At 61.5% G+C, this 50,133-nt stretch carries 51 protein-coding genes and 3 tRNA genes; 40 read left to right on the top strand and 14 right to left on the bottom strand.

The window, feature by feature from the left end; translation table 11 throughout:
* The 3 genes from B3H86_RS12650 to B3H86_RS12640 form a co-directional block, all read right to left on the bottom strand.
* Positions 1–1,004 (bottom strand): hypothetical protein (locus tag B3H86_RS12650; protein WP_292054455.1); only part of this gene is annotated, 1,004 nt, incomplete at its 3' end.
* A gap of 82 nt (positions 1,005–1,086) precedes the next feature.
* The gene (locus B3H86_RS12645; RefSeq protein WP_292054452.1) at positions 1,087–1,647 is read right to left on the bottom strand and encodes a DUF924 family protein; all 561 of its coding nucleotides are present in this window, start codon (positions 1,645–1,647) and stop codon (positions 1,087–1,089) included.
* Positions 1,648–1,731: 84 nt separating this feature from the next.
* Positions 1,732–1,808: transfer RNA gene (locus B3H86_RS12640), tRNA-Pro, on the bottom strand.
* 222 nt (positions 1,809–2,030) lie between these two features.
* Between B3H86_RS12640 and B3H86_RS12635 the strand changes: the two genes are divergently transcribed.
* The 3 genes from B3H86_RS12635 to B3H86_RS12625 all read left to right on the top strand — a co-directional run bounded on the left by B3H86_RS12635 (position 2,031) and on the right by B3H86_RS12625 (position 3,674).
* Positions 2,031–2,104, top strand: a tRNA-Gln gene (locus B3H86_RS12635).
* A gap of 131 nt (positions 2,105–2,235) precedes the next feature.
* Complete coding sequence (locus B3H86_RS12630; protein WP_292054450.1) at positions 2,236–2,835, top strand: hypothetical protein; 600 nt, start codon at positions 2,236–2,238, stop codon at positions 2,833–2,835.
* A 74-nt stretch (positions 2,836–2,909) separates the two neighbouring features.
* Positions 2,910–3,674: an SHOCT domain-containing protein gene (locus tag B3H86_RS12625; RefSeq protein WP_292054448.1), complete on the top strand. Its 765-nt coding sequence runs from the start codon at positions 2,910–2,912 to the stop codon at positions 3,672–3,674.
* Positions 3,675–3,746: 72 nt separating this feature from the next.
* Here the strand turns inward: B3H86_RS12625 and B3H86_RS12620 are convergent, their stop codons facing one another.
* On the bottom strand, positions 3,747–7,031 hold the full coding sequence (locus B3H86_RS12620) for an autotransporter outer membrane beta-barrel domain-containing protein (protein ID WP_292054447.1): 3,285 nt from the start codon (positions 7,029–7,031) through the stop codon (positions 3,747–3,749).
* Positions 7,032–7,306: 275 nt separating this feature from the next.
* On the opposite strand from B3H86_RS12620, the gene B3H86_RS12615 reads away from it, so the two are divergent.
* On the top strand, positions 7,307–8,554 hold the full coding sequence (locus B3H86_RS12615; RefSeq protein ID WP_292054445.1) for a glycosyltransferase: 1,248 nt from the start codon (positions 7,307–7,309) through the stop codon (positions 8,552–8,554).
* Between the two features lie 86 nt (positions 8,555–8,640).
* Here B3H86_RS12615 and B3H86_RS12610 read toward each other — a convergent pair.
* Positions 8,641–8,717: transfer RNA gene (locus tag B3H86_RS12610), tRNA-Asp, on the bottom strand.
* A 403-nt stretch (positions 8,718–9,120) separates the two neighbouring features.
* Between B3H86_RS12610 and B3H86_RS12605 the strand changes: the two genes are divergently transcribed.
* From B3H86_RS12605 to B3H86_RS12510, 20 genes are all read left to right on the top strand, one after another.
* Complete coding sequence (locus B3H86_RS12605; protein WP_242913284.1) at positions 9,121–9,498, top strand: NADH-quinone oxidoreductase subunit A; 378 nt, start codon at positions 9,121–9,123, stop codon at positions 9,496–9,498.
* Positions 9,468–10,088 (top strand): NuoB/complex I 20 kDa subunit family protein, encoded by a 621-nt coding sequence (locus B3H86_RS12600; RefSeq protein WP_292054442.1) that lies wholly within the window; start codon positions 9,468–9,470, stop codon positions 10,086–10,088. Before B3H86_RS12605 ends, B3H86_RS12600 begins: the two co-directional genes overlap by 31 nt.
* Positions 10,085–10,708, top strand: coding sequence for an NADH-quinone oxidoreductase subunit C (locus B3H86_RS12595; protein WP_292054440.1), 624 nt, complete (start codon positions 10,085–10,087; stop codon positions 10,706–10,708). The genes B3H86_RS12600 and B3H86_RS12595 overlap by 4 nt, the downstream gene beginning before the upstream one ends.
* A gap of 99 nt (positions 10,709–10,807) precedes the next feature.
* Positions 10,808–11,986, top strand: a complete 1,179-nt coding sequence (locus B3H86_RS12590) for an NADH-quinone oxidoreductase subunit D (protein WP_292054465.1) — start codon at positions 10,808–10,810, stop codon at positions 11,984–11,986.
* Positions 11,983–12,651: an NADH-quinone oxidoreductase subunit NuoE gene (gene nuoE / locus B3H86_RS12585; RefSeq protein WP_292054439.1), complete on the top strand. Its 669-nt coding sequence runs from the start codon at positions 11,983–11,985 to the stop codon at positions 12,649–12,651. Before B3H86_RS12590 ends, nuoE begins: the two co-directional genes overlap by 4 nt.
* The gene (locus B3H86_RS12580) at positions 12,651–12,920 is read left to right on the top strand and encodes a hypothetical protein (protein ID WP_292054437.1); all 270 of its coding nucleotides are present in this window, start codon (positions 12,651–12,653) and stop codon (positions 12,918–12,920) included. The genes nuoE and B3H86_RS12580 overlap by 1 nt, the downstream gene beginning before the upstream one ends.
* A 6-nt stretch (positions 12,921–12,926) precedes the next feature.
* Entirely contained in the window at positions 12,927–14,240 is a 1,314-nt protein-coding gene (gene nuoF, locus B3H86_RS12575; RefSeq protein ID WP_292054435.1) for an NADH-quinone oxidoreductase subunit NuoF, read from the top strand.
* Positions 14,241–14,245: 5 nt separating this feature from the next.
* Positions 14,246–16,291 carry an NADH-quinone oxidoreductase subunit NuoG gene (gene nuoG, locus B3H86_RS12570; RefSeq protein WP_292054433.1) on the top strand — a complete coding sequence of 682 codons (2,046 nt, stop codon included), beginning with the start codon at positions 14,246–14,248 and terminating at the stop codon, positions 16,289–16,291.
* Between the two features lie 3 nt (positions 16,292–16,294).
* Positions 16,295–17,374, top strand: coding sequence for an NADH-quinone oxidoreductase subunit NuoH (gene nuoH / locus B3H86_RS12565; protein ID WP_292054431.1), 1,080 nt, complete (start codon positions 16,295–16,297; stop codon positions 17,372–17,374).
* 5 nt (positions 17,375–17,379) lie between these two features.
* On the top strand, positions 17,380–17,604 hold the full coding sequence (locus tag B3H86_RS12560) for a hypothetical protein (RefSeq protein ID WP_292054429.1): 225 nt from the start codon (positions 17,380–17,382) through the stop codon (positions 17,602–17,604).
* 205 nt (positions 17,605–17,809) lie between these two features.
* On the top strand, positions 17,810–18,301 hold the full coding sequence (gene nuoI, locus B3H86_RS12555) for an NADH-quinone oxidoreductase subunit NuoI (protein WP_167177321.1): 492 nt from the start codon (positions 17,810–17,812) through the stop codon (positions 18,299–18,301).
* Between the two features lie 113 nt (positions 18,302–18,414).
* Positions 18,415–19,041 (top strand): NADH-quinone oxidoreductase subunit J, encoded by a 627-nt coding sequence (locus B3H86_RS12550; RefSeq protein ID WP_292054424.1) that lies wholly within the window; start codon positions 18,415–18,417, stop codon positions 19,039–19,041.
* A complete protein-coding gene (gene nuoK / locus B3H86_RS12545; protein ID WP_242913295.1) occupies positions 19,041–19,349 on the top strand; it encodes an NADH-quinone oxidoreductase subunit NuoK in 309 nt (102 codons plus the stop codon). Before B3H86_RS12550 ends, nuoK begins: the two co-directional genes overlap by 1 nt.
* 14 nt (positions 19,350–19,363) lie before the next feature.
* A complete protein-coding gene (nuoL, locus tag B3H86_RS12540) occupies positions 19,364–21,424 on the top strand; it encodes an NADH-quinone oxidoreductase subunit L (RefSeq protein ID WP_292054463.1) in 2,061 nt (686 codons plus the stop codon).
* Positions 21,425–21,428: 4 nt separating this feature from the next.
* A complete protein-coding gene (locus B3H86_RS12535; RefSeq protein ID WP_292054421.1) occupies positions 21,429–22,916 on the top strand; it encodes an NADH-quinone oxidoreductase subunit M in 1,488 nt (495 codons plus the stop codon).
* A 7-nt stretch (positions 22,917–22,923) separates the two neighbouring features.
* Complete coding sequence (gene nuoN / locus B3H86_RS12530) at positions 22,924–24,366, top strand: NADH-quinone oxidoreductase subunit NuoN (protein ID WP_292054419.1); 1,443 nt, start codon at positions 22,924–22,926, stop codon at positions 24,364–24,366.
* Positions 24,367–24,372: 6 nt separating this feature from the next.
* A complete protein-coding gene (locus tag B3H86_RS12525; RefSeq protein ID WP_292054416.1) occupies positions 24,373–25,119 on the top strand; it encodes a biotin--[acetyl-CoA-carboxylase] ligase in 747 nt (248 codons plus the stop codon).
* A complete protein-coding gene (locus B3H86_RS12520) occupies positions 25,116–25,922 on the top strand; it encodes a type III pantothenate kinase (RefSeq protein ID WP_292054461.1) in 807 nt (268 codons plus the stop codon). Before B3H86_RS12525 ends, B3H86_RS12520 begins: the two co-directional genes overlap by 4 nt.
* 7 nt (positions 25,923–25,929) lie before the next feature.
* Positions 25,930–27,603, top strand: a complete 1,674-nt coding sequence (locus B3H86_RS12515) for a ribonuclease J (RefSeq protein WP_292054413.1) — start codon at positions 25,930–25,932, stop codon at positions 27,601–27,603.
* Positions 27,603–27,941 (top strand): DUF3088 family protein, encoded by a 339-nt coding sequence (locus B3H86_RS12510; protein WP_292054410.1) that lies wholly within the window; start codon positions 27,603–27,605, stop codon positions 27,939–27,941. Before B3H86_RS12515 ends, B3H86_RS12510 begins: the two co-directional genes overlap by 1 nt.
* A gap of 12 nt (positions 27,942–27,953) precedes the next feature.
* On the opposite strand, the gene B3H86_RS12505 is transcribed toward B3H86_RS12510, so the two are convergent.
* A complete protein-coding gene (locus B3H86_RS12505; protein WP_292054408.1) occupies positions 27,954–28,310 on the bottom strand; it encodes a 5-carboxymethyl-2-hydroxymuconate Delta-isomerase in 357 nt (118 codons plus the stop codon).
* 85 nt (positions 28,311–28,395) lie between these two features.
* Here B3H86_RS12505 and B3H86_RS12500 point away from each other — a divergent pair, with 85 nt between their 5' ends.
* The 7 genes from B3H86_RS12500 (at position 28,396) to argC (ending at position 34,370) form a co-directional block, all read left to right on the top strand.
* Positions 28,396–28,668 carry a DUF1467 family protein gene (locus B3H86_RS12500; RefSeq protein ID WP_292054407.1) on the top strand — a complete coding sequence of 91 codons (273 nt, stop codon included), beginning with the start codon at positions 28,396–28,398 and terminating at the stop codon, positions 28,666–28,668.
* A 96-nt stretch (positions 28,669–28,764) separates the two neighbouring features.
* Positions 28,765–30,081, top strand: a complete 1,317-nt coding sequence (proS, locus tag B3H86_RS12495; protein WP_292054405.1) for a proline--tRNA ligase — start codon at positions 28,765–28,767, stop codon at positions 30,079–30,081.
* A complete protein-coding gene (locus tag B3H86_RS12490) occupies positions 30,078–31,394 on the top strand; it encodes a lipoprotein-releasing ABC transporter permease subunit (RefSeq protein ID WP_292054402.1) in 1,317 nt (438 codons plus the stop codon). The genes proS and B3H86_RS12490 overlap by 4 nt, the downstream gene beginning before the upstream one ends.
* Entirely contained in the window at positions 31,387–32,130 is a 744-nt protein-coding gene (locus tag B3H86_RS12485; RefSeq protein ID WP_409450235.1) for an ABC transporter ATP-binding protein, read from the top strand. The genes B3H86_RS12490 and B3H86_RS12485 overlap by 8 nt, the downstream gene beginning before the upstream one ends.
* A gap of 189 nt (positions 32,131–32,319) precedes the next feature.
* Positions 32,320–32,796 (top strand): 50S ribosomal protein L13, encoded by a 477-nt coding sequence (gene rplM / locus B3H86_RS12480; RefSeq protein WP_292054400.1) that lies wholly within the window; start codon positions 32,320–32,322, stop codon positions 32,794–32,796.
* 2 nt (positions 32,797–32,798) lie between these two features.
* Positions 32,799–33,287, top strand: coding sequence for a 30S ribosomal protein S9 (gene rpsI, locus B3H86_RS12475; RefSeq protein ID WP_292054399.1), 489 nt, complete (start codon positions 32,799–32,801; stop codon positions 33,285–33,287).
* A gap of 147 nt (positions 33,288–33,434) precedes the next feature.
* The gene (gene argC, locus B3H86_RS12470; RefSeq protein WP_292054397.1) at positions 33,435–34,370 is read left to right on the top strand and encodes an N-acetyl-gamma-glutamyl-phosphate reductase; all 936 of its coding nucleotides are present in this window, start codon (positions 33,435–33,437) and stop codon (positions 34,368–34,370) included.
* Between the two features lie 84 nt (positions 34,371–34,454).
* Here argC and cobS read toward each other — a convergent pair whose 3' ends face one another.
* Positions 34,455–35,456: a cobaltochelatase subunit CobS gene (cobS, locus tag B3H86_RS12465; protein ID WP_292054395.1), complete on the bottom strand. Its 1,002-nt coding sequence runs from the start codon at positions 35,454–35,456 to the stop codon at positions 34,455–34,457.
* Positions 35,457–35,518: 62 nt separating this feature from the next.
* Positions 35,519–36,190: a J domain-containing protein gene (locus tag B3H86_RS12460; RefSeq protein ID WP_292054393.1), complete on the bottom strand. Its 672-nt coding sequence runs from the start codon at positions 36,188–36,190 to the stop codon at positions 35,519–35,521.
* 46 nt (positions 36,191–36,236) lie between these two features.
* Here B3H86_RS12460 and B3H86_RS12455 point away from each other — a divergent pair, with 46 nt between their 5' ends.
* From B3H86_RS12455 to B3H86_RS12435, 5 genes are all read left to right on the top strand, one after another.
* Positions 36,237–36,542, top strand: a complete 306-nt coding sequence (locus B3H86_RS12455) for a BolA family protein (protein ID WP_292054392.1) — start codon at positions 36,237–36,239, stop codon at positions 36,540–36,542.
* Between the two features lie 89 nt (positions 36,543–36,631).
* A complete protein-coding gene (locus tag B3H86_RS12450; protein WP_292054390.1) occupies positions 36,632–38,449 on the top strand; it encodes an ATP-binding protein in 1,818 nt (605 codons plus the stop codon).
* A 67-nt stretch (positions 38,450–38,516) separates the two neighbouring features.
* Positions 38,517–39,452 carry a mechanosensitive ion channel family protein gene (locus B3H86_RS12445; protein WP_292054388.1) on the top strand — a complete coding sequence of 312 codons (936 nt, stop codon included), beginning with the start codon at positions 38,517–38,519 and terminating at the stop codon, positions 39,450–39,452.
* A 5-nt stretch (positions 39,453–39,457) separates the two neighbouring features.
* Entirely contained in the window at positions 39,458–40,474 is a 1,017-nt protein-coding gene (locus B3H86_RS12440; protein WP_312821075.1) for a threonine aldolase family protein, read from the top strand.
* A 48-nt stretch (positions 40,475–40,522) separates the two neighbouring features.
* The gene (locus tag B3H86_RS12435) at positions 40,523–42,409 is read left to right on the top strand and encodes an ABCB family ABC transporter ATP-binding protein/permease (RefSeq protein WP_292054383.1); all 1,887 of its coding nucleotides are present in this window, start codon (positions 40,523–40,525) and stop codon (positions 42,407–42,409) included.
* 11 nt (positions 42,410–42,420) lie between these two features.
* Here B3H86_RS12435 and B3H86_RS12430 read toward each other — a convergent pair whose 3' ends face one another.
* From B3H86_RS12430 to B3H86_RS12415, 4 genes are all read right to left on the bottom strand, one after another.
* The gene (locus B3H86_RS12430) at positions 42,421–42,891 is read right to left on the bottom strand and encodes a chemotaxis protein CheE (protein WP_292054381.1); all 471 of its coding nucleotides are present in this window, start codon (positions 42,889–42,891) and stop codon (positions 42,421–42,423) included.
* On the bottom strand, positions 42,888–43,451 hold the full coding sequence (locus B3H86_RS12425; protein WP_292054379.1) for a response regulator: 564 nt from the start codon (positions 43,449–43,451) through the stop codon (positions 42,888–42,890). Before B3H86_RS12425 ends, B3H86_RS12430 begins: the two co-directional genes overlap by 4 nt.
* A gap of 30 nt (positions 43,452–43,481) precedes the next feature.
* Positions 43,482–44,432, bottom strand: a complete 951-nt coding sequence (locus B3H86_RS12420; protein WP_292054377.1) for an acetyl-CoA carboxylase carboxyltransferase subunit alpha — start codon at positions 44,430–44,432, stop codon at positions 43,482–43,484.
* A 94-nt stretch (positions 44,433–44,526) separates the two neighbouring features.
* Positions 44,527–45,453, bottom strand: coding sequence for a site-specific tyrosine recombinase XerD (locus tag B3H86_RS12415; RefSeq protein WP_292054376.1), 927 nt, complete (start codon positions 45,451–45,453; stop codon positions 44,527–44,529).
* 59 nt (positions 45,454–45,512) lie between these two features.
* Here B3H86_RS12415 and B3H86_RS12410 point away from each other — a divergent pair, with 59 nt between their 5' ends.
* Genes B3H86_RS12410 through B3H86_RS12400 form a run of 3 tightly spaced genes read left to right on the top strand, consistent with a single transcriptional unit; the run spans position 45,513 to position 47,787 of the window.
* Positions 45,513–46,082, top strand: coding sequence for a shikimate kinase (locus B3H86_RS12410; protein ID WP_292054374.1), 570 nt, complete (start codon positions 45,513–45,515; stop codon positions 46,080–46,082).
* On the top strand, positions 46,079–47,185 hold the full coding sequence (aroB, locus tag B3H86_RS12405) for a 3-dehydroquinate synthase (RefSeq protein ID WP_292054372.1): 1,107 nt from the start codon (positions 46,079–46,081) through the stop codon (positions 47,183–47,185). Before B3H86_RS12410 ends, aroB begins: the two co-directional genes overlap by 4 nt.
* On the top strand, positions 47,185–47,787 hold the full coding sequence (locus B3H86_RS12400; RefSeq protein WP_292054371.1) for a GNAT family N-acetyltransferase: 603 nt from the start codon (positions 47,185–47,187) through the stop codon (positions 47,785–47,787). The genes aroB and B3H86_RS12400 overlap by 1 nt, the downstream gene beginning before the upstream one ends.
* Here B3H86_RS12400 and B3H86_RS12395 read toward each other — a convergent pair.
* Positions 47,765–48,148, bottom strand: coding sequence for an MliC family protein (locus B3H86_RS12395; protein ID WP_292054370.1), 384 nt, complete (start codon positions 48,146–48,148; stop codon positions 47,765–47,767). The two genes, B3H86_RS12400 and B3H86_RS12395, sit on opposite strands and share 23 nt — an antisense overlap.
* 109 nt (positions 48,149–48,257) lie before the next feature.
* Positions 48,258–48,704: a tRNA adenosine(34) deaminase TadA gene (tadA, locus tag B3H86_RS12390; RefSeq protein WP_292054457.1), complete on the bottom strand. Its 447-nt coding sequence runs from the start codon at positions 48,702–48,704 to the stop codon at positions 48,258–48,260.
* Between the two features lie 12 nt (positions 48,705–48,716).
* Here tadA and B3H86_RS12385 point away from each other — a divergent pair.
* Positions 48,717–50,133, top strand: a 1,417-nt coding sequence (locus B3H86_RS12385) for a pseudouridine synthase (protein WP_292054369.1), incomplete at its 3' end; no start/stop codon positions are given.

The raw sequence follows: 50,133 nt of genomic DNA, 5'->3' as shown, positions 1-50,133 counted from the left end.
CGGGCCTCGGCACGCAGGCGGGCCGTCTCCTCGGCACGAAGGCGTTCGCGACGCTCTTCCTCGCGGCGTTCAGCCTGTTCCGCACGGCGCTCCTCGGCTTCGCGCTCGCGTTCAGCGGCCAGAACGGCTTCACGGTTGGCCAGTACGATCTCGGGGGTTTCGGAACCTGTTCCACCAAGGCTGGTCACCAGATCGGCATAGGCCCGAACGAGGGCCAGGGCGACGACCTTGCCTTCATCGGTGCTCTCGTATCCGGCACCCACGCTGCCGCCGAAATGGTTGTCGCGGATACGCAGGCGGCGCAGTTCGTCCTTGTTTGCGCGGCGACGGGTGTAACCCACCTGTTCAGCCAATGGCACGCTGGCGATCGACATGATGACCTGTGCGTCTTCCTTGCCCTTGGACAGGTCTTTCTGCAGGTCCTTGATCGCGTCTACAGAGCGGCTGCTGAGCGCGTTACCGACCTGATTCCCGGCAATATTCGCGCCCATGCCAAGCAGTTGGCTCATGCCCTCGGCACCCGCGCCATCCTGTGTGACGGCTGCCATACCGGCTTGGAGCAGCATGCGCCCGCCGCTGGAGGCCAGCGTGCCCAGAAGGCCCCGGCTACGGTCGCCGGAATCAGCATCGATGGTGTTGGCCAGCTCGGCGGCGATAACGAAATCAGCCGTGCGGATGCGCCCCGCAGCACCAAGGCTGCGTTCGCGCTGAATTGTATTGAGAGCCGAGCCGCGCTCGATCAGCTGGAAACAACCCGATTGGCGGATGGCGTGGCGAAGCACTTCGATAGGCGCGCCAAGGCCCATCTGCGCGAACAAGGCATCCTGTTCGCCCGCCACACTGACGGTGCCAAAGCTTTGGGTGCAACGCGGGACTTCATTGATGACGTTGGCCTGCGCCGCGTCATTATTGCGGCCCAGCCCAAAGAACTGGGCGTGGGCCGTTTGCGGGATGGCCAAAGCGAGGGCGGCGGTCGACAGCAGGGCGACGCGTGACAGGTGCATAGGCTAACTTCATAACGCGGTTGTAAATTAGCCACGGCATAGCTTAGCCATACATTCGCCACAAGCCTTACGGCCTGGCCGGCTAGCCTGAAAAACCGCCAGACCTAAGGAATTCAGTCTCTTGCGCGGTCGTGTCGCGGCCTAGTGCGGCATTTCGGTGGGGAAAACGCCCGAACTGCGCGATCACGTCCCGATGGACAACGGCATATTTATAGGTGTCGGGGTGGGTGTCGGCGTCCAGCATGTCCACGAGGCCCTGCTGGTCCTGCAGCGATTCCGAATGCATGAGAGGCATCAGGATAAAGGGCTGCAGATCGCTGGCGACTGCCTTGTGGTGGCCCGCTTCGATGGCTTGGCGCGAGAGGGACAGCGCCAATGAATCGGTTGCGAACATGTGGCCCGTATCGCGGAATGCGTTGCGTGGATACTGATCCAGCAGGATCATGAGCGCCAGTGCGCCCTCGGGCGTCTGCATCCATCCATCCAGTTCACGGCGGGCGGCGGCGAAATGGGCATCATGGAATCGCGACTTGAAGTCCCGGTCAAAGGCTTCGTCCTTGGCGAACCACTTTTGAGGACCGGCTTGGATCCAGAAATCGACGACGTCTTTTGCGGAGGGCAGGGGGGATTTTGTATTGGCCATAAGGCACCTTAGCCCAAAGACCGAACACGACAATCCGCACTGGCGGACCAGAGCGGTTATAACATCAAGATTTTGAAGAGAAGATGGTCGGAGTGGCAGGATTCGAACCTGCGACCCCCGCGTCCCGAACGCGGTGCTCTACCAGACTGAGCCACACTCCGACTTGTTCTCGAAGCGGTGGGGCGCTGCCCGCCGCCGAGGAGTGGGTGTATAGCCACCCTGTTTCGGTGCTGCAAGAGCCAAAATAGCAGTTTTGAAAAAAGACATTGCTCTATGAAAATTTCTGCAATTTCAGCGAGAAAGGTGTTGCGAAACGAAAAGCGTGGGGGTATCTACCACACATCGCCCGGGCGCACTGCTCCCCAGCGGTTCACCGGAAGCGGTGGGGAATGGTGTAATGGTAACACTACGGTTTTTGGTACCGTCATTCTAGGTTCGAGTCCTAGTTCCCCAGCCATCCGGCTTCAAAAGGCCGCCCGTCAGGGCGGCCTTTTTGCTTATCGGCCCCCTCAATCCCATAGGCGCGGGAGGGGCATCGCGATCCTTCACCATTATTCTCCCCGCGGAATATTCGCAGGGGATGCAGACATGGCCGATCGCCAGAAAATTTTCGTCATCGGAGCCACCGTCGCTGCGCTGATAGGCGCGGGGGCCAGCGCTATGGCATTGCTGCCAGAGGGGACGGACGCTCCTGTCACACCCGCCACGGCCCCAGTCGCATCTGCTTCCTCTGAAGGTGCGCCGACTGAATCGCCAGAATCGACCGCAGACGGTGTGATGCCTGCCGTGTCATCGGCGCAGAGCTATGTGGCCCCTGTCATTCCCGCTGATTTGCGCGCTCATACCGCGCGAATCCGGAGTCGGTGGGCGCAAGGTCCGAATCTGGCCGATCATTATGTGCAGATGACGTTGTCCTGCGATGACAATGACTGTCGGGAGCTGATTGTCGGTAATCTGCTGACCGGCGAGATCGTGCAAACGGGCATGGGATTCGAGGACATGCCCGATCTGGTCGCAACGTCGTCGCGTGAAAGTGCCTATCTGGTACTGTCGTGGATCAATGTCCGAGGCGCGAACTGTGCGCGGGCCAGCTATCGCTGGACCGGGGGGCAACTGGCGGCCGATAGTGACATAGTCGAGTTTCCGTATGAGGACGCCGGTTGCGACCGCGCATTGGATGGCGATTGAACCTGGCTCTGCATTAGGAACGAAGCACTGCTCCCAACGATTGAAGCTCTGATGAGTTTTGGATCGGAGTAGACATGACGGATAGCCGTCTTGATCGTTTGGAACGCCTGAACCGCCTGCGCGAAAGCGGTGCCCTGACACAGCAGGAGTTCGAACGCGAAAAGCGTCTTATGGACGAGCCCGCGCAGGCACCCGCTGCCGCGCCGCGTTCAGGTGGTGGGTCAAAGGTCCTGTTGCTGGGGTCCATAGCGGCTTTGGCTGTTGTGACGGCCGGGGCCACGATTTTCGTACTGAACAACCGTACGCCGCAGGTTGTGCGTGAGGCACCGCCACAGGCTGCTGTCATCCAGACGCCCGCCGTTCCAGAGCCGGACGAGACGCCGCCCGCGCCAATCGAGAACGATAGGACCTCTGGCGTCGGGTATGATGATGCCAATGACCCAGTCCCGCCGCCATCCGCTCGCGAGCGTTCCATGTCCAGCGGGCCGAATCTCACCGGCGGCTTCTATAACTATCGTACGCGTATCCGCGATGGTTGGCAGGGCGCACCGAACCTGGCCGGTAATTATGTGGTCATCCGTTGGGGGTGCGGTACGGGTTGTACGACAGGTGTCGTCGGCAACAAGCGCACGGGCGAGCTGCACTGGTTGGAGCTGGGGGGCGAAGACTACCCGTATCTTCAGCTTCGGTTCGGCGTTGGCGGAAACAATGTCCTGGCCTCATGGGAGGAGGGGCCGCACCTGTGCGCCCGGCAAATGTTCAGTTGGGACGGGCGAAGAATGGTGCCGCAGGAAGAGCCGGAGCTGCGCAAGACGCGTGGAGACAACTGCTCTGAGTGAGCTGCATCCAGACAGCAAAACAGCCGCCGGATATCTCCGGCGGCTGTTCGCATATTTGGGCTGTGGCCTTCCTTAGAAGCGGAAGCTGGCCCGCAGAAGCAGCGTATAGCGGACATAATCCTCGAGCAGCTCTGCATCGCCCGTGATCGACAGCATGCCCAGTTCGTTGCCGACATTCAGGCGGAAACCGAGGATCGGGCCGCCACCTTCGACGCCCACACCCTTCAGCTTGAAGGAGTCGCCGCCCGAAGCGAAGCGGGCGATGGTATCGCCGGCATCAACCGAGAAGTTGTGGCGATAACCGACGCGGACTTCCGGACGGATCCAGCCGTCACGACCGAAGCCGTAACCGATGTTCACGGCGGCCACGCCCGAGAAGATGTGACCGTCACGGTCCTGAATGTTCAGGTCGAAACCGTCACCGCCGCCACGCTCGGAGCGGGCTTCTTCGCTGAGCGAGAAATATTCGGCGTAAACTTCCGGACGGACGTTCAGGCGGCCGAAGTGCTGCTCATACGAAGCACCACCGGCAGCCGACAGGGTGAAGCCGTTCCATTTCGACTCGTTCTTCAGGTTGATGCCGTCAGCGACCAGTCGGCGGGTGGCATCAAACCATGCATAACCTGCTGCGGCACGGGCCCAGGTGGTCCAGGCCTGGCCTTGGGCGCGCCAGTACAAGCCCATTTCGACCAGGTTCGCCGACAGGACTTCTTCAGCAGCCGCTTCCGGATCTTCCAGATCGGACGAGGTGAAGGCCATCGACAGGCCGATAGCGCCGACCTTGGTGCCGCGTTCCACACCACCGGCCACACCGAAGCCTTCCGAACGGAAGCCATAGGTATCGGTCTTGTCCTTGTCGGCGTAGAAGTTGATTTCCTGCACCCAGGCGCTGGTCTCGCCTTGGGCAGCCGAGGCATTGCGTCCCGTAAGGGCGCGGGTCACAGCATCGACACCGGTGGACAGCGACATCAGCGGGCCGCCCGAGTGATCCGGCAGCAGTTGTTCGTAGACGTTGAAGAAGCCGTCGCGGGTCGTCTGCGAAAGCAGGGAGTTGCGGATCGCCTCGTTACGGGACAGGCCGTTGTAGAGCACTTCGTATGCATCGGCCTCGACCGCGATCATACCGGCTTCCGAGGCGGTGCGACGGCGGGCATCCACGAACAGCTGACCGGCTGCCACATCGGAATCAACGCCGACGACATAAGCGTAGGGCGAGTTGGCTTCGAGCGAGGGCAGATCGATATTGCCGAGGTTCAGGGTATCGGCGTCAATGATGGTGAAGCGGGTCGGGTCGGTGATCAGGCTGTTGAAACGAACGCCAAGACCGGCACCGTCGGCCAGGGTGGCAGCGCCATTGACCTTGAAGCCGCCGCCCGTACCCGAGGCCGGGTCCAGGGTTACGATCAGGGTGCCGTCAGCGCCGACATTCAGGCCGGTCAGGTTGGTCACGCCGTTTTGGCGGGCGTCCAGCGTGCCCTTGCTGATGTTGATGTCGAGGTTGCCGTCGCCCGAGTTGATGGCGCCGGTGACGACCGCACCGCCCGAAACCAGCAGGCGGTCCGCGCCATTGCCGAAGCTGATGTCGCTATTGACGGTACCATTACGGATATCGACGACATCGGCACCCGAGCCAAGGATGATCGCCCCCGTGGTCGAAGGCTCCTTGCCGTCAGGAACGCCGTCCTTGTCGGTGTCCGGGGTCGTTTCCGTAACGCCACCGACGATGCCATCCTGGATAAAGGTCAGGCCGGTCGTATTGTTGGCGGCGTTAATGGCCACGCCCTTGCCGGTGACCGTATCGGCGTCGTCAAGTTTCGACACTACGGCAAGGATATTGCCCCAGTTGGTGATGTTGGTCACCGAGCCGGACAGGTCGTTGATGGCCGTCGCGTTCGACTTGCCACCCGCCACATCGGCGATGATCGAGCCGGTGTTGGTGATGCTGCCCAGATTTGCGCCGGCATTGACTTCGATGCCGGTGAACTGGCGCGCGACGTTCGAGTTACCCGTGGCGCGGATAGTGCCCGAGTTGTTGATCGTCGGCGTTGTCGCGCCTTGGTTCAGTCGAATCGCGGTCGAGTTGCCGTGAAGCGAGCTGGAGACGATTTCGCCCTGGTTGCGCATGCCGCCCGCAATCGTAACGGACTGACCGCCAGCTGCGCCGACGGTTACGGCGTTGGCATCGATATTGTCATAGACACCCGCGCCCGTGATCGCGCCACGGTTCACAAAACCATAGGCATCGTCACCCGTGCCGACCTGATTCAGGGTAATCGAGCGGGACGTGGAACCGATAAGAACGGCAGGCGCCTGACCGAAAGAGGTTATCGAGGCGCGCGTTTCGCTGGTGTCGAGGATGCCGTCGCCATCGCGGTCGGTGTCCTCGCGGTTCTTCTTGCCGTCGCCGTCATCATCCTCGTCGCCGTTCTTGATGCCGTCGCCGTCGTCATCACCCTCGATTCCGCCGGGGCCATAGGAAGGAGGCGCATCAAACAGCAGGCCGTTGTTCAGATTGCTGCCGATAGTGACGGCCGGGCCGCCTTGCAGCAGATCGTCAGGGTCGAGATTCTGGTAATAGATCTGGCCATTGACCGCGCCGGTCGCGGGGCGGTCGAGGGGGCGCTGGGTATAGCGGTAACCCGTCGAGATAACCGTGCCCTGAATGTTCAGGCGACCATCAACGTCGCCCTGGATATCAATGGCCTTGGCACCTTCGCCGGTGGCCCTGATATTGCCCAGCAGGTCTACGGCACCGGTCTGGCGGCCACCCATATGGATTGCGGTCGAACGGTCACCGAAAACGGTTACGCTGCCAAGGGTGGTGATGGCGCCGTTATGGTCGCTTTCGATCGAGATGCCGCGGGAATCGTTCCCCTCGACCAGAATGAGGCCACTTTCCTGAAGCGAAATCGTGCCGGTCGTCGTGCCGGGACCTGCCAGGCGTAAGCCATATCGGTTCGATCCGGTCGCCCAGGGGCCGTCCAGATCGCCGTCCTTGTCGTCATCCGGATAGGTCTCGATAGAATCGGTGACGCGGATGCTGCCGGCAATCGCGATGTTGGTCGTCAGACCCGGTTGGACAAGGATGGCGGTCGAGCCATCGGCAGACTTGTCCATATTGATACCGCCGCCCGAATCCACTTTGAAATCGTGCGAGGTATCGATGGTTACAGCTGTACCGGAGCCGACGACAATAGAACCATTACCAGCAATACGGATGCTGTCCGGCGAGGAGCCAGTGGCAGTAGCGGTGCGGATCGGCGAGGTCCGGGAGGTCGTGATGACCGTCTCGGCCCAAGCGCCGGATGCGACAACTAGAGGAGCTATCGCTGCCGCTGTGGCCAGAAGTGCACGCATTCGAAACTAACCCCTCGATGCAATCAGACGTCATGAAGCAAAGCCTGCGTTTAGCAGGTCCTTCACTCGTTGACCCCAAGTTTCTCAGATTTGAGGCGAATGCAAGACCAAGAGTACGTTTTAGGCGGTAAAGCGCGAGGTCACATTACAGTGCAATATGCCCACGCTATTAAGTCAGGATCCGTTCATCCTGACTGTGCGATTCGTTTAGATTGGTCGGCATCCAGCAGGCAGGTTGCGCGTTACAGTGAGCCGTACCCTGAAGGTTAAAATACATGAGCCAAGTCGACATTCAGGAAGCTGAGTTCAGTTTGCTTCCTGGGCTGGATGAGCAGATCGGCTCCACCTTGCAAAGATTGAAGCGCATGGCCCAGACAGACAGGCCGCGTCTGGTGGATACCACGATGCTGTTTGCGCCCCGTTCAGGGGGCGTGAAACGCTACCTGCTGGCCAAGCAGTCCTGGCTTCATGCCAACCGTCCTGGCGTCGATCACACTCTGGTCGTGCCCGGTGCCAAACATTTCGTCGGGCGCGACGGCATCGTACATATCCGCTCGCCCAAGCTGCCTTTCGGTGACGGCTACCGTTGGCCCAGTTCCGTGCGCAAATGGGGCGCATGGGTATCGGCGCTGGATCCCGATGTGATCGAGGCGGGTGATCCCTATACGGCAGGGCAGGGTGCCCTGGAGGCCGGGCAGCGAGTCGGTGCGCCGGTCGTGGGCTTTTGCCACTCAGACCCTGCGGCTCTGGCCGCGCTGCATTTCGGGGAATGGGCGAAGAAGCCGGTCGAGAAACGCTGGGCCAAGCTGTTCTCCCAGTTCGACCGGGTCGTCTCGCCGAGTCGCTTTATCGCGCGTCGTCTGGAAGAGGCGGGCGTTGGCAATATCTTCATCCGGCCGCTGGGTGTGGAGATCGATACCTTCACACCGGAGCGCCGTGACCGCGACTGGCTGCTGAAAAAGGTCGGCCTGCCTGCGGATGCGCGCCTGCTGTGCTTTGCGGGACGGCCTGCAAAAGAGAAGAATGTCGATGTCCTGATCGAGGCGGTCCAGAAGCTGGGTGATCCGTACCACCTGATTCTGGTCGGAGCCGGACAGGGCATGCCAGCCGAAGATCGGGTGATCTCGCTGGAATACGAGAAAGACCCCAAGGCGGTGGCAAAGATCGTCGCCAGTGTGGATGCCTTCGTCCATGCAAACGACAAGGAGCCTTTCGGTCTTATCGTTCTGGAAGCGATGGCCTGCGGACGCCCTGTGGTTGGCGTCAACTCCGGCGGTGTGGCCGAGACAGTCGATTCGAGTGTCGGCCAGCTGGCCCCGCGGGCCGAAGCCGGTGTCTATGCGGAGGCTATAGAAGCCTTGTTTGAGCGCGACATAGAAGCGCTGGGGCGTGCGGCGCGACTGAAGATGGTCGAGCAGTTCGCCTGGAATCGCGTCTTCGAGGAACTCAGCATGCTGTACGGCGAGCTGAGCGGTTGTCCGGAGTTCGCTATGCCGCAGACGTCACTGTCGCTGGACAGCTAGGTCCGGAGAAATAAACGGATAGATTGTCGGATAAATAGGGAAGGGCGGATGCGCCACTCTTGCTTCATGAGATTTTAGAAGAAGAGTGGCGCGAGTGACGGGGCTCGAACCCGCGACCTCCGGCGTGACAGGCCGGCACTCTAACCAACTGAGCTACACCCGCGTTTCCCGGCCGAAGCGTCTAGTGCGCCGCGGCGAGGTGGGTCGTTTACTGATGCCCCACGTTCCGGTCAAGCGGCCCGACCGCAGAAAATGCATTATTTCCGAAATTTCGTGAAAAAATCCGCGACTTGGCTCCAGTCGCCGAGCGAGATTTCTGTCCGCATATAGAAGAGTGGCTCGACGAAAGGCCAAATATACCCATATCCAAAGTTCGGAACATAACGCCGGTTCAAACGTCACCTTCAATGCGGTTTTCGTTGCGTAACGCAGGCCTGTGAAAACGCCAGCTTTTTGCGAAACATTCTCAATGTGGCCTTATTGGCTTCTCGGGTTTGAACACTGGCGAAGTTGGGTCTAAGAAGCGCCGAATCCGCCCCCTCCCACCGGCGGGCGAGGCAGCTCGAATGAATGAATTTCTTCTAGATTACCTACCGATCGTCGTTTTCCTGGGGATCGCCATCGTTCTCGGCTCGGCTTTCATGCTTGCAGCATGGGTGCTGGCTCCCAAGAACCCGGACACGGAAAAAGTGTCGGCCTATGAGTGCGGCTTCAATGCCTTTGATGACGCACGCATGAAGTTCGACGTCCGTTTCTATCTGGTGTCGATCCTCTTCATCATCTTCGACCTCGAAGTGGCCTTCCTGTTCCCGTGGGCGGTCTCGCTGTTTGATCTCTCGCACGCACAGATGGTCTTTGCCTTCTGGTCGATGATGGTCTTCCTCGGCGTACTGACCGTGGGCTTCATCTACGAATGGAAGAAGGGAGCACTGGAATGGCAGTGATCACGCCTTCGTCGTCGGTTATTGCACCGGCTTCTCCGCTGGTGCCGGCCGGTTCGGCTGCGCGCTCGACCGTCGAGGGGTATGACCCCAAGATCCACGACAAATTCTTTGAGGCCGTGAACACCGAACTCGGTGACAAGGGCTTCCTGACGACTTCGCTGGACGACGTCATCACCTGGGCCCGTACCGGCTCGCTGATGTGGATGTCGTTCGGTCTGGCCTGCTGCGCCGTGGAAATGATCCAGCTGTCGATGCCGCGCTTCGACCTGGAGCGCTTCGGTACGGCTCCGCGTGGTTCGCCGCGCCAGTCGGACCTGATGATCGTGGCCGGTACCCTGACCAACAAGATGGCTCCGGCTCTGCGCAAGGTCTATGACCAGATGCCGGACCCGCGCTACGTCATCTCGATGGGCTCGTGCGCCAACGGCGGCGGCTACTATCACTATTCCTACAGCGTTGTTCGCGGTTGCGACCGCGTGGTTCCGGTTGACGTTTACGTCCCGGGCTGCCCGCCGACCTCGGAAGCCCTGCTGTACGGGATCCTGCAGCTGCAGAAGAAGATCCGTCGTACCGGGAGCATCGAACGATGAACGAACTGGTACGCATCGCAGAGCGCGAAAACGCTCTGACCCCGCTGGGTACGGAAATGGTGGCGGCTCTCGGTGTCGAGGCCGTCGTTGCCTATGGCGAGCTGACCCTGATCGCGCCGCGCGAAAAGATCGTGGAGGTCATGAAGGGCCTGCGCGACCAATTCGGCTTCCAGCAACTGATGGACGTGTGCGGTGCCGACTATCCGGACCGCGAAGAGCGTTTCGAGGTGGTCTACCACCTGCTGTCGCTGACCCGCGCCGCGCGTCTGCGCGTCAAGGTGCAGACCGACGAGGTCAAGCCGGTTCCGTCGGTCGTTTCGGTCTATCCGTCGGCTGGCTGGTTCGAGCGTGAAGCCTTTGACATGTACGGCATGATCTTCTCGGATCACCCGGACATGCGCCGCATCTTGACCGACTACGGTTTCCAAGGTCACCCGCTGCGTAAAGACTTCCCGATGACGGGCTATGTCGAAGTCCGTTACGACGAAGAGCAGAAGCGCGTGGTCTATGAGCCGGTCAAGCTAGCTCAAGAATATCGTACCTTTGATTTCCTCTCGCCGTGGGAAGGTGCCGAATATCCGGACCAAGTCCTGCCGGGCGACGAGAAAGCGGGAGCCTGATCCATGGCTGATGGACACAACACCCCCGCGCGTCCGCTTGGTGTCACCGTCGATCCGTTCGAGGATTATGAAGACGGCCTGACCCCGCACGCCCGTGCGATGGACGACCGCAAGTTCACGATCAACTTCGGCCCTCAGCACCCGGCGGCCCACGGCGTTCTGCGTCTGGTGCTGGAGCTGGACGGCGAGTTGGTCACGCGCGTTGATCCGCACATCGGCCTGCTGCACCGCGGCACCGAAAAGCTGATGGAATCGCGTACCTACCTGCAGAACATTCCGTATCTGGACCGTCTCGACTACGTGTCGCCGATGAACCAGGAGCACGCTTTCTGTCTGGCTATCGAGCGCCTGCTGGGCGTCGAGGTTCCGTACCGCGGCCAGCTGATCCGCGTCCTGTACTCGGAAATCGGCCGTATCCTGAACCACCTGCTGAACACGACCATGCAAGCCATGGACGTGGGCGCTCTGACCCCGCCGCTGTGGGGCCACGAAGAACGTGAAAAGCTGATGGTGTTCTACGAGCGTGCCTGCGGTGCGCGTCTGCACGCCAACTACTTCCGTCCGGGCGGCGTCCATCAGGACCTGCCGCAGGACCTGATCGATGACATCGACCTGTGGTGCAAGGAATTCCCTGCGGCCCTGAACGACATCGAAAAGCTGGTCACCGAAAACCGCATCTTCAAGCAGCGCAACGTCGACATCGGCGTCGTGTCCAAGGAAGAGGCGATGGCCTGGGGTTTCTCGGGTGTCATGCTGCGCGGCTCGGACATCCCGTGGGATATCCGCAAGGCCATGCCGTACGACTGCTACGCCGAAATGGAGTTCGACATCGTTGTCGGCAAGAACGGCGACTGCTGGGACCGTTACCTGTGCCGCGTCGAAGAGATGCGTCAGTCGGTGCGCATCATGGAGCAGTGCATCCACAAGCTGCGCAACTGCCCGGGTGAGCCGGTTCTGGCTGAAGACCACAAAGTCACCCCGCCGCGTCGTGGCGAGATGAAGCGCTCGATGGAAGCGCTGATCCACCACTTCAAACTCTACACCGAAGGCTTCAAGACGCCGGAAGGTGAAGTGTACGCGGCCGTCGAAGCACCGAAGGGTGAGTTCGGCGTCTATGTGGTGTCGGATGGCACCAACAAACCTTATCGTGTCAAGCTGTCTGCACCGGGCTTCCGCCACCTGCAGGCTATGGACTGGATGAACCGCGGCCACATGCTGGCTGACGTTTCGGCCATCCTCGGTTCGCTTGACATGGTGTTCGGAGAAGTGGACCGATGAGCGTTCGTCGTCTGGCCAAAGAACAACCCGTTTTCTTCGAGTTCTCGAAGGAAACGATGGAAAAAGCCCAGTGGTGGATCAAGAAGTATCCCGAGGGCCGTCGCCAGTCTGCGGTGATCCCCGTGCTGTGGCTGGTCCAGAAGCAGGAAGGCTGGGTTTCCGAGCCGGCTATCCGCGCCATCGCGGATCTGCTGGGCATGGCCTACATCCGTGTTCTCGAAGTCGCCACCTTCTACACCATGTTCCAGCTGGAGCCGGTGGGTAAGGTCGCTCTGATCCAGGTCTGCGGCACTACCCAGTGCATGCTGCGCGGTTCGCAGGACCTGATGCGCGTCTGCAAGGAAAAGATCGGCCCGAAGGACACCCTGTCCGCCGACGGTCGCTTCACCTGGCAGGAAGTTGAGTGCCTGGGCGCATGCTCCAATGCACCGATGGCCCAGATCAACGACTACTATTACGAAGACCTGACGCCGGAAAACATGGCCCAGATCATCGACGATTTTGCCGCCGGCAAGACGCCGAAGCCTGGTCCGTACAACGGCCGTCACAACTCGGCTCCGCAGTGCGGCGCGCGTGTCCTGCTTGACCCGGCGCTTTATGACGGTTCGGCTGCCAAGCCGATCAAGAAACTGCCGAACTCCGAGCCGGCAAAGGCTGACGCCTGATGGCACGGCCGGACCTCGAAACCCCGGAGGGCAGGGCAGCCTATCGCGCCGAACTGAAGCGCGTGGGCTGGAAACTGCGTCTGGGCGGCTTTGTGCTGATCGTGGTCGCGGCCTTGCTCGTCGTGCTGTCCCGTGACGGCAAGCTGGGCCTGACAGAAGATGCGGTGCCGGTTGCGTACGCTATGCTGTTCGCAGGATGGGTGATGGTCATTACCGCCATCTTCCAACGCACCCGCCACCACAAACGCCGCATGGCGGAAGGACTTTAAGGAACCATGGTCGGAATCCTCGAAGACAAGGATCGGATCTTCACCAACCTCTACGGCTTCCATGACTGGGGTCTTGAGGGTGCGAAGAAGCGCGGCGCGTGGAACGCCACCAAGGACATGCTGGACCTTGGCCGCGACTGGATCATCAACAACGTCAAGGCCTCGGGTCTTCGCGGTCGCGGCGGCGCAGGCTTCTCGACCGGCCTGAAGTGGTCGTTCATGCCGAAGGAAGTGAAGGACCGTCCTCACTACCTCGTCATCAACGCCGACGAATCCGAGCCCGCGACCTGTAAAGACCGCGAGATCATGCGTCATGACCCGCATCTGCTGATCGAGGGCGCGCTGATCGCCTCGTTCGCGATGCAGGCCCATGCCTGCTACATCTATCTGCGCGGCGAATATGTGTTCGAACGCGAGCGCATGGAAGCCGCCGTCAAGCAGGCCTATGAGGCCAAGCTGATCGGCGACAACAACGTCCACGGCTGGGACTTCCACGTCTATATCCACCACGGCGCTGGCGCTTACATCTGTGGTGAAGAAACCGCCCTGCTGGAATCGCTCGAAGGCAAGAAGGGCCAACCGCGCCTGAAGCCGCCGTTCCCGGCTGGCGCTGGCCTGTACGGCTGCCCGACGACCGTGAACAACGTGGAATCGATTGCCGTGGTCGGCACCATTCTGCGTCGCGGTGCTGACTGGTTCGCCAGCTTCGGTCGCCCGAACAACACCGGCACCAAGCTGATGTCGCTGGCGGGCCACGTGAACACCCCCTGCGTGGTCGAAGAGGCCATGTCGATCCCGCTGCGCCAGCTGATCGAAGATCACGGCGGCGGCGTTCGCGGTGGCTGGGAAAACCTGAAAGCCATCATTCCGGGCGGCGCTTCGTGCCCGGTGATCACCCGCGAACAGGCCGAAGTGGCCCTGATGGACTTCGACTCCATGCGCGAGCACCGCTCGTCGCTGGGTACCGCCGGTGTCACCGTCATGGACAACTCGACCGACATCGTGAAGGCCATCGCCCGCATCAGCTACTTCTTCAAGCACGAGAGCTGCGGCCAGTGCACGCCGTGCCGTGAAGGCACCGGCTGGATGTGGCGCGTGCTGGAACGTATGGCTGTGGGCGATGCCGATCCGTCGGAAATCGACCTGCTGCTGGACGTTGCCGGTCAGGTCGAAGGCCACACCATCTGCGCTCTCGGTGACGCTGCCGCATGGCCTGTGCAGGGCCTGATCCGTCACTTCCGTCACGAGATCGAAGACCGCATCAACACCTACCGCAACAGCCGTGCGAACTTCGCCGGCCACACGATCGCGGCGGAGTAATCGTAATGCCTATCGCCAAGGTAAATGGTGTCGAGGTCGAGTTCGAACCGGGTATGACCGTGCTTCAGGTCGCTGAGCGCGCCGGTCAGGAAATCCCGCGCTTCTGCTACCACGAACGCCTTTCCATCGCCGGCAACTGCCGTATGTGCCTCGTCGAGGTGAAGCCCGGACCGCCGAAGCCTCAGGCTTCGTGCGCGCTGCCGGCTGCCGACGGTCAGGAAATCTTCACCGACACCCCGATGGTCAAGAAGGCCCGCGAAGGTGTGATGGAGTTCCTGCTCATCAACCACCCGCTGGATTGCCCGATCTGCGACCAGGGTGGCGAGTGCGACCTGCAGGACCAGGCTGTCGGTTATGGCCGCGACGGCTCGCGTTACAGCGAGAACAAGCGCGCGGTCGAAGAAAAGAACATGGGCCCGACTGTCAAGACGTTCATGACGCGCTGCATCCAGTGCACGCGTTGCGTTCGCTTCATCACCGAAGTGGCAGGCGTTCCGGACATCGGCATGATCTCGCGCGGCGAAAGCGCCGAGATCACCACCTATCTGGAAAAGAACATCGACAGCGAGCTGTCGGGTAACGTCAACGACCTGTGTCCGGTTGGTGCTCTGACGCACCGTCCGTGGCAGTACCACTATCGTCCGTGGGAACTGCGTAAGTGCGAAACCATCGACGTCATGGACGCGATGGGCTCGAACATCCGCGCCGATTACCGTGGATCGGAAGTGATGCGCGTTCTGCCGCGTGTGAACGAAGGCATCAACGAAGAATGGCTGGCTGACCGTTCGCGCTATGCCGTTGACGGCTTGCAGGCCCGTCGCCTCGACCGTCCGTGGATCCGTGAGAACGGCAAGCTGCGCGCCGCATCGTGGGACGAAGCCCTTAACGCTGTCGCTGCCAAGCTGAAGGCCGCTCCGGCCAACCGTATCGGCGCGATCGCTGGCGACCTGCAGGACGCCGAGTCGATGAAGGCTCTGCTGGACCTGTTCCGCGCCCTGGGCTCGGCCAACACCGACTGCCGTCAGGATGGCGCAGCCATCGGTGGCGGTGCCCGCGAAGGTTACCTGTTTAACTCTTCGATCCAAGGCATTGAAAACGCTGATGCTATTCTGCTTGTGGGTGCGAACCTGCGTGCAGAGGCTCCGCTGCTCAACGCCCGCATCCGCAAGGCTTGGCTGAAGGGCGGCACCGAGGTCGGTGTCATCGGCCAGCAAGTCGATCTGACCTATGACTACGCCTACTTCGGCGAAGGCTCGAAGACGGTTGGCAAGCTGCCGAAGGCAGCGACCGAACTGCTGAGCAAGGCTGAACGTCCGGCGATCATCGTCGGTATGGGCGCTCTGGTCGGCGAAAACGGTGCGGCTGTGCTGAACGCTCTTGGCGCAATCGCCAAGAAGACCGGCGTGGTCAAGGATGGCTGGAACGGCTTCAACGTCCTGCACACCGCCGCTTCGCGCGTCGCGGGTCTGGACATGGGCTTCCTGCCGGGTGAGGGCGGTCTGGCTGTTGCCGACATGCTTAAGCCGGGCGCTCTGGACGTTCTGTTCCTGCTGGGCGCTGACGAAATCAACGCTTCGGGCTCGGACGCTTTCCGCGTTTACCTTGGCTCGCACGGTGACCGTGGCGCCCACAGCGCCGACGTGATCCTGCCGGGTGCGGCCTATACCGAGAAGTCGGGCCTGTATGTGAACATGGAAGGCCGTGTTCAGCTGGCTGAACGCGCCGTGTTCCCGAAGGGCGAGGCCAAGGAAGACTGGGCGATCATCCGCGCCCTGTCGGAACGCGCCGGTCAGACCCTGCCGTATGACACGCTCGACCAACTGCGCACCAAGCTGATGGCCGATGTGCCGTCGTTCGGTCGCATCGACTATCTGGCTCCGTCGGCTTCGTTCGACGTGGCTTCGCTCGGCGTGAAGGGCGATGTGGGCGATGTCGCCTTCGTTTCCACCATCACCGATCCCTATCTGACCAACCCGATTGCGCGCGCCAGCGAAACCATGGCCGAACTGTCCCGTGAACGGGTCGCGCCGGTCGCACTGGCGGCGGAGTAAGACATGGACGCTGCGACTTCATTCTGGGCTACCCCGATCGGCTGGACCCTCGCCACGATTGGCGGGATCCTGCTGGTTACCGTCGGTATCCTGATTTCCCTGGCCTTCCTGCTGCTGGCCGACCGTAAGATCTGGGCGGGCGTTCAGCTGCGTAAGGGCCCGAACGTGGTCGGCCCGTTCGGCCTGCTGCAATCCTTCGCGGACTTCTTCAAGTTCGTTCTGAAGGAGATTGTGGTCCCTGCCGGTTCCGACAAGGTCGTGTTCCTGCTGGCTCCGCTGATCACCTTCGTTCTGGCCTTCATCGCCTGGGCGGTCATCCCGTTCGCACCGGGTTGGGTGATTTCGGACCTGAACGTCGGCATCCTCTACATTCTGGCGATCTCGTCGCTGGGTGTTTACGGCATCATCATGGGCGGCTGGGCTTCTAACTCGAAATACCCGTTCCTCGGCTCGCTGCGTTCGGCGGCACAGATGGTGTCGTATGAAGTGTCGATGGGCCTGATCATCATCAACGTCATCCTGCTGACCGGCACGATGAACCTGACCGAGATCGTCACCCAACAGGCCGGCTTCTTCTGGAACTGGCACGTGTTCGGCGGCGGGGCAGGGACCTGGCCGACGATCATCGTGATGATCCCGATGACCATCGTGTTCTTCATCTCGGCTCTGGCAGAAACCAACCGTCCGCCGTTCGACCTTCCTGAAGCTGAGTCCGAACTGGTTGCCGGTTATCAGGTCGAATATTCCTCGACCCCGTATCTGCTGTTCATGATCGGCGAGTACGCGAACATCGTGTTCATGTGCGCCATGATGACCCTGCTGTTCTGCGGCGGCTGGAACCCCGGCTTCCTGTCGGAAGACTTCATGGCCAGCCTGCCGGCGTTCGCGGCCTACACCATCTATCTGCTGACCTTCATCGTGAAGGTGGTGTTCTGGTTCTTCATGATCGCCTTGGTGAAAGCTTTTGTACCGCGTTACCGCTATGACCAACTGATGCGTCTGGGCTGGAAAATCTTCCTGCCGGCCTCGCTGGTGGCTGTTGTCTTCGTGGCAGCCTGGCGCGTCTTCGCCGTAGGAGGCTGAAGTCAATGATCCGTTCCCTAGTGATTTCGACATTGGTAGCTTTGAGTTTCGGGGTAGGGGCGTGTAGCGCCATCAAACCCTATGATTATGAGGCCAACCGTCGCTCGGAATCACCGGAAGCCAGCCAGGCGCGTCGTGAACGCGAGGCTCGCCAGCAACAGGAACGGGTCGTTCGTTGCGAAACCATGGGGCAGGCGGCGCGTCGTGACGCGCCGGACTGTCGCTTCTGATGTATCGCTACGGACTTGCAGTCTTGGGTGTTTTTACCCTAACGGCATGCGGAACCCCGTATGAGGCTGACCCTGTGTCGGTTGCTCAGTGGGAACGCCGCCAGGAACAAATCGTGAGGCAAGGCGCTGAAAAACAGCGACTTTGTCAGACTTTGGATAAGGAAAGCGCACGCTATAAACGCGAGTGCGCTGGAGTGAGATCGTAATGCTGACCCGGATCGTTCAGGCGGCCAAGGGCGCGATGCTGACCGACGTGTTCGGCGCCGTCGGCCTGTCGATGAAGTACATGCTGAAGCCCAAGGCGACGGTGAACTATCCGTTCGAGCGCAACCCGCAGTCGCCGCGCTTCCGTGGCGAGCATGCGCTGCGTCGCTATCCGAACGGTGAAGAACGTTGCATCGCCTGCAAGCTGTGCGAAGCGATCTGCCCGGCCCAGGCCATCACCATCGAAGCCGAGCCGCGCGCGGACGGCTCGCGTCGTACGACCCGTTACGACATCGACATGGTGAAATGCATCTACTGCGGTCTGTGCCAGGAGGCCTGCCCGGTTGACGCCATCGTCGAAGGTCCGAACTCCGAGTTCGCGACCGAAACGCGTGAAGAACTGCTCTACGACAAGGAACGCCTGCTCGATAATGGCGACCGTTGGGAGCGTTTGATCGCCAAGAATCTGGAACTGGACGCGCCGTACCGCTAAACGGTCCGTCTTTTCCGCCGTACTGACCCCGATCATCCGGTCGGGGCCGCAACTCTGGAAGGGTTCAGGGGCTTGTCCTGAACCTTGGTTTTGAAGGGGGCATCGTCCCGCACATGCTGCAAGGCCTGGCCTTCTATCTTCTGGCAACGATTGCCGTGGTCTCCGGCCTTCTGGTCGTGACCGCGCGCAATCCTGTCCACTCCGTCCTCTGGCTGATCCTGACGTTCTTCTCGGCAGCCGGTCTGTTTGTCCTGCTCGGTGCCGAATTCCTGGCCATGCTTCTGGTCGTGGTCTACGTCGGCGCGGTCGCGGTGCTGTTCCTGTTCGTGGTGATGATGCTGGACGTCGATTTCGTCCGCCTCCGCGAAGGTTACGCCCGCTATCTGCCGCTGGCCGGGATCGTGGCTGCGATCCTTCTGGCCGAGATGGTCATGGTGTCCATCAGCGTGGTTCAGGGCGGTGCCGCCCGTGGCGCCGTGTCGCCTGCGGCATTGGCCGAAGGTGTCACGAACACCGAGACCATCGGTCGCGTGCTCTATACCGACTACGTCTATCTGTTCCAGGCTGCGGGCATTGTTCTGCTGATCGCCATGATCGGCGCGATCGTCCTGACCCTGCGCAAGCGCGAAGGCGTGCGCCGTCAGGATCTGGCCGCCCAGGCTAACCGTCGTCGTGCTGACGCCGTCGAAATCAAGTCGGCTGCCACTGGCGTCGGCGTGAAACCCGAGGAGCTTCTGTGATGGACATCTCGCTCCAGCACTATCTCGCGGTTGCCGCGATGCTGTTCACCATCGGCGTGTTCGGCATCTTCGTGAACCGCAAGAACATCATCGTCATCCTGATGTCGATCGAGATGATCCTTCTGGCGGTGAACATCAACTTTGTCGCGTTCTCGCGCTACCTCGGCAATGTTGAGGGACAGTTGATGGCGATGTTCGTTCTGACCGTTGCCGCCGCCGAGGCCGCCGTTGGCCTGGCTATTCTCGTGACCTTCTTCCGTAACCGCGGCGACATCGCCGTGGACGACGCCTCTGTGATGAAGGGCTGATTGGGACCGTGTCTATCCAAACTCTCGTCATTCTAGGCGTCTTCGCCCCGCTGCTGGGCGCGATGATTGCCGGCTTCTTCGGACGCCGGATCGGCGACATTGCCTCTCAGGCAGTGACGACCGGCCTGCTGTACGTTTCGTGCGTCATCTCGTGGATCGTGTTCAGCCAGTGGACCTGGGGTGGGCTGGAAGCCTTCACCGTGAAGCTGCTGCCGTTCATCCACGTGGGCGACTTCCAGTCGAACTGGGCCATCCGCATCGACGCCATGTCGGCGACCATGCTGATCGTGGTCACCAGTGTCTCGGCGCTGGTTCACACCTACAGCTGGGGCTACATGAAGGAGGACGACAGCCGTCCTCGCTTCTTCGCCTACCTGTCGCTGTTCACCTTCATGATGCTGGCGCTGGTGACGGCTGCCGACTTCCTGCAGATGTTCTTCGGTTGGGAAGGCGTGGGCCTCGCTTCGTACCTGCTCATCGGCTTCTGGTACAAGAAGCCGTCGGCCACGGCTGCATCGATCAAGGCCTTTGTAGTCAACCGCGTGGGTGACTTCGGCTTCCTGCTCGGTATGATGACCGTCTTCTGGATGTTCGGCACGATCGAGTTCGCCAAGCTGTTCCCGCTGATCGCCGACAAGGCCGGTACTGGCTGGGAATTCCTCGGCTACAACTGGTCGGCTCTGGATCTGGCCGGTCTGCTGCTGTTCATCGGTGCGATGGGTAAGTCGGCCCAGTTCTTCCTGCACACCTGGCTGCCGGACGCGATGGAAGGCCCGACCCCTGTGTCGGCCCTGATCCACGCCGCAACCATGGTGACCGCCGGCGTCTATATGGTCTGCCTGCTGTCGCCGCTGTACGAAAACGCTCCGGTTGCAACCCAGTTCATCACCATCATCGGTGGCGTGACGGCGATCTTCGCCGCCACCGTCGGCATGATGCAGAACGACATCAAGCGCGTGATCGCGTACTCGACCTGCTCGCAGCTCGGCTACATGTTCTTCGCTGCCGGTGTCGGTGCATACCAGTCGGCCATGTTCCACCTGTTCACCCACGCCTTCTTCAAGGCTCTGCTGTTCCTGGGCGCCGGTTCGGTGATCCACGGCATGCACCACGAACAGGACATGCGTAAGATGGGTGGCCTGTGGAAGCTGCTGCCGATCACCTACGCAACCATGATGATCGGCACCATCGCCATCACCGGTCTGGGTATCCCGGGCATCGGCGGCTTCGCTGGCTTCTACTCGAAGGACTCCATCCTCGAGAGCGCCTATGCCTCGGCCACCTCGGGTCATGCCGTGTTCGGCATGTTCGCCTTCACCATCGGTATCATGGCGGCTCTGCTGACCGCCTACTACTCGTGGCGTCTGGTGTTCATGACCTTCCACAACAAGCCGCAATGGAAGGAAGAGGAGGGCGCTGCCCACCACGACGACCATCACGCCGCTGTGGCCCACGACGACCACGCTGCTGACGACCACGCACACGACGATCACCACCACGGCCCGCTGCATCCGCATGAAAGCCCGTGGATCATGGTGCTGCCGCTGCTGGTGCTATCGGTGGGTGCTGTGTTCGCCGGTATGGTCTTCGCGCCGCACTTCATCGGTCACCACGAAGGTGAATTCTGGCGTGGCGCTATCTTCACATCGGCTGCCAACCACGTTCTGCACGAAAGCCACAACGTCCCGACCTGGGTGAAGTGGGCTCCGCTGATCGTGACCCTTATCGGTACCTTCGCTGCCTACTGGCTCTATGTGGTCAAGGAAGGCGCCGCCAAGCAGATGGCCGAGAAGAAGGGTCCTCTGTACACCTTCCTCTACAACAAGTGGTTCTGGGACGAGCTTTACAACGTCACCTTCGTGAAGGGCACCAAGGCTCTTGGCGACTTCTTCTGGAAGATCGGCGACGTGAAGATCATCGATGGTCTGGGGCCGAACGGCGCGGCATGGGCCTCGCTCAAGTCGGGCGGCTGGCTGTCGCGCTTCCAGTCCGGTTTCGTTTACTTCTACGCATTCGTGATGCTGATCGGCGTTGCGGCCTTCCTGGCCTTCGCGATCTTCACGTGGGGAGCTTAATCTCGTGCCTCACATTCTGAGCATCGTTACCTTCCTTCCGCTTCTCGGGGCCGCGGCGATCATCGTCGCGAGCCTCCTGAACAAGGGCGGCAAGGAAGCCGCGGCCCCGGCCGCACGCTGGATCGCACTGGGCACGTCCCTGGTGGGTCTTGCCCTGTCGATCCTGCTGGTGGCCCAGTTCGACCCGTCGAACACCGCCTATCAGTTCGTGGAATACGCGCCGTGGTTCGCCGGTGCGGCCTATCACCTCGGCGTGGACGGGATTTCGATCCTGTTCGTCCTGCTGACGGCCTTCCTCGTGCCGCTGTGCGTCATCGCCAGTTGGAAGTCGATCGAGACCCGCGTCGTCGAATACATGGTCTGCTTCATGCTCCTGTCGACCATGGCAATCGGCGTGTTCACCTCGCTGGACATGTTCCTGTTCTACTTCTTCTTTGAAGGCACCCTTGTCCCGATGTTCCTCGTCATCGGTATCTGGGGTGGTGCGAACCGGATCTACGCCTCTTACAAATTCTTCCTCTACACCCTGCTGGGCTCGGTGCTGATGCTGCTGGCCATGCTGTGGATGCGTGCTGAAACCGGCACCTCCAGCATTCCGGAACTGAAGCAATACGCCTTCGACCCGGCTGTTCAGCCGCTGCTGTGGCTGGCCTTCTTTGCCTCGTTCGCGGTGAAGATGCCGATGTGGCCGGTCCACACCTGGCTGCCGGATGCCCACGTTCAGGCGCCGACCGCCGGTTCGGTCATGCTGGCGGGTATCATGCTGAAACTGGGTGGCTACGGCTTCATCCTGTTCAACCTGCCGATGTTCCCGCAGGCTTCGCAGATGTTCACCCCGCTGGTGTTCGCGCTGTCGGTGATCGCCGTGGTCTACACCTCGCTGGTCGCCTTCCGTCAGACCGACATCAAGAAGCTGATCGCTTACTCGTCGGTCGCCCACATGGGCTTTGTGACCATGGGTATCTTCGCCGGTAACGATGCCGGTGTTCAGGGCGCCGTGTTCCAGATGTTGAGCCACGGTCTGATCTCGGGCGCGCTGTTCCTGTGCGTTGGCGTGATCTACGACCGCATGCACACCCGTGAAATCGCCTTCTACGGCGGTCTGACGGCTCGCATGCCTTGGTATGCCGCCATCTTCCTGTTCTTCACCATGGCGAACGTGGGCCTGCCGGGCACCTCGGGCTTCATCGGTGAGGTGCTGACAATGACCGGTGCCTATCAGGTCTCGACCTGGACCGCCCTGATCGCCGCCTCGGGCGTGATCTTCTCGGCCGTTTACGCCCTGACGCTGTTCCGCAACGTCATGTACGGCCCGATCACCAATCCGAAACTGGAAAACATCACCGACATCGACAAGCGCGAACTGCTTATCTTCGTGCCGCTGGTCGTCGGTACCCTGGCTCTGGGTCTGTACCCCAACGCCATCCTAGACATCACGGGGCCTTCGGTTGAAGCCCTGACCACCGCCTATCGCGCAGCCATCGGCGGGTGAGAGCACAATGACTGATCTGTCCTCCGCACTCCAAATCGCCGCCCCCGAGGTCACCCTCGCGGTCGGCGGCCTGGTCCTTCTCATGATCGGTGCTTTCACCGGCGAGAAGAACACGCGCCTGGTTTCGGGCCTGTCGGTCCTGCTTCTGGTGGCTGCAACGGTTCTGACCGTTACCGGCCCGCTGGGTCAGGCATTCGGCGGCACCTACATCGCTGATCCTCTGGCCGTTTACGGCAAGGCCGTGATCTTCCTTTCGGCAGCTGTAGCCATCGTGCTGGGCGACGTCTGGATGCATCGCAACAACATGGCCAAGTTCGAATACCCTGTCCTGATCACGCTCTCGTCGATCGGCCTGGGTATGATGGCGTCGTCTGGTGATCTGATCTCGATGTACATCGGCATCGAAATGAGCTCGCTGGCCCTGTACGTTCTGGCGGCCTACCGCCGCGACAGCCTGCACGCCTCGGAAGCCGGCCTGAAGTACTTCGTGCTGGGCGCGCTGTCGTCGGGCATCCTGCTGTACGGTGCTTCGCTGATCTACGGTTTCGCCGGCTCGATGAAGTTCGAAGAAATCGCCGCCTTTGCCTCGAACAACCCGGGTCCGGGTCTGATCTTCGGCATGGTGTTCCTGATTGCCGGTCTGGCGTTCAAGGTTTCGGCCGCTCCGTTCCACATGTGGACGCCGGACGTGTACCAGGGCGCACCGACCCCGGTCGTCGCCCTGTTCGCCACCGCTCCTAAGGTCGCCGCGATGATCCTCATCGCCCGCGTCCTGATCGACGGCTTCAACCTCGCGCACTTCCAGTGGGCGCAGGTGGTGATCCTGATCTCGCTGATCTCGTTCGCCGTAGGTTCGTTCGGCGGTCTGCTGCAGAAAGACATCCAGCGCCTGCTGGCCTATTCGTCGATCATCAACATCGGCTATGCCCTGCTGGGTATTGCTGCCGGTACTCAGATGGGCGTTCAAGCCATGCTGATGTTCATGACCCTCTATGTCGTGGACCAGTTGGGCTTCTTCGCCATCCTGCTGTCGCTCAGCCGCAACGGCCGTCCGATCCGCAGCATTTCGGATCTGGCTGGCCTGAAGCAGGAGCGTCCGGTCACCGCGATTGCCCTGACCATTCTGGCCCTGTCGTCGGTTGGTATTCCGCCGCTGTCGGGCTTCTGGGGCAAATACTATGTGTTCGGTGCCGCTGCCGATGCCGGTTACTGGATGGCGGGTGCCGCCGGTCTGGTGGCCTCGGTCGTGGCTGCCTTCTACTACCTGCGTATCATCAAGGTCATGTGGTTCGACGCCGCTGAAACCGAGGTGAAGACCGACAAGGCTCCGGTTGTCCCGCAATGGGTCGGCTGGGCTGCGGCTGCCTTCGCATTCCCGGTTCTGCTGGTCGCCCTGACCTGGCTTGAGCCGCTCACCAAGGCCGCTGCGGCCGGCGTGGGCGTGGGTTAAGGAGCCTTGGCGGCTCCGGTCCTGATCCTGCAGGAGATCGACTCTACCAATGCCGAGGCGCGCAGGCGCGCTGAAGCGGGTGAGTTCGGTCCCCTGTGGATCGGGGCCAAACGCCAAACTGCCGGACGCGGGCGCAGGGGCCGCGCGTGGGAAACCGATACGGGCAATCTGGCCCAGACCCTGCTGATCACCCTCGACAAGTCACCGTTGGAAGCCTCGCAGCTGACGTTCGTGTCGGCTCTGGCTGTCTATGATCTGGTTGCGCGCTATGTTCCGCCCAGTCTGGTGACGATCAAATGGCCCAATGATGTTCTGCTGGATGGCCGCAAGGTTTCGGGCATCCTGTTGGAAAGCGGCCCACTGGGCCAAGGCAAGCTGTGGCTGGCCATCGGTATCGGCGTGAACCTGAAGGTCGCACCGCACGGGACCGAGCGCCCCGCAACCGCCATAGCCGATCACCTCAGCGCCGAGCGTCTGGCTCCGCCATCGTTCGAGGAGGGGGCTCAGGCCCTTGCCGAAACCTTCGACCATTGGCTTGGGATATGGAACGCCCAGGGCTTCGACGCCGTTCGCCAGGCTTGGGTTGATCGTACGCCGGGCCTGTTCGGGCCGTGTGTCGCGCGACTGACCCATGAAACCGTCGAAGGCACTGCCGACGGTGTGGAAGCGGACGGATCGCTGCGTTTGCGCTTGGCCGATGGTACGATCCGCCAGATCTCGGCGGGCGATGTGTTTTTTGGAGTAGGTGGCTGATGCTGCTGGCGATTGAACAGGGCAACACCAACACGCTTTTTGCGGTCCATGACGGCGACAGGTGGATTGCCCAATGGCGCACGGCCACCGAAGCCACCCGTACAGCCGATGAATATGCTGTCTGGCTGCATCAGCTGTTCGTGTTGATGGCGGCCAAAACAGGTCGTGTCATCGGCATGACCGACATGGACGGCTGCATCATTTCTTCTGTGGTGCCGCAGTCGATCTTCAACCTGCGCAACCTTTCGCGTCGCTATCTGGAGGTTGAGCCTCTGGTGATCGGCGAGAATGCCGAACTGGGCATCGAGGTGCGGATTCCCAAGCCCAGCGAGGCCGGGGCCGACCGTTTGGTCAACGCCATCGGGGCGCTTATCACCTATCCGGGCGATCTGCTGTTGATCGACAGCGGTACAGCCACCACATTCGATATCGTATCGGCGGGTGACGCCCCGGGGCAGGGTGCCTTCCAGGGCGGCGTTATCGCGCCGGGTATCAATCTTTCCGTGCAGGCCCTGCACGAAGCGGCAGCGAAACTGCCGCGTATCGCCATTCAACGCCCCTCCGTCGTGATCGGGCGCGACACTGTCACCTCGATGCAGTCGGGGGTTTTCTGGGGCTATGTGGGCCTCATCGACGGGCTGGTCGCGCGCATCAAGGCCGAGTGGGGACGTCCGATGACCGTGGTGGGAACCGGCGGTGTCGCGTCTCTGTTCGAGGGGGCCAGTACAACTATTGACCGGTTTGATCCGGACCTGACCATCCGTGGCCTTTTGGAAATCTGGCGACGGAACAACCTCCGTTAAGGACAGTATGACCGTAGAAAATCAGAACGAACTCGTTTTCCTGCCTTTGGGCGGCTCGAATGAGGTCGGCATGAACCTCAACGCTTACGGCTTTGGGCCGGAGCATGATCGCCAATGGATCATCGTCGATGTCGGCGTGACCTTTGGCGACCAATCGACACCGGGCGTCGATGTTATCGTGCCCGATCCTTCTTTCCTCGAGGGCGAGAATATCCTCGGCATCGTGCTGACCCACGCGCACGAGGACCACATCGGCGCGCTCGGCTGGCTGTTCGACCGCATCAAGGCCCCGCTGTACGCCACGCCCTTCACCGCCTTCCTGATCCGCGAGAAGCTGCGCGACCACAACCTCGACGAAGAGGTCGAGCTGAACGAAGTGCCGCTGGGCGGCAATGTCCAGCTTGGCCCGTTCGATGTGACCTATGTCACCATCACCCACTCGATCGCCGAGCCAAATGGCCTGTCGATCAAGACGCCGCTGGGCACCGTTTTGCATACCGGCGACTGGAAGCTGGACGACCAGCCTGTCGTGGGCGAGCGCACGGACGAAGCCTTCATCCGCTCGCTGGGTGACGATGGCGTGCTGGCCATGATCTGCGACTCGACGAATGTTTTCGTCGAGGGTGTGGCTGGTTCCGAAGGCGATGTCCGAGAAAAGCTGGTTGAACTGATCAAACCGCTGAAGGGCCGCGTGGCCGTCGGCTGCTTCGCCTCCAACGTCGCCCGTATGGACAGCGTGATCCATGCCGCGGAGGCCGCTGGCCGCCGTGTGGCGCTGGCCGGTCGTTCGATGCACCGCATCACTGCCGCTGCCAAGTCGGTCGGCATGTTGCAGGACATCCAGCCGTTCCTGTCGGAAGAAGAGGCCCGCATCTGGCCCGCCGACCAGATTCTCTACCTGTGCACCGGATCGCAGGGTGAAGCCCGCGCTGCCCTGTCGCGGGTGGCCGAAGGCACGCACCCCTTCATCAAGCTGGGGCAGGGCGATCACTGCATCTTCTCGTCGCGCGTCATTCCGGGCAACGAACTGGCCATCGCCCGCCTTCAGGACAAGCTGGCCGACCGTGGCGTGCAGATCTACACCGAAAAGGGCTGGCCGGGCATTCACGTCTCGGGTCACCCGTGCCGTGACGAACTGCGCCAGATGTATGCCTGGGCGCGCCCGAAGATCGCCGTCCCGACCCACGGCCAACGCCGTCACCTGATCGAGCATGGCCATCTGGCCAAGTCGCTGGGCATCGAGCAGATCGTCACCCCGCGCAACGGTGACATGGTACGTCTGGCACCGGGCTATGCCGAGATCATCGACGAGGTACCGTCGGGCCGTCTGTTCGTTGATGGCGGTATGCTGGTCGAAGAACAGGGCGAAGCGCTGCGCGAGCGGCGCCATGCGGCCAGCAACGGTATGCTGATCGTAGCCTTCGCGCTGGACCGTCGTGGCAAGATGGTCAGCGACATCGACATCCGCTCTGTCGGTATGCCGGGCGATGTTGAAGGTCGGCTGGAACAGATCCTCGATGATCTGGCCGAGCGTGTCGAAGATGTCGTGCGCGGCCTCAAGGGCGAGGCGCTGGAGGACGAACTGGTCATCGAACAGGCCGTCGCCCGTACGCTCAAAAAGGCCTCCCAAAAGGTCTGGGGCCGTCGCCCCATCGTTGAAACCATTGTGCTGAGGCTGTGATGGCGGACCGGCTTTTTTTGCTGAACCCCGATTGGTTCGATGATCAGGGTGGGCCCTGGTACTGCCCGCCGGGCGCTGTGATCGAGGGGGTCTTGAACCTTTATCCGCGCCTGAAGGATGTGACCGAGGTGATCCGCGTGGATCACCCGCGTCCTCGCCCCGCTGTTGTCGCCGTCGTGGGCGAGGCGGACCAGTCCTGTCCCATGCTGGTGCTGGACGGCGGTTTCGACTGGCCCGACGCATTGGTCAGCGAGGAAACGGGTGCCCGCTATCTCAAGGATGAGAACATCCTGCCTTACTGGGCGGCCCGTTACGGTATCGGCCGCCCGCATCCGTAAGGACGAAACGGATCAGCCCGCTGTCACCTTATGATAGTTGGGCTTGTCCAGATCGACGATCTCGACGCTGATCTGGCGCGGACCGTCATATTGGGTCAGGGCGGCGACCATCGTCTGTTGCACCGCCTGACCCAGTGCCGTTTTCTGTTCCTGTGTGCGTCCGCTCAGGATGCGCAGGTCACAGTGCGCCATCGCCTGTTCCGGCGCTCCATCCGCGATGACCAGATTTTCGGCCTTCACGATACGGGTCTTGCACGACTCCAGGGTGGCGCCGACGTGCAGGGCGCAAAGGTCGTGGATTTCCAACGCGAGTTTACGAAAATCGGCTTTGTCGAAATGGGTGGAGTGTTCGAGCGTAATCTGTGGCATGACGGTTCCTGATATAGGGTGACTGTCATCTACGCCGTGCGTTCGCTGCCGTCACCCACATGCGAATGTCTTTGAGGATGTGTCTATGCCGCTGGGTCCATTCACCCTTGTTGCTATCTATCTGACCTCGTGGTGGATCGTGCTGTTCGTGATCCTGCCTATCGGGATGAGCAGCCAGGTGGGGGAGCCGCCAAAGGATGGCGCGCAGTGGGGCGCACCGACCAACCCGAACCTCAAGAAGAAATTCATCACAACGACATGGGTCTCCGCCATTGTTTGGGTTGTGATCGTGGGTGTGGTCTGGCTGGGTCTCATTCCGGTACCGCAAATCAATCCCGAGAGCCTTCCGGCGCTCTAAGCATCGCCTAAAAGCCCATTTTTCCGGCGGCGTGCGTTGCCATGCCAAAGCCCTAGGGGCTAATCACACCGGACAAGATTCAGGAAAGCCTACCCCATGCGTCTGTCGCGCTATTTTCTGCCGACCCTCAAGGAAGCCCCCTCGGATGCCCAGATCGTCTCGCACCAGCTGATGCTGCGCGCGGGCATGATCAAGCAGGAGGCCGCTGGCATCTATGCCTGGCTGCCGCTGGGTCTGCGCGTCCTGCGCAAGATCGAGAACATCGTCCGCGAAGAGCAGACCAAGGCTGGTGCCGTGGAGCTGCTGATGCCGACGCTGCAACTGGCCGACCTGTGGCGCGAGTCGGGCCGCTATGACGCCTATGGTCCGGAGATGCTGCGCATCACCGACCGTCACGAGCGCGAGCTGCTGTACGGCCCGACCAACGAGGAAATGGTCACCGACATCTTCCGTGGCTATGTTAAGTCCTACAAGTCGCTGCCGCTGAACCTCTTCCACATCCAGTGGAAGTTCCGCGACGAGCGCCGTCCGCGCTTCGGCGTGATGCGTGGCCGCGAGTTCCTGATGAAGGACGCCTATTCGTTCGACATCGACGAGGCATCGGCCCGCATCGCCTACAAGCGTATGTTTGCGGCCTATCTGAACACCTTCTCGCGTCTGGGCCTGAAGGCTGTGCCGATGCGCGCCGACACCGGCCCGATCGGCGGCGACCTGTCGCACGAGTTCATCGTGCTGGCCGACACCGGCGAGAGCGAAGTGTTCTGCGACCGCAAGCTTGTCGAAATGGCCCCTCCGGGCCACGACCTGAGCGTGGAGCAGCTGGAAGCCGTCTTTGACGAGCGTACCGCGCTTTATGCCGCGACCGAAGAAATGCACGACGCGGCCCGCTTCGAGAACGAAACCGCCGAGAGCGACCGTCTGTCGGCCCGCGGTATCGAAGTCGGCCACATCTTCTACTTCGGCACCAAATACTCCGCCCCGATGAAGGCCAAGGTGGCCGGTCCGGATGGCAAGGACACCGAAGTCCACATGGGCTCGTACGGCATCGGCGTGTCACGTCTGTTGGGCGCGATCATCGAAGCCAGCCACGACGACAACGGCATCATCTGGCCGGACTCCGTCGCGCCGTTCGACGTCGCCGTCATCTCCATGCGTAACAGCGACGAAGCTGTCACCGCCGCCTGCGAGCAGGCCGTGAAGATGCTGGAAGCCGCCGGCAAGGACGTCCTGTACGACGACACCGACGAGCGTCCGGGCGGCAAGTTCGCCACCGCCGACCTGATCGGTATTCCGTGGCAACTGGTCATCGGTCCGAAGGGCCTTGCCGACGGCGTTGTCGAGCTTAAGCGCCGCGCGACCGGTGAAAAGCAAACCCTGTCTCTGGAAGCTGCTGTGGAGCTGCTGACGAAATGACCGAACTCGCGACCGGATCCGCTCCGTCGCCGTCCCCCGCACGTTCGTCCGGTCCGTTCTCCTCTTGGGAGATCGGACTGGCCCTGCGTTACCTCCGCGCCAAGCGCAAGGAGGGCGGGGTGGCCCTGATCGCCATCATCAGCTTCGTCGGCATTATGCTGGCGGTGGCCGTGCTCATCAGTGTGATGAGCATCATGGCGGGCTTCCGCGGCACGCTGATGGACCGGATCCTGTCGTTCAACGGTCATATGTATGTTCAGGGGCCGGTGCTGTGGGCGGGCGATCGTGACGACGCCCTGAAACGCATCGGCGACCTGCCGGGGGTGGCATCGGTCAGCCCCTATACCGAAAACGCGGCCATGTTCCGCGTGGCCGGTGCTGCTACGGGCGGTATTGTCCGCGGCGTCCGCCCGCAGGACCTGCAGGCCAGCAAATACATCTATGAATCCCTCGACGAACAGGCCAAGGCCAGCTTCGGCAAGGGCGAGTGGGGCGGCGATAACGTCCTCGTCGGCAAGACGCTGGCCAATGAAATGGGCCTGCGCGTCGGTGACCCGATTACCCTTTATTCCCCGACAGGTGCCGACAGTGCTTTCGGCAATCTGGGCGGTCTGGAAAAGACCTATATCGTCGGCGGTATCTATTCCTCGGGCGCTTCGGACTACGACCGCGCCTATGTCTTCATGCCGCTGGAACAGGCCCAGCTCTTTTTTGGCAAGGATGGCGTCTGGGACGTCATCGAGCTGAAGGTCAATGAACCGGACAAGGTCGAGCAGTTGACCGATGCGGTGGCCCGCGCCGCCGGCCCGGGTTCGGTCGTCAGCGACTGGCGCAACCGTCAGGCCGCCATCTGGGGCGCACTCAAGGTCGAGCGCGTGGCCATGAGCATCATTCTGGGCATGGTGGTGGCCATCGCCGCCATGAACATCATCAGTGGCATCGTCATGCTGGTGAAGAACAAGACCCGCGACATCGCCATCCTGCGGACCATCGGGGCCAGCCAGTCGGCCATCCTGCGTATCTTCTTCGTGTCGGGTGCGGCTATCGGCATCGGCGGGACGATTGCGGGCCTGACGCTGGGTCTGCTGTTCTGTCTGAACATCGGCTCGATCCAGCACTTCCTTGAGGCCCTGCTGGGCGTTCAGCTGTTCAATGCCGACGTTTACATGCTGGACTCGGTTCCGGCGGATGTGGACCCGTGGGACGTGACCTGGGTCGCCGTCTTCTCCTTCTTCATGAGCTGCCTCGCCAGCCTGCCGCCGTCGTGGAATGCGTCGCGGATCGACCCGGTGGAGGCCCTGCGCTTTGAATAATCTGCTGAAAAAGAAGGCCCCTTCCGCTCGTGTCGAGGGCGCGCCGACCCTGTCGCTGCGTGGCGTCACCCGTACCTACAAGACGGGGCAGGGGGAGCTGACCGTTCTCAAGGGTGTCGATCTGGACATCATGCCGGGCGAGGTGGTCGGCCTGATTGGTCCGTCCGGATCGGGCAAGTCGTCGCTGCTGCACGCGGCGGGCCTGCTTGAGCGCCCGACCTCGGGTCAGGTTCTGATCGACGGCGAGGACGTGGGGGCTCTGGATGAACGAGCCCGCACGCGTATCCGTCTGGGCCGTATCGGCTTCGTCTATCAGTTCCACCACCTGCTGCCCGAGTTTGACGCGCGCGACAACGTGGCCCTGCCGATGCGTATCGCAGGTGTGAAGGAAGCCGCCGCCCGCGCTCGCGCCACCGAAATGCTGTCCGCCTTGGGTCTGGCCGATCGTGTGCTGCACCAGCCCGCCCAGCTTTCGGGTGGTGAGCAGCAGCGTGTGGCCATTGCGCGCTCGCTGGCCAACAATCCGCGCTTGCTGCTGGCCGACGAGCCGACAGGCAACCTCGACCCCAGTACCAGCCATACGGTGTTTGAATCCCTGCGCCGTCTGGCGAAGGAGGAGGGCGTGGCCGCGCTGATCGCCACGCACAATATGGAACTGGCGGGCCATATGGACCGTGTCTTTGCCCTGAAGGACGGCCATCTGGAAAAGCGCGAGGCCCAGAGCCAAGGGTGGTAGGTTGATGTGGTATTTTAATACCAAATACTGGGTATTTTAATACCAACCACAAAAAGTTCTTATATTTCAATCTATTGGATATTTTTTGGCCTGTGGATCGACGTTGACCTTTTGTGCAACCCGCATTATCAAGCCCGCCAATGTCCTCCCCTCGGGGACGGACTGTTTTTTGTCTTTAGGACCCTCACTATGCTGAAGAGCACTACGGCTGCACAAAAGCCGGCTGAGGTCGAGAAGAAGTGGATCCACATCGACGCTGAAGGCGTCGTCGTTGGCCGTCTCGCGACCTTCATCGCTAACCGCCTGCGCGGTAAGCACCTGCCGACCTACACCCCGCACGTTGACATGGGCGACTACGTCGTCGTCACCAACGTCGACAAGGTTGTTTTCACCGGCAAGAAGAACACCGACAAGGTTTACTATCGCCACACCGGTCACCCGGGCGGCATCAAGGAAACCACCCCGGAGAAGGTTCTGGGCGGTCGTTTCCCGGAGCGCGTCCTCGAGAAGGCCGTTGAGCGCATGCTGCCGAAAGAGTCGCCGCTGGCTCGTAAGCAAATGACTCACCTGCGTCTGTTCGCTGGTCCGAACCACGATCACGAAGCTCAACAGCCCGAAACCATCGACTTCAAGTCGATGTCGGCCAAGAACACCCGGAGCGTCTGATCATGACCGACGTGACTCAAGAAACCGCCGCTGGTTTCGACGCCCTGAAGGGCCTCGGCACCGAAGCTGCTGAAACCATCGTCCGCGAGCCGAAGATCGACGCCCTGGGCCGTTCGTACTCGACCGGCAAGCGTAAGAACGCCATCGCCCGCGTGTGGGTGAAGCGCGGCACCGGCAAGATCACCGTCAACGGCAAGGACGTCGCTGACTACTTCGCTCGTCCGGTTCTGCAAATGATGGTTGCTCAGCCGCTGAACGTTGCTGACCGTGCTACCCAGTACGACGTCGTCTGCACCGTCACCGGTTCGGGCCTGTCGGGCCAGGCTGGCGCTATCCGCCACGGCCTGTCGCACGCTCTGACCCACTACGAGCCGGAACTGCGCAAGGTTCTGAAGCCGCACGGCTTCCTGACCCGCGACAGCCGCGTCGTTGAACGTAAGAAGTACGGCCGCGCGAAAGCACGCCGCAGCTTCCAGTTCTCGAAGCGCTAATCGCTTTACCGCGATCGGTATTTGGAAGGGGCGTTCCGGAGAAATCCGGGGCGCTCTTTTCTTTTGGGCTTTGGGCGGATTGTGGCCCGCGCCCAAGCCTATTATGTCAGCGTCGCCGCACCGTTGCGGCTTAGGGATTAGAGTGAGTTGACCCACACCATCTACGTCGACGGCGAGGCCGGCACGACCGGTCTGGAAATCCGCGAACGCCTTGAGGCGCGCACCGACCTGCAACTGATGCTGCTGGGCGACCGACGCCGTGATGTGGAAGCCCGACGCGAGGCGCTGAACAGCGCCGATGCTGTCATCCTGTGCCTGCCGGATGATGCCGCGCGCGAGGCTGTCTCGATGATCGAGAACGACAAGGTGCGCGTGATCGACGCCTCGACCGCCTATCGCGTCGATCCGAACTGGGTTTACGGCTTTGCCGAGATGGACAAGGGCCAGCGCGAGGCCATTGCCAATTCGACCCGCGTGTCGAACCCCGGCTGTTATCCGACCGGCTTCATCGCCCTGATGCGTCCGCTGGTGAAGGCGGGCATTGTTCCGGCCGATCATCCGGTGACCATCAACGCCGTGTCCGGCTATTCGGGCGGCGGCAAGGCCATGATCGCCGAATTCGAAGCCGAGGGCGCTTCGACCGCCTTCCGTGGCTATGGCCTGTCGCTGAAGCACAAGCATGTGCCGGAAATGACCCAGCACACGGGCCTGAACCGCCCGGTGCTGTTCTCGCCGGCTGTCGGCAACTATCGCCAAGGCATGCTGGTCGAGGTGCCGCTGCACCTGTCGGCCCTGCCGGAAACGCCGTCCATCGAACGCATCCACGGCGCTCTGGTGGAAGCCTATGCGGGCCAGCGCTTCGTCGAGGTCGTCGATCTGGACGCATCCGAGGCCATGACCGGTATCGAGCCGGAAGCCCTGAACGGCACCAACACCGTGCGTCTGCACGTGTTCGGTGACCGCAATGGCGGGCAGGCGCGACTGGTGGCCATGCTGGACAATCTGGGCAAGGGCGCATCGGGCGCTGCGGTCCAGAACCTGAACATCATGCTTGGCCTCGATGAAGGCACGGGCCTGCGCTGAACGCGGCCCTGACCTGCCAATAACAAAGCCCGCCGCGGAAATCCGTGGCGGGCCTTTTTGTATCTGCAAGAAGGCGAGGGGGCTTTAGCCCACCTTCACCCGCATGGCGGCTTCGGGCAGGTCCTCGCCGAAGGCGCGCTGATAGAACTCGGCGATGGTCGGGCGTTCCAGCTCGTCGCACTTGTTCAGGAAGGTCAGGCGGAAGGCCGTGCCCACATCGCCGAAGATCTCGACGTTCTGGGCCCAGGTGATGACTGTACGCGGCGACATGACGGTCGAGATGTCGCCGTTCATGAAGGCGTTGCGGGTCATGTCGGCCACGCGGACCATGGCCGCGATCTGGCGACGGCCGTTCTCGTCGGCGTACTGCGGCACCTTGGCGGCCACGATTTCGGCCTCCACGTCGTGATCCAGATAGTTCAGCGTGGTGACGATGTTCCAGCGGTCCAGCTGGGCTTGGTTGATCTGCTGCGCCCCGTGGTACAGCCCCGTCGTGTCGCCCAGACCCACGGTGTTGGCCGTGGCGAACAGGCGGAAATAGGGGTTCGGCCGGATGACGCGGTTCTGGTCCAGCAGGGTCAGGGCACCTTGGGCCTCCAGAACGCGCTGGATCACGAACATCACATCGGGACGACCGGCATCGTATTCGTCGAACACGAGGGCGACGGGGCGTTGCAGCGCCCACGGCAGGATGCCTTCACGGAACTCGGTGATCTGCTTGCCGTCCTTCAGGACGATGGCGTCCTTGCCGATCAGGTCGATACGGCTGACGTGGCTGTCGAGGTTGATACGCACCAGCGGCCAGTTCAGGCGGGCGGCGACCTGCTCGATGTGGGTTGACTTGCCGGTGCCGTGATAGCCCTGAACCATCACGCGGCGGTCAAAGGCAAAGCCCGCGCAGATCGCGATCGTGGTCTGCGGATCGAACTGGTACGACGGATCGATTTCCGGAACGTGGCTGTCGCGCTCTTCAAAGACCGGAACAAGCATGTCGGAATCAACGCCGAAAATCTCGCGCACGGTCGCCTTGCGGTGCGGTGCGAGCGTCAGCAGGGTATCAGCGGTGTTTTCGAGCGGAGAGGTCATTGCACTCCCTTAGTGCGGGCGCGTTCATGGCTCAACCGCCATAAACTGTTACGGGCAGAGTGTTAGGCCGCGTGTCCGGCCTTTTTAAGCGTCTTGTACGCTTTGATCACGTTTTGGAGTTTTGCCTCGGTGGCGCGGTCGCCGCCGTTGGTGTCGGGGTGGAAGCGTTTCAGCAGCTCGTGATAGCGGGCCTTGACGGCTTCCTTGGTGGCGGTTGCGTCCAAGCCCAGATCGGCCATGGCCTGACGTTCCAGACGGCCCAGACGCGCCTCGGCTTCGGACATCACAGGCCCCGCCTGATCGTTCACGCGGCGCTCGAACAGGCCAAAGCTGTCCTGCCAGCCGCTGGCGGCGCCCTTGGCCCCCATCTTGGCGTTCATGGCGGCGGTGACGCGGGAATTGCGGCTGACCTTCATATCCCACGTCGGGCGTCCGCCGGTCATGGCCTCGTTTTCCTGCGCGGCACGGATCTGCGCCTCGGTCATACCGGCGTAGAAGTTCCAGCTCTTGTTGTACTGGGCCGCGTGGGCTTGGCAGAAATTATAGAAGTCGTTCATGCGCTCGCGCGATTTGGGCGCGCGGGCCGTGGCCGGTTTTGAACAGCCTTCGAAGTCGCACGGCTTTTCGCCGGGCTTCAGGTGCAGTACGTCTTCTTGCGCCGCTTCCTCTTCGGGCTTGGGCGGCTTCACCCGAATATCGGTGAAACGGGGTTTGTATTCGAATGACGCAGACATCGTTACAAGTGTAAGCCTGAATTGGACTGCTTCAAGGACTTGACCGATGTCCGATGGCCCGGTTGCCCAAATTATACGACAAAAACTGGAAGCCGCGCTTTCTCCGCAACGTTTGGAGATCGAGGATGACAGCTGGCGACACGCTGGCCATCACCATGATGGCGGTATGGATGCCAAGGCTGGCGGGGAAAGCCATTTCAACCTGACCGTTGTCAGCGCGGCCTTCGAGGGGCAGTCGCGCGTGAACCGTCAGCGCATGGTGCAAAAGCTGCTGGCTGAAGAATTAGCTGGCCCAATCCATGCCTTATCCATATCTGCCAGGACGCCTGATGAGGCGGGGGATAGAAAATAACATCGTTTTCCGGCGATTCACTGTGTCTTAGCGACTCGGACGTAACGTCGCCGCCAACGAAATAGCCGTGGGACGCGGGGGCGGCCAATATGGTGGGTGGAAGTAGCATTGGACGTGGCCTTGATGGCGACGTTCCGGGGTCTGCAGCGCAGGCACTAAGCGCGATTCTGGAAACGCAGTATCTGCGCTACCTGATCATTCTTAGCTGGGGTCTGGCGCTTTGTTCGGCCGTGGGGCTGAAGCTGGGCCTGGGCTGGCTGGTGGTGACACTGGCTGCGGGTGCCGTGCGTGGTCTGGCCGAGCGCCGGGCCAGTCGCCGCGAGCAGTCCGACTGGGGGACGGTTTTCCCGTTGGTGGCAACGGCGACAACGGCTGTATGGGCGATTGCGCCCCTGCTGGCCTGGTTCTCGGGCCGTTCCTTTGGACACGAAATGGCGATGGCGCTTCTGGCGTCAGGCTATGTGCTGGTGTTTGCGCAACTGCGTAACTCGCCGCGTCAGGCTGTGCTGATTTCGTCGCCCTATGGCGTGGCAGCCGTGATTATCGCGTCAAGCCTGTGGGGAACCCCCGACTTCTGGTCTTTTCTGACGACGGGACCGTTGATGCTGGGCGGGCTGTTCGTGCTGGTGCTTATGACCATGCTGCGTGAAGAGCGCATTCTGGCTTTTCAGGAGCACCAGACCCACCTGATCAGTGAGCTGGAGGCTGCGCGCGATAAGGCCGATGCCGCCAATACGGCGAAATCCAACTTTCTGGGTGTTATTTCACATGAACTGCGCACCCCCATGAACGGTGTTCTGGGGGCGGCCCAGCTGCTCAGCGCATCGCGGCTGGATGCGCAACAGCGTGAAATGCTGTCGATCATTCGCAATTCCGGTGACAGCCTTCTGTCTCTGCTGAACGACATTCTGGACCTGACCAAGATCGAGGCGGGCAAGATGGCGTTTGAGGTCGTGGATATCGATCTGGATGCCCTGCATCGCCGCCTGCTTTCACCGTTCGAGGCCCAGGCCAAAGCCAAGGGGCTGAAGATCCAGCCGGTCTTTACCGGCGAGGTGCCCAGCATCGTCCGTGGCGATCCGCTGCGGGTGTCGCAGATATTGTCGAACCTCCTGTCGAACGCGGTCAAGTTCACCGACAAGGGCGAAATCCGCTACGGCGTACATGGGCGACGTATCTCGGACAACCGCGTGGCGTTCGAGTTTTCGGTACAGGATACCGGCGGCGGTATTTCCGAAAGTGACCTTTGCCGCTTGTTCCAGCCCTTTACCCAGATCGATAATTCCTCGACCCGAAAATACGGTGGAACGGGGCTGGGCCTTACCATTTCCCGTCGTCTTGCCAACATCATGCATGGCGATATTCATGTAGAGTCTCAACTTGGGGTCGGCTCGACCTTCACCTTCTCGGTCGAGGCCGAAGTTGTGGCGTGGGATGACAGCAAGCTGGAAGAGGCCGATGCCTCGACCCAGGGCGATATCCAGGGGATGAAGGTTCTGGTGGTCGAGGACCACCCTGTAAACCGCATGATCCTGGAGGCCTGGATGGGCAGCAACGGCCATCTGGCGGCTACGGCCGAGCATGGCGGTATGGCTGTGGAACTGGCCGCCAATCAGGCGTTCGATCTGATCGTGATGGACGTGAACATGCCCGTCATGGATGGTCTGGAAGCCACCCGCCAAATCCGTAGCGAGTCTCCCCTGAATGCCGATACGCCCATTATCGTGTTGTCGGCATCCGCGCGGGCGGAGGATCATCAGGCGGGTTTCAGTGCCGGTGCGGACGCCTATCTCAACAAGCCGATCGATTTCCGACAGTTGGCCACATTCATGGTTCAGGCCAGCGAGGGGCGTGAGGCATTGCGGGGGCTGAGCGCCTCCACAGAAGTGGCCCATTTTGCCGCCTAGACGCACATTGGAACATTAAGGCAGATCAGATGCTTCCATTCGGCGGCCAAGGCGTTAGCCTGTAGCCATGCAGATTGGAATTCCCCCCATCGAAACCCTGCCGACCTCTCTGCAAGAGGTTGAGAAGCGCTTGTCCGCCGATGCTGTCGTGATCAGCAAGGCAATGGACATGCTGGGCGTGTTCGCCGTCAACCTGACGATCGCGATCATCATTTTCGCCGTTACCTTGGTCGCGGCGAAATGGGCCAGTTCGGCAGCGCGCAAGATTTTGTCGCGCACGCGCACGGTACGCCGCGACCCGACGGTTCTGTCCTTCCTGGTCCAGATCGTCCGCGTGGTCGTGATCATCGTCGGTATGATCGCGGTGCTGCAGCGATTGGGTGTCCAGACCACATCGATCATAGCGGTACTGGGTGCTGCATCCCTTGCGGTCGGTCTGGCGCTTCAGGGCACGCTATCCAATGTGGCGGCGGGCGTTATGCTGCTGTTGCTGCGTCCGTATCGGGTAGGGGATGTCGTTGAAATCGGGAATGTTACAGGCTCGGTCCTGAAGCTCGATCTGTTCACGACCCAGTTGTCGGCGGCTGGCAGCAACCGTGTGATTGTGCCCAACTCCAAGGTTCTGGGCGACATGATCGTCAACCTCAGCGGCCAATCGACCCGCCGTATCGAGATCAAATATACCGTTGGCTATGGCGATGATCTGAACAAAACCCGTCAGGTCCTCTGCGCGGTTACGGCAGAACACCCCAAGGTGCTGCAGGAGCCGGCCATCTGGTCGGGTGTCACGGCGCTTCTGGACAGCGCTGTGGAGGTGACCGTCCACGCATGGGTCCGTTCGGACGACCACTTCCAGACCCGCGCCGACCTTATCCAGGCGGGCAAGGAAGCGCTGGATGCAGCGGGCATTGAAATCCCGTATCCGCATCAGGTTTCCATCAATCATGGCGAGTTAGCCATGATGCCTGCTTCGGCAGATACTGTTTCTACCCAGAAAGACTGAGTGCCTTGCGCTACGATTTTGCTTCCGACAACACAGCGGGCATGGCCCCGTCAGCGCTGAACGCACTGATCGAGGCCAACTCAGGCTTTGCCGCAGGTTATGGCGCAGACCAGCATACAGCCGCAGCAGCCGACGCCGTCCGGGCGTTGCTGGGTGTCGATGCCGATGTGCGGTTTGTTTTCAGCGGAACGGCGGCCAATTCCATCGCCCTGTCCATGCTAGCCCAACCATTCGAGGCGGTTCTGGCGCACCACACGGCACACGTCTGTACCGACGAGACGGGTGCACCGGGCTTTTTCGGTCATGGTGTGGGACTGATCGGCTTGCCGGGCTATTCCGGCAAGATCGATGTCGAGGGTCTGTGCGCGGCTTTGGATGAGCCCGTCGTGGGCCACCGCCAGCCCGCGGCTGCGATCACGCTGACCCAGGCCACCGAATATGGAACGGTCTATTCCGAAGAAGAGCTTTCACTGCTGATCCGCATGGCCAAGGGCGCAGGCCTTGGTGTTCATGTCGATGGCGCGCGGCTGGCCAATGCTGTAGCTGCTGGGTTCGACCCGAAATCTCTGGGGCGGATGGGTGTGGATATCGTCAGCCTTGGCGGAGCAAAGGCCGGCGCGCACGGCGTCGAGGCGTTGGTCATCATCAACCGCAGCCTTTCGCGCCGTATCGATAATCGTCTGAAGCAGGGCGGTCAGACGGCCTCCAAGGGGCGGCTTCTTGCGGCCCCATTGGGTGGTTTGATCACGAGCGGTGAATGGCTGTCCGGTGCGCGGCACGCCAATGCAATGGCACAGCGTCTTGCCGATGGTATCGAAGGCTCTACGCCCTTTGTGCTGGCACATCCGGTCGAGTCCAACACCGTCTTCGTGCGCATGCCCGACGAGGCCTTGCAGGCTGTGCGTGACAAAGGCTTTGCGGTTTATGCCTTCGATGATGGATCGGTACGCTTTGTCTGCTCATGGGCGACAAAAGCCGAGGCCGTAGATGAACTTATCGGTGTGCTTAGCCATTTGAACTGAGGGCCTGCAGGGCCGGCTTAGTCAAACCAACGAAAGAGACGGCTTGTTATGCGGGGTGAAAGAGGCGGTTCGCGTCGAGGTGATGTGACCACCAAGGCCTTGGCGGCAGGGGCGGGGACCGAAGCGCCGGAAACGCCCGGCACCTTCGCTGCGCTAGCCGATCTGATATGCCTTGTTGGCCGTTCCGGCGCGCCGCAGCTGCCTGCGCGTCTGGTTGGATCTGTCGGCCTGACACTGGCGGGCAAGGCTCTGGGCGTCGGTGCGCCGCTGGTGCTTGGGGCTGCGGTCAACAAGCTGGCCGAAGGGCAGGGTACCGCCACGGCCTTCGGGCTGGGATTTGCGGCCTTTGCGGTCGGCTGGGCGATTATACGTCTGCTGGCAGCGGTTACCCCGCAGCTTTCGGATGTGGTGTTTGCACCGGTGCGTGCTGCGGCCCAGCGCAAGACGGCAGCAGACGCTTTTGCCCATGCGCTGAGCCTTTCAACCGATTTCCACCAGACCAAACGCTCGGGCACGCTGTCGCGTGTGATGGACCGCGGCTCGCGGGCTGTCGATTTCCTGCTGCGTATTCTGATGTTCAACCTCGGCCCGACCTTGTTGGAGCTGGTGCTGGCGGCGGCTGTACTGGGCGGGAAATACGATTGGCGGTTCGCGCTGGTCGCCATCGTGGTGGTGGGGGTCTATGCCACGGTCACCTTCATGATGGCGAACTGGCGACTGGAGCATCGCCGCGTCATGAATGCGGCGGATGCAGAGGCAGCAGGCCTGTCTGTCGATGCCTTGCTCAACTTCGAGACGGTCAAGTCGTTTGGGGCCGAGGGCCGGACGTCGGAAGCTTACGAGCAGTCGCTGACGGCCTATGCCGCTGCCTCGCTCAAGGCCAATTCCTCGCTCGCGGCCCTGAATATGATCCAGGCCGTGATCATGAATGTGGGTCTGGGTGTGCTGGCGGTGATGGCGGGCTTTGAGGCGGCTGCGGGTCGTATGGGGCCGGGTGATGTGACCGCCGCCGTCCTGATCATGACGTCACTGTACCAACCCCTGAATATTCTGGGATTTGCCTACAGGGAAATACGGCAATCTTTCATAGATATGGAAGAAATGCTTAAGGTGATGCGTGAAAAGCCACTGGTGGCGGATGCCCCTGATGCAATCGCCCTTCCGCGACTTGAATCGAACTGCGGTGCCGAGGTTCGTTTCGAGAACGTCAGCTTCCGTCACGATGCCCGCTCGAATGGACTGGACGATGTCAGCTTCATCGTGCCCGCACAAACCACGACCGCGCTGGTCGGGCCGTCGGGGGCTGGCAAATCGACAATCGTGAAGCTGGTGCTGCGTTTGCTGGATGCCCAGTCCGGACAGGTGTCGATCGCAGGGCACGATGTCCGTCAAATCCGCCAGCAATCCCTGCGTCAGGCTGTGGCTCTGGTTCCCCAGGACGTTGCCTTGTTCAACGATACCTTGGCTGCCAACATCGCCTTTGCACGCCCGGAGGCGACGCAGGACGAAATATGGGCCGCTGTTGAGGCGGCGGAACTGGGTGATTTCATCCGCACTCTACCCGATGGTCTGCAAACCCGTGTGGGAGAGCGTGGACTGAAGCTGTCCGGGGGCGAGCGTCAGCGTGTGGGTATTGCGCGGGCCTTGATTGCGGATCCGTGCGTTCTGATCCTGGACGAGGCAACGAGTGCTCTGGACAGCCGTACGGAGTCTGCCATCCAGCAAACCCTGCGTCGGGCCCGAAAGGGGCGGACCACTCTGGTGATCGCGCACCGTCTGTCCACGATCGTCGACGCAGACCAGATACTGGTGCTCAAGGCCGGCAAGATCATCGAACGCGGCAACCACCACCAGCTGGTTGCCCGTCAGGGTGGAGAGTATGCGACCCTGTGGCGCAAACAGACCCGTTCCGGCGATATCGACAGCCAGACATGAAAAAGGGGAGCCTAGCTCCCCAGTTTCGCCTTCAGGACTTCTTGCAGGCTGGCCAAGACCTGCTGGCGAGGTACATCCGCATCGCGCGGAAGATTCAGCAACAGCCGGAAGCTCTGGGCGTGGACGGTGATAATGCGCCAGTCGAACATTTGATCGGTCGGCGATCCGTCCAGAAGATCACACAGATTGGTTGCGGCGCGGCACAGGTCCTCGCGTGCGAAAGGTCCGGCGGCATCGATAATGCCGGCTGAATAGCCATAGGCCTCATTCAGCTTGGAATGGACCTCGTCTACCGTGGCAGGCGGTGTCATGTCGGCCAGGTTCTGGATGGTCTGTTCTACCAGGGCTAGGCTTTGTTCCTCAAGCTCGGCAATGTTCTCGGCGGCCTGTTTCAGGGCAATACGCGTGCTGATGCCACCAGGCTGGTCGATCAGACTGGAAAGGCGCGATCGGCGGCGATTGTGTGTAATGACAGTGGTCATTCCTTACCGGCCTTTCTGCGGATTTCATCTGCGCGTCGTTCAGGACCGGCATAGGGCGAAGTGTTGAAGCGACGATCCGGCCCCAGATAGTCACCGACTTCCAAGAATGGACGGTTATCACGCGAAACCCAAACAATTCGTTCCAACAGGGTCAACGAGCTGAAGGGTTTGGTGATCAGGAAGTTCGCCCCGCAGTCACGGGCCTCGGAAACCTGCGACCGTCGGACGTGTGCGGCGGTCATGATGACGGGCGCAAACGCATTCGGTTCCAGCTTGGAACGGCGAAGCCAGCGCACGAACTCAAACCCCGTCATACCCGGCATGTCGGAATCGACCAAAATCAGATCGACGGGATTTTCTTTCAGTATCGCAATGGCTTCGACCGCCGAATTACAGGCGTGACGTGTTTTCAGCCCGAAACCGTTCAGCGCCCGCATGGTGAGTTCGAGCGCGAACGGGGAATCGTCGATGACCATCGTCACCGCGCCTTCAAAGTTGAAGACGGCGCTCTCGCGTAGGGCTTCCCCCATCCCCGGCGAACGCGATGTCAGAAAGGACACGCTGGCCGTCTCCAAGCCTTGAGTTGATTATTAGCCGATGCGGCCGATGGCGTAGAAGCGTTCCGCACGCTGGGCGCGCAGTTCCTGCTCGGTCAGACCCGAGAGGGACTTCAGTTCTTCTTCGATGGCGTCGCCCACGGCGGTGATGGCGGCATCGGGTGCCGTGTGGGCACCGCCGATCGGCTCCTTGATCACGCGATCAACGATCTTCAGTTCCATCAGGTCTGGGCCGGTGATTCGCATGGCCATTGCCGCATCCTTGGCGCGGCTGCCGTCACGCCACAGGATGCCTGCGGCACCTTCCGGCGAGATGACCGAATAGATGGAGTGTTCCAGCATCATCACGCGGTTGGCCGCGGCGATGGCGATGGCACCGCCCGAACCGCCTTCACCCGTGACGGTGGCGATATAGGGCACGCCCAGCGTCAGGCCGCGCTCGGTCGAGCGGGCGATGGCCTCGGCCTGACCGCGCTCTTCGGCACCGAGGCCCGGATAGGCACCGGCGGTATCGACGAAGCTGAGCACCGGCAGGCCGAACTGTTCTGCCATGTCCATCAGGCGCACCGCCTTGCGATAGCCCTCGGGTCGGGCCATGCCGAAGTTGTGCTTCAGGCGGGTCTGGGTGTCGTGGCCCTTTTCGTGGCCCATGATGACCACGCCCTGACCGCGGAAACGGGCAACGCCGCCCAGCACGGCCTGGTCATCGCCGAATTGGCGGTCGCCGTGCAGTTCCTCGAAGTCGGTGAACAGGCCGTCGATGTAATCGATGAAGTGCGGACGCTGCGGGTGGCGGGCCACCTGCGTACGCATCCACGGATCGAGATTCTGATAGGTTTCGGTGCGGAGTGCCGAAGCCTTGGCTTTGAGAGTTTCGATCTCAGCCTCGAAATCGCCGCTGGACGGAGCGAGCTGCGACAGCTCGGCGATCTTCGCTTCCAGTTCTGCGATGGGTTTTTCGAATTCGAGATAATGCGTGGCCATAAAGCGCCCGTGTAACGACCGCGCCATCTTGGCGCTACGGAAAGGTGGCGGACCCTAAAACCCGACGGGGTTCGGGGCAAGAGACAGCTTCATATCAGTTTTTGCGCGCCAGTGGGTGCGACTTGTGCACCACCTGCGACAGACGGTCGGTGGCGACATGGGTATAGATCTGGGTTGTGGAGATATCGGCATGGCCCAAAAGGGTCTGCACAACACGAAGGTCCGCGCCGCCTTCCAGTAGATGGGTGGCAAAGGCATGCCGCAGGACGTGGGGGCTGATGCGTTCCGGATCGATACCGGCCGACACCGCGGCCTCATCCAGAAGCTGGGCGAAACGGCGCGGGGTAAGGTGGCCGGATTTGCCACTGGACGGAAACAGCCACGCACTGTCGGGCAAACTGTTGCCGGTCTTTTTCCGGGCGGTCTTGCTACGGGGAAGAAGGCGCACGGCCAACCATGCCTTCACCGCCTCGCGCGCGGAGCTGTTCAGCGGCACAAGCCGTTCTTTATCGCCCTTGCCCTTGATGATCAGATAGGCCGGATCACGCTGTACGGCGGCCGCTTTCAGGCCCAGCACCTCCGAGACACGCATTCCCGAGGCATAGGTCAGTTCCACCATTGTCATCAAACGGATCGCGGCGGCGGTATCCTTGGCACTGATGGCTTCGAGCAGGGCCTCTACTTCTTCCCGCGACAGGCTTTTGGGTAAAGGGCGGCCCTGTTTCGGCGCGTCGAGACGGCGCGACGGGTCATCCGTGCGCCAGCCTTCGCCCATTGCAAAGCGATAGAACTGTCGCACCGAGGCCCGCCTGCGTGCAGCGGTAGCTGCCGACAATCCGCGACGCGAGAGATCGGCATACCAGCCCTCGACATCCTCCTGTGCGGCCTTCAGCAATCCTCCGCAGGCGGACAGTCCCGAATCCGCGTCGGCAAGGTCCCGCCCGTAGGCTGCCAGCGTATGCGGCGAGGCATCACGCTCGACGGCCATCATTTCCAAAAAGGCTTCGATTTGTGGGGTCATCGTCGCGGGTGAGGGGTGTGAGGTTCGGTCATCCGTGTATAGAAGAGGGCGTTAAGAACATGAACTGCGCCGCCTCGCCCGATTCTCCGATTTTGCAGATGAACCGCACCATAGCCTTGGTGGGCTTGATGGGTGTCGGCAAATCGACAGTCGGCAGACGTCTCGCCGCACGTTTGAATCTGCCGTTCGCCGACGGGGATCACGAAATCGAATCGGCCGCCGGTATGACGGTCAGCGAAATCTTCTCGACGCGCGGCGAAACCGAATTCCGTGCAGGCGAGGCGCGGGTGATGAAACGCCTGCTGGAAGGTCCGCCGATCATCTTGGCTACGGGCGGCGGTGCGATGATGAATGCCGACACGCGCGAAATGCTGAAAAAGCATGCCGTGACCGTATGGATGCGCGCCGAACTGGATGTGATCGCAGAGCGTGTGGCGCGGCGCGATACCCGGCCCCTGTTGCGCGGACGCGACACGATGCAGGTCCTGAAGGAACTGGCTGAAAAACGTTACCCCATCTATGCCGAGGCTGACCTGACGGTTGATGTGGGCGGCGGCTCGCATGGCGTTGCGGTCGAGGCCATGCTGGCCGCCTTGCGCAAGTACGCTGAGGACAGGGCTTCGATATGATTCACACCATCCGTGTCGAAGGCGGCGATTTCCGCCCCTATGACGTTCTGGTCGGAAGCGGGTTGCTGGCCTCGCTGGGGGAAAGGGCCAAGGCGTTTTCTCCGACACGTGTGGCGGTGATTACAGACAGCAATGTCGCGGCGCTTCACGCCCGGACGGCTCTGGCCTCGTTGAGCGATGCCGGTATCGAAGCCGTAGTGGTTGAGGTCCCCGCAGGCGAGGCGTCCAAATCATTCGCACAGCTGGATTATGTTCTGGATCAGATGATCGCTCAGGGCCTGGACCGACGCAGCATGGTCGTGGCGTTGGGCGGGGGGGTGATCGGTGATCTGGCCGGTCTGGCCGCGGCGCTATTCATGCGAGGCATCGATTTCATCCAGGTGCCGACCACCTTGCTGGCCCAGGTGGACTCGTCCGTAGGCGGCAAAACCGCCATCGACACCCCGCGCGGCAAAAACCTAGTCGGAGCCTTCCATCAGCCGCGGCTGGTCTTGGCCGACATAGAGCTGTTGCAGACCTTGCCCATGCGCCAAATCCGTTCGGGTTGGGCGGAAATCCTCAAACACGGCCTGATCTGTGATCCGGCCTATTTCGAGTGGCTGTCGGGTGAGGGGACCAAGGGCGCTGCGGGCGATGCAGGGGCCCTGACGCAGGCTGTTGTTCGCTCGGTTGAAATCAAAGCCCTGATCGTCGGCGAGGACGAAAAAGAAGCTGGCCGCCGCGCCTTGCTCAATCTGGGGCACACTTTCGGCCATGCCCTGGAAGTTGAAGTAGGCTTTGACGACACCCTGACACACGGCGAGGCCGTGGCTGCGGGCTGTGCTATGGCCATGCGCTATTCGGCGCTGACGGGTCTGTGCAGCAATGATGAAGCGGCCAAAGCCGAGGCAGGCATGCGGGCTGCAGGACTGCCGACGCGCCTTTCCGATATTCCACATGCCTTCGACGCCTCCGTGCTTCTGGAACGCATGCTGGGGGACAAGAAGGCCGAGGGCGGCAAGCTTACCCTGGTTCTCGCACACGGCATCGGGCAGGCTTTCGTAGACAAGAATGCGGACCGAAAACGCGTTCTGGAGTTTTTGAAAGCCGAAGGGGCAGGTTGATGCTTCCCGTATCCGTGCTGGAAAACAGTGTGGTGCGGCTGGAACCGTTCGAAGACTCCATACGCGAGGAAGTCTGTCGGGCGCTGGATCATGACCCCGAGGCCTGGAACGGTATGGTCGGGGCCGCTTACGGGCCGTATTTCGAGGCGTGGTGGTCCGTAGCGATGACTGCGAAAAGTTCGGGCTCGCGAATTCCCTATGCGGTGCGTCGCCAAACAGACGGGATGATCGTCGGTACCACCAGCCTGTATGAAATCAGGCCGGAACACCTTCGCTGCGAGATCGGCTCAACCTTCTACATGCCCGAGGCGCGGGGCGGTGCGATCAATCCGGCCTCCAAGCTGCTGCTGCTCCAGCACGCGTTCGATAATGGCATGGAGCGCGTAGAGATCATCACCGATGCGCAAAATGAGGCCAGCCAAGCGGCTATCCGCAAACTGGGTGCCACTTACGAAGGCACCTTGCGCAAGCACAAGCGCACCTGGACGGGACGTATGAGGGATACGGTCCAGTTTGCCATCCTCAGAGATGACGAATGGCCTCATGTTCGTCAGCGTCTGAAGGATCGGTTGGCTGGGCTCAGGGGTGTGCCAGAGGCTTGACCTCTGTGACACGGCATGAAGTGTCCGAGACACGCGGCGCGCGCCATACGGCAGCATTGCCATTGCCATGCAGCTCTGTCTCGGTGGCCCTGAACAGATAGCCGGTCGAGCTCGCTTCGCGCATCAGGTCAAACGCCAGACCATCGGAACGGCGTACCGTTGCCATCTGGCGGGGATGGTCGAAGGTGACGACCAGGCTCTGTCCGTTTTGGCAGGCCATAGTCCATTCACTGGCCTGTTCGGGACGAATATCGGCTGGCACATCGGGGCGTTCATATGTGCTGGCGGATTCGCGGTGGGGCTCCGAACCGTGACATGCGGCCAGTCCCAAGCCCAGAATGATAACGTAAGTGATCTTCACAAACGGCCCTTACATGCACGGAAAGCGGACCTTCCGAGCAAAGGCACGCAATTACAGCTGCGTTAACACCGTGTTATCCATGAGGTTCCGTCAAGAGCAAACAACCGGATCAGGATCTGGATTTGCGTCGCTCACGGAAGAATGAACGCAGCAGACCGGATGCCGTTTCGGCCTGTACGCCACTTGCCGTTGCAGGCCGCCAGTGACAGGTGGGCTGATCGAAGAATTTCGGGCCGTGATTGACCGCGCCGCCCTTGGGATCATCGGCCCCCCAGACCACGCGCCCGATGCGGGCATGGCTGATCGCGCCCGCGCACATGGCGCAAGGTTCCAGCGTTACATATAAAGTGAGGTCCGTTAGTCGATAATTCTCGACCGTGGCCGCAGCGTCGCGCAGAGCCACGATTTCAGCGTGAGCTGTCGGATCATGGCTTGTGATTGGGCAATTTTGCCCTTTACCTATCACTTCGCCGGTTTTTTCGTTCACTATCACTGCGCCGACAGGCACCTCGCCAGCTTCAGCTGCCGCTTGCGCCAAATCCAGCGCCATGCTCATGAACCGCTCATCATGGATCGCCATCCCCGAGACAACGACAAGAAGCCCCGCGCGCGTCAAGGTGACGCCCCGCGTGGTCCCCGTAAATTCGCCGATAAGGGCCCGAAATTCGGCTCCGGTGACAAGAAAGACCGCAAGTTCGACGACCGCGGCCCCCGTTCGCGCGATGAGAATCGCCCTGAACGCGGTGACCGCTTCGAGAATCGCGGCCCGAGAACAGGCAAGCCGGCTGGGAAGCCCGCGACCCCGGAACGTACCGAACGCATCGCCAAGGCTTTGGCGCGCGCCGGTATCGCTTCGCGTCGTGAGGTGGAACGTCTGATTGGCCTGGGCAAGGTCGCCGTGAACGGTCGCATCCTCGACACGCCAGCTGTGCTGGTGAAGCGGGATGATGTCATCACCGTCGACGGCAAGCCCGTCGGTGCCGCAGAGGCTACCCGCGTCTGGCGCTATCACAAGCCCGCTGGCCTGATCACCAGCCACAACGATCCGGCCGGTCGCCCGACCGTCTGGGACGCGCTTCCGGCCGATCTGCCGCGCGTGATCTCCGTTGGCCGCCTCGACTTGGCGACCGAAGGTCTGCTGCTGCTGACCAATGACGGTGAGCTGAGCCGCGCTCTGGAACTGCCGGAAACCTCGCTGGTCCGTCAGTACCGCGCCCGCGCCCGTGGCCGCATCACTCAGGAACGTCTGGACAAGCTGAAGGACGGCTGTGAAGTGGACGGCGTCCGCTATGGCCCGATCGAAGCCACCATCGACAAGGTCAAGGAAAAGGTCGACGGCGAGGAAAAGGGTCCGGCCAACCTCTGGATCAGCGTCTCCATCACCGAAGGCAAGAACCGCGAGGTTCGTAAGGTGCTGGAGAGCGTCGGCCTTCAGGTGAACCGCCTGATCCGTCTGGCCTATGGTCCGTTCAACCTCGGCACCCTGCCGGTCAACACGGTCGAGGAAGTCGGCCCGCGTGTGATCCGCGAACTGCTGAGCGAATATATCCGCCCCGAGAACCTGCCGACCGGTAACTCGGTCGCCACGCCTGCGCCGATTCCGGGTCGTCGTCCGGCTGGTGCCATCATCAAGGGCCGTTCGGGCTCGGCCATGTCCGATCCGTCGCGTAAGCCCAGCCGCGTCCGCGCTGCTGCCAAGGCTGCCGAGGAAGGTGTGCCGGAGAAGCCCGCCAAGCCCGTGAAGAAGGAAGGCTGGGCCAAGGCCACGCCGAAGTTCGAGCACAAGAAGACCTTCAAGCCGCGCGCCCGTCCGGAACGTGCCGAGGGTGAGGGCTTCGGCGGCGATCGTCCGCGCAAGCCGTTCAACCGCGAACCGCGTGCCGACCAGTTCATCGACGACCGCCGCAAGCCGCAGGGCCGTGACGGCGAGCGTCGTGGCGGTTCGGGTGGCAAGTCTTTTGGCGGCAAACCCGCTGGGCGTCCGT

Origin of the sequence: Brevundimonas sp. UBA5866 (assembly GCF_002432125.1) — a bacterium.
Lineage (GTDB): Bacteria > Pseudomonadota > Alphaproteobacteria > Caulobacterales > Caulobacteraceae > Brevundimonas.
Note: the sequence above shows the minus strand (reverse complement) of the source record. Positions and strands in the feature narration are given on the sequence as shown.

Bases quoted from the DNA above. Each gene is read 5' to 3' on its own strand.
- B3H86_RS12645 (WP_292054452.1), bottom strand. From the start codon at position 1,647: ATGGCCAATACAAAATCCCCCCTGCCCTCCGCAAAAGACGTCGTCGAT.
- B3H86_RS12630 (WP_292054450.1), top strand. From the start codon at position 2,236: ATGGCCGATCGCCAGAAAATTTTCGTCATCGGAGCCACCGTCGCTGCG.
- B3H86_RS12625 (WP_292054448.1), top strand. From the start codon at position 2,910: ATGACGGATAGCCGTCTTGATCGTTTGGAACGCCTGAACCGCCTGCGC.
- B3H86_RS12620 (WP_292054447.1), bottom strand. From the start codon at position 7,031: ATGCGTGCACTTCTGGCCACAGCGGCAGCGATAGCTCCTCTAGTTGTC.
- B3H86_RS12615 (WP_292054445.1), top strand. From the start codon at position 7,307: ATGAGCCAAGTCGACATTCAGGAAGCTGAGTTCAGTTTGCTTCCTGGG.
- B3H86_RS12605 (WP_242913284.1), top strand. From the start codon at position 9,121: ATGAATGAATTTCTTCTAGATTACCTACCGATCGTCGTTTTCCTGGGG.
- B3H86_RS12600 (WP_292054442.1), top strand. From the start codon at position 9,468: ATGGAAGAAGGGAGCACTGGAATGGCAGTGATCACGCCTTCGTCGTCG.
- B3H86_RS12595 (WP_292054440.1), top strand. From the start codon at position 10,085: ATGAACGAACTGGTACGCATCGCAGAGCGCGAAAACGCTCTGACCCCG.
- B3H86_RS12590 (WP_292054465.1), top strand. From the start codon at position 10,808: ATGGACGACCGCAAGTTCACGATCAACTTCGGCCCTCAGCACCCGGCG.
- nuoE (WP_292054439.1), top strand. From the start codon at position 11,983: ATGAGCGTTCGTCGTCTGGCCAAAGAACAACCCGTTTTCTTCGAGTTC.
- B3H86_RS12580 (WP_292054437.1), top strand. From the start codon at position 12,651: ATGGCACGGCCGGACCTCGAAACCCCGGAGGGCAGGGCAGCCTATCGC.
- nuoF (WP_292054435.1), top strand. From the start codon at position 12,927: ATGGTCGGAATCCTCGAAGACAAGGATCGGATCTTCACCAACCTCTAC.
- nuoG (WP_292054433.1), top strand. From the start codon at position 14,246: ATGCCTATCGCCAAGGTAAATGGTGTCGAGGTCGAGTTCGAACCGGGT.
- nuoH (WP_292054431.1), top strand. From the start codon at position 16,295: ATGGACGCTGCGACTTCATTCTGGGCTACCCCGATCGGCTGGACCCTC.
- B3H86_RS12560 (WP_292054429.1), top strand. From the start codon at position 17,380: ATGATCCGTTCCCTAGTGATTTCGACATTGGTAGCTTTGAGTTTCGGG.
- nuoI (WP_167177321.1), top strand. From the start codon at position 17,810: ATGCTGACCCGGATCGTTCAGGCGGCCAAGGGCGCGATGCTGACCGAC.
- B3H86_RS12550 (WP_292054424.1), top strand. From the start codon at position 18,415: ATGCTGCAAGGCCTGGCCTTCTATCTTCTGGCAACGATTGCCGTGGTC.
- nuoK (WP_242913295.1), top strand. From the start codon at position 19,041: ATGGACATCTCGCTCCAGCACTATCTCGCGGTTGCCGCGATGCTGTTC.
- nuoN (WP_292054419.1), top strand. From the start codon at position 22,924: ATGACTGATCTGTCCTCCGCACTCCAAATCGCCGCCCCCGAGGTCACC.
- B3H86_RS12515 (WP_292054413.1), top strand. From the start codon at position 25,930: ATGACCGTAGAAAATCAGAACGAACTCGTTTTCCTGCCTTTGGGCGGC.
- B3H86_RS12510 (WP_292054410.1), top strand. From the start codon at position 27,603: ATGGCGGACCGGCTTTTTTTGCTGAACCCCGATTGGTTCGATGATCAG.
- B3H86_RS12505 (WP_292054408.1), bottom strand. From the start codon at position 28,310: ATGCCACAGATTACGCTCGAACACTCCACCCATTTCGACAAAGCCGAT.
- B3H86_RS12500 (WP_292054407.1), top strand. From the start codon at position 28,396: ATGCCGCTGGGTCCATTCACCCTTGTTGCTATCTATCTGACCTCGTGG.
- proS (WP_292054405.1), top strand. From the start codon at position 28,765: ATGCGTCTGTCGCGCTATTTTCTGCCGACCCTCAAGGAAGCCCCCTCG.
- B3H86_RS12490 (WP_292054402.1), top strand. From the start codon at position 30,078: ATGACCGAACTCGCGACCGGATCCGCTCCGTCGCCGTCCCCCGCACGT.
- rplM (WP_292054400.1), top strand. From the start codon at position 32,320: ATGCTGAAGAGCACTACGGCTGCACAAAAGCCGGCTGAGGTCGAGAAG.
- rpsI (WP_292054399.1), top strand. From the start codon at position 32,799: ATGACCGACGTGACTCAAGAAACCGCCGCTGGTTTCGACGCCCTGAAG.
- cobS (WP_292054395.1), bottom strand. From the start codon at position 35,456: ATGACCTCTCCGCTCGAAAACACCGCTGATACCCTGCTGACGCTCGCA.
- B3H86_RS12460 (WP_292054393.1), bottom strand. From the start codon at position 36,190: ATGTCTGCGTCATTCGAATACAAACCCCGTTTCACCGATATTCGGGTG.
- B3H86_RS12455 (WP_292054392.1), top strand. From the start codon at position 36,237: ATGTCCGATGGCCCGGTTGCCCAAATTATACGACAAAAACTGGAAGCC.
- B3H86_RS12450 (WP_292054390.1), top strand. From the start codon at position 36,632: ATGGTGGGTGGAAGTAGCATTGGACGTGGCCTTGATGGCGACGTTCCG.
- B3H86_RS12445 (WP_292054388.1), top strand. From the start codon at position 38,517: ATGCAGATTGGAATTCCCCCCATCGAAACCCTGCCGACCTCTCTGCAA.
- B3H86_RS12435 (WP_292054383.1), top strand. From the start codon at position 40,523: ATGCGGGGTGAAAGAGGCGGTTCGCGTCGAGGTGATGTGACCACCAAG.
- B3H86_RS12430 (WP_292054381.1), bottom strand. From the start codon at position 42,891: ATGACCACTGTCATTACACACAATCGCCGCCGATCGCGCCTTTCCAGT.
- B3H86_RS12420 (WP_292054377.1), bottom strand. From the start codon at position 44,432: ATGGCCACGCATTATCTCGAATTCGAAAAACCCATCGCAGAACTGGAA.
- B3H86_RS12415 (WP_292054376.1), bottom strand. From the start codon at position 45,453: ATGACCCCACAAATCGAAGCCTTTTTGGAAATGATGGCCGTCGAGCGT.
- B3H86_RS12410 (WP_292054374.1), top strand. From the start codon at position 45,513: ATGAACTGCGCCGCCTCGCCCGATTCTCCGATTTTGCAGATGAACCGC.
- aroB (WP_292054372.1), top strand. From the start codon at position 46,079: ATGATTCACACCATCCGTGTCGAAGGCGGCGATTTCCGCCCCTATGAC.
- B3H86_RS12400 (WP_292054371.1), top strand. From the start codon at position 47,185: ATGCTTCCCGTATCCGTGCTGGAAAACAGTGTGGTGCGGCTGGAACCG.
- tadA (WP_292054457.1), bottom strand. From the start codon at position 48,704: ATGAGCATGGCGCTGGATTTGGCGCAAGCGGCAGCTGAAGCTGGCGAG.